The sequence below is a fragment of the Sandarakinorhabdus sp. genome (genome assembly GCF_987265915.1).
In genome coordinates this window covers 17,501-75,171 of sequence record NZ_OZ503948.1, presented here as the reverse complement: position 1 = coordinate 75,171, position 57,671 = coordinate 17,501, and the positions used below count along the sequence as shown (strand labels likewise).

51 protein-coding genes, 2 tRNA genes, 2 rRNA genes and 1 other RNA gene (2 of these 56 running past the window's edge) are annotated in these 57,671 nt (G+C 64.6%); 48 read left to right on the top strand and 8 right to left on the bottom strand.

What is annotated here, in order from left to right; translation table 11 throughout:
- The 7 genes from rpoB to AC6UUM_RS00315 form a co-directional block, all read left to right on the top strand.
- On the top strand, positions 1–2,514 hold the 3' portion of the coding sequence (rpoB, locus tag AC6UUM_RS00345; protein ID WP_500803374.1) for a DNA-directed RNA polymerase subunit beta. The gene continues 1,629 nt to the left of window position 1, outside the view; the window shows 2,514 of its 4,143 coding nt (coding positions 1,630–4,143); the start codon falls outside the window, past its left edge; its stop codon occupies positions 2,512–2,514.
- A gap of 74 nt (positions 2,515–2,588) precedes the next feature.
- Complete coding sequence (gene rpoC, locus AC6UUM_RS00340) at positions 2,589–6,728, top strand: DNA-directed RNA polymerase subunit beta' (RefSeq protein WP_500803373.1); 4,140 nt, start codon at positions 2,589–2,591, stop codon at positions 6,726–6,728.
- Between the two features lie 194 nt (positions 6,729–6,922).
- The gene (locus AC6UUM_RS00335) at positions 6,923–8,101 is read left to right on the top strand and encodes a glycosyltransferase family 4 protein (RefSeq protein ID WP_500804871.1); all 1,179 of its coding nucleotides are present in this window, start codon (positions 6,923–6,925) and stop codon (positions 8,099–8,101) included.
- 127 nt (positions 8,102–8,228) lie between these two features.
- Positions 8,229–9,410, top strand: coding sequence for a TolC family protein (locus AC6UUM_RS00330; protein WP_500803372.1), 1,182 nt, complete (start codon positions 8,229–8,231; stop codon positions 9,408–9,410).
- Positions 9,407–12,547 carry an efflux RND transporter permease subunit gene (locus AC6UUM_RS00325; protein ID WP_500803371.1) on the top strand — a complete coding sequence of 1,047 codons (3,141 nt, stop codon included), beginning with the start codon at positions 9,407–9,409 and terminating at the stop codon, positions 12,545–12,547. The genes AC6UUM_RS00330 and AC6UUM_RS00325 overlap by 4 nt, the downstream gene beginning before the upstream one ends.
- A gap of 5 nt (positions 12,548–12,552) precedes the next feature.
- Positions 12,553–12,901, top strand: a transfer-messenger RNA (tmRNA) gene (ssrA, locus tag AC6UUM_RS00320).
- Positions 12,902–12,979: 78 nt separating this feature from the next.
- Positions 12,980–13,108 carry a hypothetical protein gene (locus tag AC6UUM_RS00315; RefSeq protein WP_500803370.1) on the top strand — a complete coding sequence of 43 codons (129 nt, stop codon included), beginning with the start codon at positions 12,980–12,982 and terminating at the stop codon, positions 13,106–13,108.
- Positions 13,109–13,150: 42 nt separating this feature from the next.
- Here the strand turns inward: AC6UUM_RS00315 and AC6UUM_RS00310 are convergent, their stop codons facing one another.
- Positions 13,151–13,696, bottom strand: coding sequence for a DUF3833 family protein (locus AC6UUM_RS00310; RefSeq protein ID WP_500803369.1), 546 nt, complete (start codon positions 13,694–13,696; stop codon positions 13,151–13,153).
- A 206-nt stretch (positions 13,697–13,902) separates the two neighbouring features.
- Here AC6UUM_RS00310 and AC6UUM_RS00305 point away from each other — a divergent pair, with 206 nt between their 5' ends.
- The 11 genes from AC6UUM_RS00305 (at position 13,903) to AC6UUM_RS00255 (ending at position 23,716) form a co-directional block, all read left to right on the top strand.
- Positions 13,903–14,391: an SspB family protein gene (locus AC6UUM_RS00305; RefSeq protein WP_500803368.1), complete on the top strand. Its 489-nt coding sequence runs from the start codon at positions 13,903–13,905 to the stop codon at positions 14,389–14,391.
- 65 nt (positions 14,392–14,456) lie between these two features.
- Entirely contained in the window at positions 14,457–15,062 is a 606-nt protein-coding gene (gene gmk / locus AC6UUM_RS00300) for a guanylate kinase (protein WP_500804870.1), read from the top strand.
- Positions 15,063–15,070: 8 nt separating this feature from the next.
- Complete coding sequence (locus AC6UUM_RS00295; RefSeq protein WP_500803367.1) at positions 15,071–15,715, top strand: DUF4893 domain-containing protein; 645 nt, start codon at positions 15,071–15,073, stop codon at positions 15,713–15,715.
- Positions 15,716–16,495 (top strand): sulfite exporter TauE/SafE family protein, encoded by a 780-nt coding sequence (locus AC6UUM_RS00290; RefSeq protein WP_500803366.1) that lies wholly within the window; start codon positions 15,716–15,718, stop codon positions 16,493–16,495.
- On the top strand, positions 16,495–17,721 hold the full coding sequence (locus AC6UUM_RS00285) for an amidohydrolase (RefSeq protein ID WP_500803365.1): 1,227 nt from the start codon (positions 16,495–16,497) through the stop codon (positions 17,719–17,721). The genes AC6UUM_RS00290 and AC6UUM_RS00285 overlap by 1 nt, the downstream gene beginning before the upstream one ends.
- A gap of 107 nt (positions 17,722–17,828) precedes the next feature.
- Positions 17,829–19,265 carry an aldehyde dehydrogenase family protein gene (locus tag AC6UUM_RS00280; RefSeq protein ID WP_500803364.1) on the top strand — a complete coding sequence of 479 codons (1,437 nt, stop codon included), beginning with the start codon at positions 17,829–17,831 and terminating at the stop codon, positions 19,263–19,265.
- Positions 19,266–19,420: 155 nt separating this feature from the next.
- Positions 19,421–20,374, top strand: coding sequence for an NAD(P)H-dependent flavin oxidoreductase (locus AC6UUM_RS00275; protein WP_500803363.1), 954 nt, complete (start codon positions 19,421–19,423; stop codon positions 20,372–20,374).
- On the top strand, positions 20,371–20,886 hold the full coding sequence (locus AC6UUM_RS00270) for a DsrE family protein (RefSeq protein ID WP_500803362.1): 516 nt from the start codon (positions 20,371–20,373) through the stop codon (positions 20,884–20,886). The genes AC6UUM_RS00275 and AC6UUM_RS00270 overlap by 4 nt, the downstream gene beginning before the upstream one ends.
- A gap of 11 nt (positions 20,887–20,897) precedes the next feature.
- Positions 20,898–21,437 (top strand): DsrE family protein, encoded by a 540-nt coding sequence (locus AC6UUM_RS00265; RefSeq protein WP_500803361.1) that lies wholly within the window; start codon positions 20,898–20,900, stop codon positions 21,435–21,437.
- Between the two features lie 607 nt (positions 21,438–22,044).
- Complete coding sequence (locus tag AC6UUM_RS00260; RefSeq protein WP_500803360.1) at positions 22,045–22,803, top strand: PEPxxWA-CTERM sorting domain-containing protein; 759 nt, start codon at positions 22,045–22,047, stop codon at positions 22,801–22,803.
- Positions 22,804–22,870: 67 nt separating this feature from the next.
- Entirely contained in the window at positions 22,871–23,716 is an 846-nt protein-coding gene (locus AC6UUM_RS00255; protein WP_500803359.1) for a sterol desaturase family protein, read from the top strand.
- A 182-nt stretch (positions 23,717–23,898) separates the two neighbouring features.
- Here AC6UUM_RS00255 and AC6UUM_RS00250 read toward each other — a convergent pair whose 3' ends face one another.
- Complete coding sequence (locus AC6UUM_RS00250) at positions 23,899–24,420, bottom strand: (2Fe-2S)-binding protein (protein ID WP_500803358.1); 522 nt, start codon at positions 24,418–24,420, stop codon at positions 23,899–23,901.
- Between the two features lie 29 nt (positions 24,421–24,449).
- Here AC6UUM_RS00250 and AC6UUM_RS00245 point away from each other — a divergent pair, with 29 nt between their 5' ends.
- The 12 genes from AC6UUM_RS00245 to AC6UUM_RS00190 all read left to right on the top strand — a co-directional run bounded on the left by AC6UUM_RS00245 (position 24,450) and on the right by AC6UUM_RS00190 (position 35,091).
- Positions 24,450–25,271 carry a crotonase/enoyl-CoA hydratase family protein gene (locus AC6UUM_RS00245; RefSeq protein ID WP_500803357.1) on the top strand — a complete coding sequence of 274 codons (822 nt, stop codon included), beginning with the start codon at positions 24,450–24,452 and terminating at the stop codon, positions 25,269–25,271.
- Positions 25,272–25,395: 124 nt separating this feature from the next.
- Complete coding sequence (gene coxB / locus AC6UUM_RS00240) at positions 25,396–26,334, top strand: cytochrome c oxidase subunit II (protein ID WP_500803356.1); 939 nt, start codon at positions 25,396–25,398, stop codon at positions 26,332–26,334.
- 23 nt (positions 26,335–26,357) lie between these two features.
- Positions 26,358–27,995 carry a cytochrome c oxidase subunit I gene (gene ctaD, locus AC6UUM_RS00235; protein WP_500803355.1) on the top strand — a complete coding sequence of 546 codons (1,638 nt, stop codon included), beginning with the start codon at positions 26,358–26,360 and terminating at the stop codon, positions 27,993–27,995.
- 46 nt (positions 27,996–28,041) lie between these two features.
- On the top strand, positions 28,042–28,968 hold the full coding sequence (locus AC6UUM_RS00230) for a heme o synthase (RefSeq protein ID WP_500803354.1): 927 nt from the start codon (positions 28,042–28,044) through the stop codon (positions 28,966–28,968).
- Entirely contained in the window at positions 28,965–29,162 is a 198-nt protein-coding gene (locus AC6UUM_RS00225) for a cytochrome c oxidase system small membrane protein (RefSeq protein WP_500803353.1), read from the top strand. The genes AC6UUM_RS00230 and AC6UUM_RS00225 overlap by 4 nt, the downstream gene beginning before the upstream one ends.
- Positions 29,159–29,752: a cytochrome c oxidase assembly protein gene (locus tag AC6UUM_RS00220; protein ID WP_500803352.1), complete on the top strand. Its 594-nt coding sequence runs from the start codon at positions 29,159–29,161 to the stop codon at positions 29,750–29,752. The genes AC6UUM_RS00225 and AC6UUM_RS00220 overlap by 4 nt, the downstream gene beginning before the upstream one ends.
- Positions 29,753–29,762: 10 nt before the next feature.
- A complete protein-coding gene (locus tag AC6UUM_RS00215; protein WP_500803351.1) occupies positions 29,763–30,596 on the top strand; it encodes a cytochrome c oxidase subunit 3 in 834 nt (277 codons plus the stop codon).
- A 73-nt stretch (positions 30,597–30,669) separates the two neighbouring features.
- Positions 30,670–30,945, top strand: a complete 276-nt coding sequence (locus tag AC6UUM_RS00210) for a DUF983 domain-containing protein (RefSeq protein ID WP_500803350.1) — start codon at positions 30,670–30,672, stop codon at positions 30,943–30,945.
- Positions 30,942–31,580 (top strand): SURF1 family protein, encoded by a 639-nt coding sequence (locus tag AC6UUM_RS00205; RefSeq protein ID WP_500803349.1) that lies wholly within the window; start codon positions 30,942–30,944, stop codon positions 31,578–31,580. Before AC6UUM_RS00210 ends, AC6UUM_RS00205 begins: the two co-directional genes overlap by 4 nt.
- 9 nt (positions 31,581–31,589) lie before the next feature.
- Positions 31,590–32,981, top strand: coding sequence for a threonine synthase (gene thrC, locus AC6UUM_RS00200; RefSeq protein ID WP_500803348.1), 1,392 nt, complete (start codon positions 31,590–31,592; stop codon positions 32,979–32,981).
- On the top strand, positions 32,978–34,207 hold the full coding sequence (locus AC6UUM_RS00195) for a M16 family metallopeptidase (protein ID WP_500803347.1): 1,230 nt from the start codon (positions 32,978–32,980) through the stop codon (positions 34,205–34,207). The genes thrC and AC6UUM_RS00195 overlap by 4 nt, the downstream gene beginning before the upstream one ends.
- Before the next feature lie 11 nt (positions 34,208–34,218).
- On the top strand, positions 34,219–35,091 hold the full coding sequence (locus tag AC6UUM_RS00190; protein ID WP_500803346.1) for a class I SAM-dependent methyltransferase: 873 nt from the start codon (positions 34,219–34,221) through the stop codon (positions 35,089–35,091).
- Here AC6UUM_RS00190 and AC6UUM_RS00185 read toward each other — a convergent pair whose 3' ends face one another.
- Genes AC6UUM_RS00185 through AC6UUM_RS00175 form a run of 3 tightly spaced genes read right to left on the bottom strand, consistent with a single transcriptional unit; the run spans position 35,092 to position 37,863 of the window.
- A complete protein-coding gene (locus AC6UUM_RS00185; RefSeq protein ID WP_500803345.1) occupies positions 35,092–35,520 on the bottom strand; it encodes a DUF3429 domain-containing protein in 429 nt (142 codons plus the stop codon).
- Positions 35,521–35,565: 45 nt separating this feature from the next.
- A complete protein-coding gene (locus tag AC6UUM_RS00180; protein ID WP_500803344.1) occupies positions 35,566–36,225 on the bottom strand; it encodes a class I SAM-dependent methyltransferase in 660 nt (219 codons plus the stop codon).
- A 57-nt stretch (positions 36,226–36,282) separates the two neighbouring features.
- Positions 36,283–37,863, bottom strand: a complete 1,581-nt coding sequence (locus tag AC6UUM_RS00175) for a peptidoglycan DD-metalloendopeptidase family protein (RefSeq protein ID WP_500803343.1) — start codon at positions 37,861–37,863, stop codon at positions 36,283–36,285.
- Positions 37,864–38,171: 308 nt separating this feature from the next.
- Here AC6UUM_RS00175 and AC6UUM_RS00170 point away from each other — a divergent pair, with 308 nt between their 5' ends.
- The 6 genes from AC6UUM_RS00170 to AC6UUM_RS00145 all read left to right on the top strand — a co-directional run bounded on the left by AC6UUM_RS00170 (position 38,172) and on the right by AC6UUM_RS00145 (position 43,709).
- On the top strand, positions 38,172–40,790 hold the full coding sequence (locus AC6UUM_RS00170; protein ID WP_500804869.1) for a helicase-related protein: 2,619 nt from the start codon (positions 38,172–38,174) through the stop codon (positions 40,788–40,790).
- 3 nt (positions 40,791–40,793) lie between these two features.
- Positions 40,794–41,123 (top strand): RNA-binding S4 domain-containing protein, encoded by a 330-nt coding sequence (locus AC6UUM_RS00165; RefSeq protein ID WP_500803342.1) that lies wholly within the window; start codon positions 40,794–40,796, stop codon positions 41,121–41,123.
- A gap of 46 nt (positions 41,124–41,169) precedes the next feature.
- Positions 41,170–41,508 carry a ferredoxin FdxA gene (fdxA, locus tag AC6UUM_RS00160; RefSeq protein WP_500803341.1) on the top strand — a complete coding sequence of 113 codons (339 nt, stop codon included), beginning with the start codon at positions 41,170–41,172 and terminating at the stop codon, positions 41,506–41,508.
- Positions 41,509–41,877: 369 nt separating this feature from the next.
- On the top strand, positions 41,878–42,381 hold the full coding sequence (locus AC6UUM_RS00155) for a CarD family transcriptional regulator (RefSeq protein WP_353200294.1): 504 nt from the start codon (positions 41,878–41,880) through the stop codon (positions 42,379–42,381).
- Between the two features lie 51 nt (positions 42,382–42,432).
- Positions 42,433–42,975, top strand: a complete 543-nt coding sequence (locus AC6UUM_RS00150; protein WP_500803340.1) for a hypothetical protein — start codon at positions 42,433–42,435, stop codon at positions 42,973–42,975.
- 56 nt (positions 42,976–43,031) lie between these two features.
- Positions 43,032–43,709 carry a head GIN domain-containing protein gene (locus tag AC6UUM_RS00145; RefSeq protein ID WP_500803339.1) on the top strand — a complete coding sequence of 226 codons (678 nt, stop codon included), beginning with the start codon at positions 43,032–43,034 and terminating at the stop codon, positions 43,707–43,709.
- Here AC6UUM_RS00145 and AC6UUM_RS00140 read toward each other — a convergent pair whose 3' ends face one another.
- On the bottom strand, positions 43,710–44,300 hold the full coding sequence (locus tag AC6UUM_RS00140; RefSeq protein WP_500804868.1) for a nitroreductase family protein: 591 nt from the start codon (positions 44,298–44,300) through the stop codon (positions 43,710–43,712).
- Entirely contained in the window at positions 44,300–45,514 is a 1,215-nt protein-coding gene (locus AC6UUM_RS00135; RefSeq protein ID WP_500803338.1) for a metal-dependent hydrolase family protein, read from the bottom strand. The genes AC6UUM_RS00140 and AC6UUM_RS00135 overlap by 1 nt, the downstream gene beginning before the upstream one ends.
- Positions 45,515–45,644: 130 nt before the next feature.
- On the opposite strand from AC6UUM_RS00135, the gene AC6UUM_RS00130 reads away from it, so the two are divergent.
- The 7 genes from AC6UUM_RS00130 to AC6UUM_RS00100 all read left to right on the top strand — a co-directional run bounded on the left by AC6UUM_RS00130 (position 45,645) and on the right by AC6UUM_RS00100 (position 53,579).
- Positions 45,645–46,229, top strand: coding sequence for a hypothetical protein (locus AC6UUM_RS00130; protein ID WP_500803337.1), 585 nt, complete (start codon positions 45,645–45,647; stop codon positions 46,227–46,229).
- 69 nt (positions 46,230–46,298) lie between these two features.
- Positions 46,299–48,059 (top strand): peptide MFS transporter, encoded by a 1,761-nt coding sequence (locus AC6UUM_RS00125; RefSeq protein WP_500803336.1) that lies wholly within the window; start codon positions 46,299–46,301, stop codon positions 48,057–48,059.
- A gap of 70 nt (positions 48,060–48,129) precedes the next feature.
- Complete coding sequence (locus AC6UUM_RS00120) at positions 48,130–49,551, top strand: amidohydrolase (RefSeq protein WP_500803335.1); 1,422 nt, start codon at positions 48,130–48,132, stop codon at positions 49,549–49,551.
- Positions 49,548–50,843 carry an amidohydrolase family protein gene (locus AC6UUM_RS00115; RefSeq protein ID WP_500803334.1) on the top strand — a complete coding sequence of 432 codons (1,296 nt, stop codon included), beginning with the start codon at positions 49,548–49,550 and terminating at the stop codon, positions 50,841–50,843. The genes AC6UUM_RS00120 and AC6UUM_RS00115 overlap by 4 nt, the downstream gene beginning before the upstream one ends.
- 30 nt (positions 50,844–50,873) lie before the next feature.
- Positions 50,874–51,560, top strand: coding sequence for an NnrU family protein (locus AC6UUM_RS00110; protein WP_500803333.1), 687 nt, complete (start codon positions 50,874–50,876; stop codon positions 51,558–51,560).
- Positions 51,557–52,360: an SDR family NAD(P)-dependent oxidoreductase gene (locus AC6UUM_RS00105; protein ID WP_500803332.1), complete on the top strand. Its 804-nt coding sequence runs from the start codon at positions 51,557–51,559 to the stop codon at positions 52,358–52,360. The genes AC6UUM_RS00110 and AC6UUM_RS00105 overlap by 4 nt, the downstream gene beginning before the upstream one ends.
- Before the next feature lie 280 nt (positions 52,361–52,640).
- Positions 52,641–53,579 carry a DUF4167 domain-containing protein gene (locus AC6UUM_RS00100; RefSeq protein WP_500803331.1) on the top strand — a complete coding sequence of 313 codons (939 nt, stop codon included), beginning with the start codon at positions 52,641–52,643 and terminating at the stop codon, positions 53,577–53,579.
- 34 nt (positions 53,580–53,613) lie between these two features.
- On the opposite strand, the gene AC6UUM_RS00095 is transcribed toward AC6UUM_RS00100, so the two are convergent.
- The gene (locus tag AC6UUM_RS00095) at positions 53,614–53,907 is read right to left on the bottom strand and encodes a hypothetical protein (protein ID WP_500803330.1); all 294 of its coding nucleotides are present in this window, start codon (positions 53,905–53,907) and stop codon (positions 53,614–53,616) included.
- 95 nt (positions 53,908–54,002) lie between these two features.
- Between AC6UUM_RS00095 and AC6UUM_RS00090 the strand changes: the two genes are divergently transcribed.
- The 5 genes from AC6UUM_RS00090 to AC6UUM_RS00070 form a co-directional block, all read left to right on the top strand.
- Positions 54,003–54,422 carry a CBS domain-containing protein gene (locus AC6UUM_RS00090; RefSeq protein WP_500803329.1) on the top strand — a complete coding sequence of 140 codons (420 nt, stop codon included), beginning with the start codon at positions 54,003–54,005 and terminating at the stop codon, positions 54,420–54,422.
- 800 nt (positions 54,423–55,222) lie between these two features.
- Positions 55,223–56,709: ribosomal RNA gene (locus tag AC6UUM_RS00085) — 16S ribosomal RNA — on the top strand.
- Between the two features lie 169 nt (positions 56,710–56,878).
- Positions 56,879–56,953: transfer RNA gene (locus AC6UUM_RS00080), tRNA-Ile, on the top strand.
- Between the two features lie 35 nt (positions 56,954–56,988).
- Positions 56,989–57,064 (top strand) — tRNA-Ala (locus AC6UUM_RS00075).
- Positions 57,065–57,289: 225 nt separating this feature from the next.
- Positions 57,290–57,671 (top strand): 23S ribosomal RNA (locus tag AC6UUM_RS00070); it runs 2,407 nt beyond the window's last position.
- Together the 16S and 23S rRNA genes with 2 tRNA genes alongside form the textbook arrangement of a ribosomal RNA operon.

The following is a 57,671-nucleotide window of genomic DNA, read 5'->3' as shown; positions in this document are numbered from 1 at the left end:
GTCACCCACAAGCGCCGCGTGTCGGCACTTGGGCCGGGCGGTCTGACGCGTGAGCGCGCCGGCTTCGAAGTGCGCGACGTCCACCCGACGCACTATGGCCGCATCTGCCCGATCGAAACGCCGGAAGGCCCGAACATCGGCCTGATCAACAGCCTGGCGACCTTCAGCCGGGTGAACAAGTACGGCTTCATCGAAACCCCGTATCGCAAGGTCATCGACACCAAGCTGACCGACGAGGTCGTCTATCTGTCGGCCATGGAAGAAGCCCGCCACACCATCGCGCAGGCCAATGTCGGCATCGGCGCGGACGGCAAGTTCCTCGACGATCTGGTGTCGTCGCGCGAAGCCGGCGAATTCCTGATGGCGCCGAAGAACCAGATCACCCTGGCCGACGTGTCGCCGAAGCAGCTGGTGTCGGTCGCAGCCTCGCTGATTCCGTTCCTGGAAAATGATGACGCCAACCGCGCGCTCATGGGCTCGAACATGCAGCGCCAGGCCGTGCCATTGGTGAAGGCGGAATCGCCGTTCGTCGGCACCGGCATGGAAGGCACCGTTGCGCGCGATTCCGGCGCCGCCATCGGCGCCAAGCGCGGCGGCATCGTCGATCAGGTCGATGCGGCCCGTATCGTCATCCGCGCCACCGAAGAGGTCGAACCCGGCAAGTCCGGTGTCGATATCTACACGCTGATGAAGTTCCAGCGCTCCAACCAGTCGACCTGCATCAACCAGCGTCCGCTGGTGACGGTGGGCGATATCGTGGCCAAGGGCGACATCATCGCCGATGGCCCGTCGACCGAGGATGGTGAACTGGCTCTGGGCCGCAACGTGCTCGTCGCGTTCATGCCGTGGAATGGCTACAACTATGAAGATTCGATCCTGATCAACGAGAAGATCGTCAAGGAAGACATCTTCACCTCGATCCACATCGACGAATTCGAAGTGATGGCCCGCGATACCAAGCTGGGCCCGGAAGACATCACCCGCGACATTCCCAACGTCGGTGAAGACGCGCTGGCCCGCCTCGACGAAGCCGGCATCGTCTATATCGGCGCCGAAGTGGAGCCGGGCGACATCCTGGTCGGCAAGATCACGCCCAAGGGCGAATCGCCGATGACTCCGGAAGAAAAGCTGCTGCGCGCCATCTTCGGCGAAAAGGCCAGCGATGTGCGTGACACCTCGCTTCGCCTGCCGCCGGGCGTGTCGGGCACCATCGTCGATGTGCGCATCTTCAACCGCCATGGCATCGACAAGGACGAACGCGCCCTGCAGATCGAGCGCGAGGAAATCGAGCGGCTCGAAAAGGATGCCGCCGACGAACGCGCCATCCTCGATCGCGCCACCTATGCCCGCGTGCGCGATGCATTGTTGGGCCAGGAAGTGGTGGCTGCGCCCAAGGGCGTGAAGAAGGGCATCACCATCGATGACAGCGTGCTCGAAGAGCAGCCGCGCCGTCTGTGGTGGCAGTTCGGCGTGGCCGACGATGCCATGCAGGCCGGCCTGGAAGCCTTGAAGGCGCAGTGGGATGAAGCCCACGCCAGCATCAATGCCAAGCTGGAAGACAAGAAGGGCAAGGTGCAGGCCGGCGACGAATTGCCGCCCGGCGTGCTGAAGATGGTCAAGGTGTTCGTCGCGGTGAAGCGCAAGCTGCAGCCGGGCGACAAGATGGCCGGCCGCCACGGCAACAAGGGGGTGATCTCCCGCATCCTGCCGCAGGAAGACATGCCGTTCCTCGCCGACGGCACGCCGGTCGATATCGTGCTCAACCCGCTGGGCGTGCCCAGCCGCATGAACGTCGGGCAGATCTTCGAAACCCATCTTGGCTGGGCCGCCCGCGGTCTGGGCAAGAAGATCGCCGAGATGCTGGAGAACATCAACACCACCATGACGACCGGTTCGGCGGACGAAATCCGCGAACTGTTCAAGGCGATCTATGGCCCGCAATACGCGCTGGACATTGCCGACATGGCCGACGCGGCGGTGGTCGAACTGGCGCGCAATCTGGTTGGCGGCGTGCCGATGGCCACCCCGGTGTTCGATGGCGCCAAGGAAAGCGATGTGTCCAATATGCTGGAACTCGCCGGGCTGGATTCGTCAGGTCAGGTTGAGTTGTTCGACGGCCGCACCGGCGACCAGTTCGATCGCAAGGTCACCGTGGGCTATATCTACATGCTGAAGCTGCACCACCTGGTGGACGACAAGATCCACGCCCGCTCGATCGGCCCCTACAGCCTCGTCACCCAGCAGCCGCTGGGCGGCAAGGCCCAGTTCGGGGGTCAGCGCTTCGGGGAAATGGAAGTGTGGGCGCTGCAAGCCTATGGCGCGGCCTATACCTTGCAGGAAATGCTCACCGTCAAGTCGGATGATGTCGTCGGCCGCACCAAGGTCTATGAAGCCATCGTCAAGGGTGACGACACGTTCGAAGCCGGCATCCCCGAAAGCTTCAACGTGCTGATCAAGGAAATGCGGTCCCTGGGCCTCAACGTCCAACTGCAGACCAACGAAGAGGTGGAGTGAGACGCGGGCGCGGCGGTCCCCCACCGCCGCGCCACACCACCGCGCTTGCCCACAGCCTCCACGGAGATTGACCCATGAACGAAGTCACCAATTTCTTCTCGCCGGCCGCCAAGCCCGAGACGTTCGACCAGATCCAGATTGCCATCGCCAGCCCGGAACAGATCCGCAGCTGGTCGTTCGGCGAGATCAAGAAGCCGGAAACCATCAACTATCGGACGTTCAAGCCGGAGCGTGATGGCCTGTTCTGCGCGCGGATCTTTGGCCCGATCAAGGATTACGAATGCCTGTGCGGCAAGTACAAGCGCATGAAGTACAAGGGCATCGTCTGCGAAAAATGCGGCGTGGAAGTCACCGTGTCCAAGGTGCGCCGCGAACGCATGGGCCATATCGAGCTGGCCGCGCCGGTTGCCCACATCTGGTTCCTGAAGTCGCTGCCCAGCCGCATCGGCATGCTGCTCGACATGCAGTTGAAGCAGCTGGAGCGCGTGCTCTATTTCGAGCAGTATGTCGTCATCGATCCGGGCATGACGCCGTTCAAGAAGTTCGACCTGTTGACCGAGGACGAGCTGTTCACGGCGCAGGAAGAATATGGCGAAGATGCCTTCCAGGCCGGCATCGGCGCTGAAGCCATCCGCATCCTGTTGATGGAACTCGATCTTGAAGGCGAGATGGAGACGCTGCGCGAGGAACTGCGCACCACCAAGTCGGAGCTGAAGCCCAAGAAGATCATCAAGCGGATGAAGGTGGTCGAAAGCTTCATCAATTCGGGCAACAAGCCGGAATGGATGGTGCTGACCGTGGTGCCGGTGATCCCGCCGGAACTGCGCCCGCTGGTGCCGCTGGATGGCGGTCGTTTCGCGACGTCGGATCTGAACGATCTGTATCGCCGCGTCATCAACCGCAACAATCGCCTGAAGCGCCTGATCGAACTGCGCGCGCCGGACATCATCGTGCGCAACGAAAAGCGCATGCTGCAGGAAGCGGTTGACGCGCTGTTCGACAACGGCCGCCGCGGCCGCACCATCACCGGCGCCAACAAGCGGCCGCTGAAGTCGCTTTCGGACATGCTGAAGGGCAAACAGGGCCGCTTCCGCCAGAATTTGCTCGGCAAGCGCGTCGATTATTCCGGCCGTTCGGTGATCGTGACCGGTCCGGAACTCAAGCTGCATCAATGCGGCCTGCCCAAGAAGATGGCGCTCGAGCTGTTCAAGCCGTTCATCTATTCGCGCCTAGACGCCAAGGGTCTGTCCATGACCCTGAAGCAGGCCAAGAAATGGGTGGAAAAGGAGCGCAAGGAAGTCTGGGACATCCTCGATGAGGTGATCCGCGAACATCCGGTGCTGCTCAACCGCGCGCCGACACTGCACCGCCTGGGCATCCAGGCCTTTGAACCGGTGCTGATCGAAGGCAAGGCCATCCAGCTGCACCCGCTGGTCTGCGCCGCGTTCAACGCCGATTTCGATGGTGACCAGATGGCCGTGCACGTGCCGCTGAGCCTTGAGGCCCAGCTGGAAGCGCGCGTGCTGATGATGTCCACCAACAACATCCTCAGCCCCGCCAACGGCAAGCCGATCATCGTGCCGTCGCAGGACATGGTGCTCGGGCTTTATTATCTGTCGATGGAACTGGAAGGCGAGCCCGGCGAAGGCATGGCCTTTGCCGACATGGCCGAAGTGCACCAGGCGCTGTTCAACAAGAACGTGACCCTGCACACCAAGATCATCGCTCGCGTCAATCAGGCCGATGAAACTGGCAAGCTCTATGTGAAGCGCGTCAACACCACGCCGGGCCGCCTGCTGCTCGGCGAAACGCTGCCGAAAAGCCACAAGGTGCCTTACGAAACCATCAACCGCCTGCTGACCAAGAAGGAATTGGGCGACGTCATCGACATCGTCTATCGCCACACCGGTCAGAAGGAGACGGTGCTGTTCGCCGATGCCATCATGGCGCTGGGCTTCCGCCACGCGTTCCAGGCCGGCATCAGCTTCGGCAAGGACGACATGGTGATCCCCGTCGCCAAGATCCGCCTGGTCGATGAGACCAAGGCCGGCGTGAAGGATTTCGAACAGCAATATCAGGACGGCCTGATCACCCAAGGTGAGAAGTACAACAAGGTCGTCGATGCCTGGGCCAAGTGCGGTGACCAGGTCGCCACCGAGATGATGAAGGAAATCAGCACGCCCAAGCAGCTGGCCAATGGCCGTGTCGCGCCGATCAACTCCATCTACATGATGGCGCACTCCGGCGCGCGCGGCAGCCAGGCGCAGATGAAGCAGCTGGCCGGCATGCGCGGCCTGATGGCCAAGCCGTCGGGCGAGATCATCGAAACGCCGATCATCTCGAACTTCAAGGAAGGCCTGACCGTGCTGGAGTATTTCAACTCCACCCACGGCGCCCGCAAGGGTCTGGCCGATACCGCGCTGAAAACCGCCAACTCCGGCTATCTCACCCGCCGTCTGGTGGACGTGAGCCAGGATTGCGTGGTCGTCGAGGATGATTGCGAAACCCAGCGCGGCATGGTGATGAAGGCCATCGTCGAAGGCGGCAACACCATCGTGTCGCTCTCCGAACGCATCCTCGGCCGCACCGTGCTGGTCGATATCGTCGATGCCAAGACCGGAGATGTCGTGGCACCGGCGGGCCATCTGCTCACCGAAGCTGATGTGGCGCGCATCGAAAAGGCCGCCGTGGCCGAAGTGAAGATCCGCTCGCCGCTGCTCTGCGAAACCAAGGGCGGCGTCTGCGGCACCTGCTATGGCCGCGATCTGGCGCGCGGGACCCCGGTGAACATGGGCGAAGCCGTCGGCGTTATCGCGGCGCAGTCCATCGGTGAACCGGGCACGCAGCTGACCATGCGCACCTTCCACATCGGTGGTGCGGCGCAGGTGTCCGAACAATCGACGCTGGATGCGCCGGTTGACGGGGTTGTCGAATATCGCGGCATGGCCACGATCGGCGACAGCCGTGGTCGCAACATCGCCATGGCCCGCAACGGCGAACTGGTGATCCGCGATTCCGAAGGCCGTGAACGCTCCATCCACCGCATCCCCTATGGCGCCATCATCAATGTCGCCGAAGGTGTTGCGGTCACCAAGGGCGATCGCATGTCCGAATGGGATCCGTACACGCTGCCGGTGATCACCGAAAAGGCCGGCAAGGTGAAGTATCAGGACATCATCGAAGGCGTGACGCTGAAGGAAGAGGTGGATGAAGCCACCGGCCTAGCCAACAAGGTGGTGACCGACTGGAAGACCGCCAGCAAGAAGGAAGATCTGCGGCCGCGCATCACCCTGCTGGATGAAGCATCGGGCGAAACGGCACGCTATCTGCTCGCCGTGGATGCGGTGTTGTCGGTGGCCGATGGCCAGATGGTGTCGGCCGGTGAAGTGCTGGCCCGCATCCCGCGCGCCGCTGCCAAGACGCGTGACATCACCGGCGGTCTGCCGCGGGTGGCCGAGCTGTTCGAAGCGCGCATCCCCAAGGACAATGCGGTGATCGCGCGCATTGATGGTCGCGTTGAATTCGGCAAGGATTACAAGACCAAGCGCCGGATCAACATCCGTCCCGAAGATGGCGGCGACGTGGCCGAATACATGGTGCCCAAGGGCAAGAACGTGGCGGTGCAGGAAGGCGACTTCGTGCGCAAGGGTGACTATCTGATCGATGGCAACCCCAACCCGCACGACATTCTGGAAGTGCTGGGTGTGGAGCCGCTGGCCGAATATCTCTGCGCCGAAATCCAGGAAGTCTATCGCCTGCAGGGTGTGCGCATCAACGACAAGCATATCGAAGTGATCGTGCGCCAGATGCTGCAGAAGGTGGAAATCACCGACAGCGGCGACACCACGCTGCTGGTGGGCGAACAAGTCGATCGCGAGGAAATGGACAGCGAAAACAGCAAGCTGGAGGCCGGTGGCCGCCATGCTGCCGGCAAGCCGGTGCTGCTGGGCATCACCAAGGCCTCTTTGCAGACCAAGTCGTTCGTGTCGGCGGCGTCCTTCCAGGAAACTACCCGCGTGCTCACCGAAGCCGCCGTGCAGGGCAAGATCGATACCCTGACCGGCCTGAAGGAAAACGTCATCGTCGGCCGGCTGATCCCGGCGGGCACCGGCGCCGGCATGAACCGGCTCCGGGTTGCGGCCAACAGCCGTGACGTGGCGCTGCGCGCGGTGCAGCAGGCCAACGCCAAGGCGCTGGAGCAGACCGAAGCCTGATCGGCTGCGCTCTCGCGATGAAATCACCCCGCCGGCAGGCTCTGCCGGCGGGGTTTTTCTTGGGCACCGCTGCCGGTGCTTGTCATCATGCTGCCGTCGATTGGCCACAAAGCTGTGGGAGATACGAATCGAACAACTGGAACCTGTGCGTGGCCACTGCTTACAAATTGCCAGACCTTGCCGACCCCGAACCGGTGCCGCAGCCCCGCCGCGCCCGCCCGCTTCGGGTGGCGCTCTATTCCGGCAATTACAATTATGTGCGCGATGGTGCCAACCAGGCGCTCAACCGGCTGGTGGCCTTCCTCGAATCGCAGGGCTGCGTGGTGCGGGTCTATTCGCCCACCTCCGACACGCCGGCGTTCGAGCCGGCTGGCACACTCGTCTCCGTGCCCAGCTTCGCCATTCCGGGCCGCAGCGAATATCGCGTGGCGCTGGGTCTGCCCGAACGGCTGAAGGCGGATATCCGCGCATTTGCGCCCGATATCATCCATCTCTCCGCCCCCGATCCAGCGGCGCATGGTGCGAAGAAACTGGCGCGCAGCCTGGGCGTGCCGGTGGTCGCTTCCATCCACACCCGCTTTGAAACCTATTTCGAATATTATGGCCTGGGATTCATCCGGCCGGGCGTCGAAGCGCTGCTGCGCCGCTTCTACAATGGCCTCGACGAGATTTTCGTGACTTCGCAAGGCTTTGGTCAAACCATGCGCGAGGCTGGCATCATCACCGTCGCGCCCGCCGTGTGGAGCCGCGGCGTGGACAAGGCGCGCTTCAACCCCGGCCGCCGCAGCTTGGAATGGCGCTGGAGCCTGGGAATTGCAGACGATGAACCGGTGATCGGCTTCGTCGGCCGGCTGGTGCTGGAAAAGGGCCTCGACATGGTCGCGGCGGCGGTGAACGAACTGACGCAGCGCGGCGTGAAGCACCGCCTGCTCGTGGTCGGCGACGGCCCGGCAAGGGCGCATTTCGAATCGCTGGTGGGCGCCGGCAAGCCGGATGGCGCGATCTTCACCGGCTTCCTCGATGGCACCAATCTGGCCCGCGCCTATGCCAGCGCCGACATGCTGCTCAACCCATCGACCACGGAAACCTTCGGCAACATCAATTTGGAGGCGATGGCCAGCGGCCTGCCCGTGGTGGCGGCGCGCGCCGGCGGCAATGAAACGCTGGTCAGCGATGGCGTCACCGGCGCGCTGATCGCCCCGCGTGACACGATGGGCTATGCCGATGCTTTGGCGGGCTATTGTCGCGATCCGCAGCGCCGCGCCGCGCATGGCCGCGCCGGGCTGGCGGCGGCGCAGGCCTATGACTGGGATGTGATCAACGGCGCCGTCCTGTCCCGCTATCGCGACGTAATCGCAGCTAAGCATTCGTAAAATAACGGGTTTTCTTATCGGCTGCGCTGCGCCTATGGTGCCGGCGATGCACTCTCCTGTCCTTCTTGCCGCCCTTCTTGCCGCCCTGCTTGCCGCCCCGGCGCTGTCGCAACCGGCAACGCCCGCCATGTCAATCGACGCGCTGGCCGCCCAGGTGGTGGCAGACAATCCGGAACGCCAGTTTCTCGCCCGCCAGATCGCCCTGACAAAAACCGGCGCTGCCGCCGCCGGCCGGCTTGCCGATCCGGAGATTTCCGTCGAATTCGGCGAGCGCCGCACCGACAATGTGCAGACGGGCCAACGGCTTGGCGATGGCCCGGCCTTTGCCGTGTCGATCATGCAACCCATCGAGTTCAACGGCCGTCTGTCGCTGCGCAAGGCAATTGCCCAGGGCGATGTGCAACTGGCACGCATCGGCCTTGCCCAATTCGAAGCCACGCTGGCCGGCCGTGCGCGCACGCTCGGCTATCGCTTGTTTGCCGCCGATGCCCGTGCCGAGGCGGCAGCGGCGGTGGCGGCACGGCTTCGGGATCTGGCCGGCGTGCTGGTGGCGCGCGATGCTGCCGGCTCAGCACCGCGGTTGGACGCTGCCGTGCTGGAGGCCGCCGCCATCAGCGCCGAACGCACCGCCGCCGAAGCCGAAGCCGCCAGCAATGCCGCGCTGTATGAGCTGAACGGCCTGCGCGGTCAGGCGTTTGCAGCACGGCTGCGCATCCTGCGGCCGCCGATGATCCCGCCACAATTGCCCGGCGTCGAAGCCCTGGCCGAACGGCTGGAAAGCGGCAATTTCGAACTGCTGGCGTTGAAAGCCCAATTGGTCCAGCAAGGCCTGACCACCCGCCTCGCCGAAAAGAGCCGCGCCGGCGCCATCAGCATCGGGCCGTTCCTCAATCGCGATCGCGGCGACGTGAAGGACCAAGTGGTCGGCCTGCGCGCTACCACCAACATCCCGCTCTGGAACCGCCAGGCCGGCGATGTGTCGGCGGCGCAAAGCCGCGAAGCCCAGGGTGAAGCCGCGCTGATCGGTGCCCGCCGCCGGCTGCTGGCCCGCCTCTATGCCGATGCGGCGCAATACCGGACGCGCATGGCAACGCTGGCGAAATGGCCGGCCGATGCGCCGGCGCGCTTTGCCGCCGCCGCGGCTGAGGCCGATCGCAGCTATCGGGTCGGTGCGGTGCCGCTGGCCACCTATGTGCAGATGCAGACCGGCTGGCTCGATGCGATGTCGGCCGTGCTCGATACGCGCGCCGGCCTGTGGGAAGCGCGGGAGAATATCCGCATCATCACGGGTGCAGGCGACGCCCCGTGATTGCCGGGCTGATTTCCGCGAGCGAGCGCAATCGTGGCAGCGTGCTGCTGGTCGCGCTGGTCGCCGCCGTCATCGGGCTGTGGCATTTGTTCACCCTGCCGATCGATGCGATCCCCGATGTGACGGGCGTGCAGGTGCAGATCAACACCGCCGTGCCCGGCCTGGCCGGCGAAGAAATCGAAACCCGGGTGACGGTGCCCATCGAGCGGCTGATGGGCGGCCAGCCCGGTCTCATCGGGTTCCGTTCGCTCACGCGCTCCGGCCTCAGCCAGGTGACCTTGCTGTTCGAAGACGGCACCGATGTGTTGCGCGCCCGCCAGGTAGTGACCGAACGGCTGGCAACGGCGCAGGCGCTGCTGCCCGCAGGCGCCACGCCCGGCCTGGCGCCGATCACCACCGGGCTGGGTGAAATTCTCTATTACACGCTGGAATGGCAGCATCTGCCGCACGACGAGCCGCACCACGCCGGGCTGGAGCCAGCCAGCACTGCCGAAGATCATCTGATGGCGCTGGCGGAGACCCAGGAATATACGGTCGTCCCGATGTTGCGCACGGTTTCGGGCGTGGCAGAGGTCAACAGCATCGGCGGGCTGGAGCGCCAATATGTCGTTGAGCCCGACCTGAAAAAGCTGGCCGCCGCCGGGGTGACGCCATCCGAACTGGCCGATGCGGTCGCCGCCTTCGCCGACAATGCCGGCGGCGGCGTGATCGCCCAAGGGCAGCGCCGGCTGGTGGTGCGCACCGATGCCAAGGTGATGCAGCCCGAACGCATTGGCGCCCTGCCGGTGAAATTCGCCGGTGGCGTGCGGCCGCTGACGGTGGCGGATCTTGCCACGGTGCGGGTGGGTTCGGCGCCGCGATCGGGCGCGGCGACCGTGAACGGGCGCCAGACCGTGCTCGGCACCATCATGATGCTCACCGGGCAGAACAGCCGGGAGGTTGCCGGCCGGGTGACGGACTTCCTGCCCGAAGTGCAGGCGGCCTTGCCCGTCGGCATGGTCATCAAGGTGCGATACAACCGCGGCGACATCGTCGATCGCACGGTGGCAACGGTGCGCACCAACCTGTCGGAGGGCGCGTTGCTGGTCGCCGTGGTGCTGATCCTGGTGCTCGGCCATTGGCGCGCGGCGCTGATCGTGGCGGCGGTGATTCCGATCGCCTTCCTGATCGCCAGCATCGGCATGGTTCGGCTGGATATCTCCGGCAATCTGATGAGCCTGGGGGCGCTGGATTTCGGGTTGGTGGTCGATGGCGCCATCGTGGCGGTGGAAAATGCGCTGCGCCGGCTGAGCCAGGAGCAGGCGCGGCTCGGTCGGCCGCTGGATGAGGCAGAGCGGCGCAGCCTGATCGCCCGGGCAATGGGGCAGGTAGCGCGGCCGGTGGCGTTCGGCGTGGCGATCATTACCTTGGTCTATGTGCCGGTGCTGGCGCTGGGCGGGGTGGAAGGCAAATTGTTCAGGCCGATGGCCATCACCGTGATGCTGGCGCTCACCGCCGCGCTGGTGATCAGCCTGACCGTGGTGCCGGCAATGGCGTCGTTCTGGTTGAAGGCTGGATCGGATCACGGCCCGGGCCGGCTGGTCGCCGGGCTGGAGCGTGTCTATCGCCCGTTGCTGGCCGCGACACTGGCTCGCCCGTGGCTGGCGGTGCTGCCGGCGCTGTTGGTGGTGGTGGCCGCCGGGCTGGTGTTCACCGGGCTGGGCACGGTCTTCACGCCGCGGCTGGATGAAGGCTCGATCACCACCATGGTCTACAAGCCGGTGGACATGAACCTCGATGAGAGCCTGGCGCTGGAACTTGGGCTGGAATCGGCGCTGGTGGCCAAATTTCCGCAGATCACTGCCGCTTTTTCCCGGATCGGCACGTCGGCGGTCGCAACGGACCCGATGCCGCCCAATGAAAATGACCTCTACATCAGCTACAAGCCGCTGAGTGAATGGCCGGCGACTGGCCCGCAGACCAAGGCGGCGTTGATCGCCGCCATCGAGGCGGAAGCCAGTGGCCGCTATGCCGATCAGACCTTCCTGCAAGGGCAGCCGATCGAGATGAAATTCAACGAAATGTTGGAGGGCACCCGTGCCGATCTGAGCGTGAAGATTTTCGGGGCCGACAATGACCAATTGGAGACGCTGGGCGGGCAGACGCTGGCGGTGCTGAAACGCCTGCCGGGCACGGCGCAGGCCGAATATGAAGTGGATGGCCGCACGCCCAGCTTGGTTGTGCGGGTCGATCAAGCGGCGCTGGTGCGGCTGGGGCTGGGGGCGGCCGAAGTGAACCGCGCCATCACCACGGCGCTGGCCGGCCAGGAGGTGGGCGCGATCCTGGAAGGCATCCGCCGCCACGCCATTGTCGTGCGCCTGCCCGATGCGGCCCGCGCCGATCTCGATACCATCCGGGCGCTGCCGCTCCGGGTGGGCAATGCCGGGCTGGTGCCGCTGGGGCGCGTGGCGCGGCTGGAAGAAGTGAAGGCGGTGGAGCCGGTGCGCCGGGACAACGGCCAGAAACGCGCGGCGCTTCTGGTCAATCTGTCGGGCAGCGATGTGGAAGGCTATGTGGCGCGCGCGCGCATCGAACTGGCGAAATCGGTGAAACTGCCCGAAGGTTATCGCATCGAATTCGGCGGCCAGTTCAAACAGTTGCAAGAGGCCAAGGCGCGTCTGGCGGTGCTGGTGCCGGCCTGCTTGCTGCTGATCCTGTTGCTGGTGTTCGGGGCGCTGGGATCGATGGTGCAGGCGTTGATCGTGTTTGCCGGCATCCCGCTGGCGGTGACCGGCGGGGTGTTTGCGCTGGGTTTGCGCGGCATGCCGTTTTCGATCACGGCGGCAATTGGCTTCATCGCGCTGTCGGGCATAGCCATGTTGAATGGCCTGGTGCTGGTCGATCATATCAACCAGTTGCGCCACGAAGGCCTGGCCAAGGCCGAGGCCGCTGCGGCCGGTGCGCTCGATCGGTTGCGCCCCGTGATTTCCACCGCGCTGGTGGCCAGCATCGGCTTCTTGCCGATGGCGATGGCCAGCGGCGCCGGGGCCGAGGTGCAGCGGCCGTTGGCCACGGTGGTGATCGGCGGGATCATCTCCTCAACCCTGCTCACCCTGCTGGTGGTGCCGGCGCTGTACCGACGTTTTGCGCGCGATTGATCACAGGCATTGAGGAATCGCGGCGCAGCGCCTATGTGGGCTATGCCGGCTTGCCGGATATGGCGATAAATGATGCCGTGAAATAGACGCAGCGGACCCGGGGGCAGTACCCGGCGGCTCCACCATTATCAGCCTGTTGTCGGGGTGATGTTTGGGGCCGAACCAGGATCGACGTGTGTTCAAAGACCGTATTTTTGCCCGGCCTGAATGAGCCGTTAAACCGTTCAAAACCCCATAAATGCCAACGACAACGAGGCATTCGCAATCGCAGCGTAATCCGGAATCTTCACCGATTCTAGGTTAAACTGGCCGAAAGCGCGGTTCGGGCCACACCGGGCAACAGAAGTGGATTCCAGCGGCCCGAGGGGGGCCGGGCAACAGAACCCCCTCACCGATTTGGCCGATTGTGGCCGACAATGTGAGGTGGTGGATATGCCACGCAGCCCGATCACCGCATGGTTCCGGCCGAAGCGCTTCGGCCTTGGCTGGTCGCCGGCCAGTTGGGAAGGCTGGGCCATCACCGCACTGGCAATCGCCGCAGTGGCGGGGCAACTATACTGACTTCTACCTGACCGGCGGCGCGCCCCCGCCGATCTGGCCGGCTCACTGTTGTGGCGCAGCGCCATCCACACGCCGGATCGTCTCATCCAGCCGCGCCACGGCAATGCCGAACTTGCGGATGATCATCACATTGCGCACCACCGCGCCGCCAGGCTGCAGGGTCAGCCATTGTTCGGCCCGGAAGCCGCCCTTCTGTGCAAAGCGCAGGTGCAGCAGATTGCCGTCAACCGTACCTGCCACGGGCCCCACTGCATCGCTGAGCGTGCCGACATAATGGCCCGGCCTGCCCTGGCGCAGTTGCCACTGCCGCTGGGTTGCCGGCTGATCGCCGCGCTGCACCGATTGATCGACAATAATGACCTTGTCCGGAGTCAGCCGCCCGCTGCTCGTCACCACCACGCGTTCCCTGCGGCGGAACAATATGTGCAGCGATCCGTCACCGCGGGTGGCACCGGCAAAGACGGCAGCTGCATCGAAGGGCGGCGCGGCGGCGTGGCCCAGCGCGCGGTTACCGGTCGAGACGCAACCGCCCGTTACCAGCAGCATGCCGGGCAGGGTGACAGTCAGGGCGCGGCGCAGACTCGGCATCCGCCGAACCTAGCACCGTTCGCTGGCAGCGGCGAATGGCCCTTTGCCCGGCCACCAGCGTCACCGGCAGCCGCTAATCCCATATCCCTTGACCTCGGCGGCATCGCACGCCAATCGAGAGCGCCAGACGCAGCCCCCTATCCTGACGCCCCCCATCCTGACGCCCCCCATCCTGACGCCCCCCATCCTGACGAAGGCCCGCCGCCGTGAACGAGACCACGCCAGACAGCCTGATTCCTTATGACGATATCGTTCAGGATGCCCTGCGCACGGTTGTCGGACGGGTGCTGCGCCGCATCCTGGAGGCCGGCGGCCTGCCCGGTGGGCATCATTTCTACATCGCGTTTCGCACCCGCGCACCCGGCGTGTCGATCCCGGCGCATCTGATGGAGCGCTATCCCGACGAGATGACCATCGTGGTGCAGCACCGCTATTGGGATCTGGAGGTGGGGGACGCGCATTTCGCGATCGGCCTGTCGTTCAACCAGATGCCGGCGAAATTGGTGGTGCCCTATGATGCCGTTGTCGGCTTTGTCGATCCGGCGGTGAATTTCGCGCTGCAATTTGCTGCCAAGGATGGCGAATCGCCGCCACCGGGCAGCGCGCCGCCCGAACCGGAAGCGCCGCCGCCGGCGCCGGACAGCAGCGCAGAGGGCAGCAATGTCGTGACGCTCGATCGGTTCCGCCGCAAGTGACCCAGTTCGCCCGCAGCGACGCGCAGAACCGGTCATTGGGGCGATCACCGCTGCGTCGGGGGCTGATGTTCGTGCTGTCCTCGCCGTCAGGCGCCGGCAAGACCACCCTGTCGCGCGCGGTGTTGGCTGAAGACAGCCAGATCACGCTGAGCGTTTCGGCCACCACCCGCAGCCCCCGCCCCGGCGAGATCGATGGCGTCGATTATTATTTCGTTTCGACCGAACAGTTTCAGGCGATGGTCGATGGCGATGCGCTGCTGGAATGGGCGCATGTGTTCGGCAATCGCTATGGCACGCCGCGCGCACCGGTGGAATCGGCGCTGGCCGCAGGGCGCGATGTGCTGTTCGACATCGATTGGCAGGGCACGCAGCAGTTGCAGCAAACGGACGCGGCCTCCGATTTGGTGCGGGTGTTCATCCTGCCGCCCGATCTGGCCGAGCTGGAACGCCGCCTGACGATGCGCAACACCGATCACCCCGAAGTCATCGCCGGCCGCATGGCGCGCGCGCGCGACGAGATCAGCCATTGGGGCGAATATGACTATATCCTGGTCAATGATGATGCCGAAACCTGCCTGAACGAACTCCGTGCGATCCTGAAGGCCGAACGCCTGCGCCGCAAACGCCAGCTCGGCCTGGCCGGCTTCGTGCGCGACATGCTGGGCCAGTGATGGCAAGGATGTGGCCCGTCCTGCTCGGTCTCCTGCTGGCCGGCTGCACCAAATCCGACAATCTGCGCCCCTATGCCATCGTTCGCCGGGCGGACGTGTGGCAGGCGGTGATCAGCGACAATGATCGTGGTCGGCTGGCGCGGCTGTCCGGCGCATGGGAACAGGCACGCGCCGATATCGCCAGCGCTGGTGCCGATGCCGATCTGGCCGCGCTGGGCCCGGTGGTGCCGCCACCGCCCGGCGCCGCGCCACCAGCGGGCGCGCCGGCGCAGATCAGCATGCCCGGCCCCGGTGCCTATCAGTGCCGCACCATCCGCCTCGGCTGGCGGCAGGGCAGCGCACGCACCGTTCCGCCGGTGCAAGCCGGTGCGTGGGCGCCGTGCACGCTTGCTGCCGATGGCATCTTGCTCGGTCTGGAAACCAGTCCGGCGCCGCAGCGCTTTTTCGGCACCCTCTATCCCGATGTTGATCGCTTGATCTTCCTGGGCAGCGTCGCGCTGAACGGCGAAATGGGCCGGCTGCGCTATGGCGAGGATGGCGATCGGGATCAGTTGGGTGTGCTGGAAATGGTGGCACCCGGCCATTGGCGCATCGCCATGCCGTGGCCGCGCTGGAGCGCGCGCCTGGTGCTGATCGAACTGCGCAGCGCCTGAATGGAGGCGTTGCAGGCGGCGCTGGCGGGCCAGAACGCCGGATTCTGGATCGCGGCGATGATCGGCGTGACCGTGCTCGGGCTGGCCAAGGGCGGCTTTGCCGGGCTGGGGGTGCTTGGCGTGCCAATCATGGCGCTGGGCATGAACCCGGTGATGGCCGCAGCGATCCTGCTGCCGATCCTGCTGGTGCAGGATGTGTTTTCCGTGAAGGCCTTTGGCGCCAATCGCGACAATGGCGTGCTCAAGGTGATGATCCCGTCGGCCTGTATCGGCATCGCGGCGGGCTGGGCGCTGGCGCGCTTTGTGCCGGTGGCGATGGTCGAGCTGGCGGTGGGGCTGATTTCCATCGCCTTCGCTTTTCAGCGCATCTTTGCGGAGCGCCGTGGCATCCCGGCGCGCATCGGCGCGGCGTGGGAAGGCGTGGCGGCTGGCGCGGTGGCCGGCTTCACCAGCCAGATCGCCCACGCCGGCAGCCCGCCGTTCCAGATGCATGTGTTGCCGCGCAAACTGCCGCGCGATGTGTTTTTGGGCACCAGCAGCGTGTTTTTCGCCAGCATCAACTGGTTGAAAGTGCCGGCCTATTGGGCGCTGGGGGCCTTCACGCCGGCCAATCTGTGGCTGGCCCTGATCCTGATGCCCGCCGCCATCCTGTCCACCTGGGCCAGCACCATCCTGGTGCGCCGGGTTGATGGCCCGCGTTTCTATGCCATTATCCACGCCTTGATGATCTTGGTGGGGGCGAAACTGGCATGGGACGGATATTGGGCTTTGCAGGCGTGATGGCCGCCCTGGCAGCGGCGCCGCTGGCGGCCGCGCCGGTTGATCTGGTGACATTGTACAAGGATTTGCACACCCACCCGGAATTGAGTTTCCAGGAAGTGCGATCGGCCGGCATCCTCGCCGCCGAGGCCCGCGCTGCCGGGTTCGAGGTGACGGAGAAGGTGGGCCGCACCGGCGTGGTCGCCGTGCTGAAAAACGGCAAGGGCCCGACCGTGCTGATCCGTGCCGACATGGATGGGCTGCCGGTGCAGGAGGCGACGGGCCTGCCCTATGCCAGCACCACCCCGGCAGTGATGCACGCCTGCGGGCATGATATCCACATGTCGGTGTGGGTCGGCACCGCGCGCTGGCTGGCCGAAAACAAGGCGAAATGGCGCGGCACCGTGGTGATGATCGGGCAGCCGGCCGAAGAAGGCCTGGGCGGCGCGCGCGCCATGATTGCCGATGGCCTGTTCACCCGCTTTCCCAAGCCGGATTTCAGTCTGGCGTTGCACGACAGCGCCGCCATTCCCGCTGGCACCGTCAGCGTGCCGCAATATCGTGCGCTGTCGATCTCGACCTCGATGGACATGCTGGTGAAAGGCGTCGGCGGCCATGGCGCCTACCCTGCGACAACAAAAGACCCGGTGGTGCTGGCGGCGCGTATCGTCACCGCGCTGCAAACGCTGATTTCGCGCGAGAATGATCCCTTCCATCCGGCGGTGATCACCGTGGGCAGCATCCACGGCGGCACCAAGCACAACATCATTCCCGACAATGTGGCGCTGCAACTCACCATCCGCAGCTATGACGCGGCGCAGCAGCAGCGGCTGATCGACAGCATCAAGCGCGTGGCGAAGGGCGAAGCCATCGCTGCGGGGATTCCCGATGCGCTGATGCCGGTGATCACCGCGACGCCGATCGGCGTGCCCACGTTGAACGACACACCGCTGGCCGCGCGGTTGCAGACGCAGTTCCGGCAGACGCTTGGGCCCGCGCGGGTGATCGATCTCGATCCGTCTATGGCGTCGGAAGATTTCCAGCTGTTCGGTCTGGAGGCCAAGGTGCCGTCGGTGATTTACTGGCTGGGCGGGGTCGGCAAGGCGCAATGGGATGCGGCGCAGGCCGGCGGCCCCGCCATCCCGAGCTTGCACAACAGCGGCTGGGCGCCCGATCCGGCGCCGACGATTGCGACCGGCGTGGAAAGCATGGCGGCCGCGGCGGTGATGTTGATGCCGGCGAAGTAGGTTGCTCTTGAAGCCACTTCCCCACCCCCCCCTCAAAAAGCCCAAGCGCCGAATCGCCCACAACCCGTGCTACAACCCGTTCAAACCAGTTTTGGGAGGACGGCATCATGCGCGATTACACCAAATTCTATATCAATGGGGCGTGGGTCGAGCCGGCGGTGGCCAACCCGATCAATGTGATCAACCCGGCCACCGAAGACGTCGCCGGCCAGATCAACCTGGGCAGCGCCGCCGATGTCGATCGTGCCGTCGCCGCCGCCAAGGCCGCCTTCACCAGCTTCAGCCGCACCAGCGTGCAGGAGCGTATCGAGCTGCTCGGCGCCATCGCTGGCGAATATCAGAAGCGCTACAACGACATGGCTGCCGCCATCACCGAGGAAATGGGTGCGCCGGCCTGGCTGTCCAACCAGGCGCAAGCGGCGCTCGGCATCGGCCATGTCGCCACCGCGATCGAAGTGCTGAAGAATTACAAGTTCGATGAACTCAAGGGCACGACGCTGATCACGAAAGAGCCAATCGGTGTGTGCGCCTTCATCACGCCGTGGAACTGGCCGATCAACCAGATCGCCTGCAAGGTGGCGCCGGCGCTGGCCGTGGGCTGCACCATGGTGCTGAAGCCGTCGGAAATCGCGCCGTTCAGCGCCTATATCTGGACCGAGATCCTGCACGCGGCGGGCGTGCCGGCCGGCGTGTTCAACCTGGTCAACGGCGATGGCCCCGGTGTGGGCACGGCGCTGTCGGGCCACAAGGATGTCGACATGGTCAGCTTCACCGGATCGACCCGCGCCGGCATCGCGGTCGCCAAGAACGCTGCCGACACCGTCAAGCGTGTCGCACAGGAACTGGGCGGCAAATCGCCCAACATCGTGCTTCCCGATGCCGATCTGGTGAAGGCCGTCACCGGCGGCGTGCAGAGCGTGATGATGAACAGCGGCCAGAGCTGCAACGCCCCCACCCGCATGCTGGTGCCGCGCGAGAAAATGGCGGAAGCCGCCGCCATCGCCAAGCAGGCGGCCGAAGCCACCACTGTGGGCGATCCGAACGGCAACAGCGCCATGGGGCCTGTCGTCAGCGAGACCCAGTGGCACAAGATCCAGGGCCTGATCGAACAGGGCATTGCCGAAGGCGCCACGCTTGTCGCCGGCGGCCCCGGCCGTCCGGAAGGGCTGGACAAGGGCTATTATGTGAAGCCCACCATCTTTGCCGACGTCACCAACGACATGACCATCGCCCGCGAGGAAATCTTTGGCCCGGTGCTGGCCATGCTGCCCTATGACAGCGAGGAACAGGCGATCGCGGTCGGCAACGACACCGTCTATGGCCTTGCCGCCTATGTGCAGGGCGAACCGGCGCATGCCCGAACTGTCGCCCGCCAGTTGCGTGCCGGCCAGGTCAACATCAACGGCGCCGGCCTTGATCTGATGGCGCCGTTCGGCGGCTTCAAACAGTCCGGCAATGGCCGCGAATGGGGCGATCACGCCTTTGCCGATTTTCTGGAAGTGAAGGCGATTATCGGCTGGGGCGAAGCTGCCGCGGCGGAGTGAGCTGTTTCCCCTCTCCCCTTGCGGGAGAGGGCGACTCGCGCGCCAGCGCGGCGGGGTGAGGGGGCACCCGCGTTGGCAGATTTGGCTTACCCCTCACGGGCCGCCTTCGGCGTCTCTCGCCCTCTCCCGCAAGGGGAGAGGGGATGGAGTTTGAAATGACCATCCACACCCCCATCTGTGACCTGCTCGGTGTCGAGCACCCCGTCCTCCTCGCCGGCATGGGCGGCGTTTCCTATGCCGAGGTCTGCGCGGCCGTCTCAGCTGCCGGTGGCTTCGGTTCACTGGGCATGGCCGGCCTGCCGCCCAAGTTCATCGCCGATCAGATGGCCCGCGTGAAAGACCTGACCGACAAGCCGTTCGGCGTCGATCTGCTCACCGCGCAGCCGGAAACCCTGACCGCCAGTGTCGATGTGATCATCAAGGGCGGCGCCAAGGCGTTCATCGCCGGGCTGGGCGTGCCCATCGCCATCATCACCGAGCTGAAGCAGGCCGGTGTGGTCGTGATGTGCATGGCCGGCAATGTGAAACACGCCATCAAGGCCGCCGAAGCCGGCTGCGATGTGATCATCGCGCAAGGCACCGAGGGCGGCGGCCACACCGGCAGCGTTGCCAGCGTGGCGTTGTGGCCACAATGCGTGGATGCCGTCGATATCCCGGTGGTTGCGGCCGGTGGGCTGTATGACGGCCGCGGGTTGGCGGCGGCGCTGGCCTTTGGCTGTGTTGGCGTGTGGATGGGCACCCGCTTCATCGCCAGCCACGAAGCCCATGCCGGCCAGGCCTACAAGGACGCCATTGTCGGCATGAGCGAGAGCGACACGGTGATCAGCCGCGTGTTCACCGGCAAGACGCTGCGCGCCATTGTGAATGACAGCAACCGCGATTTCGACAATCGCACCGCCAAGCCGTTCGCCGCGCAGGTGATGGAATCAGTGCAGCTCAACCGCCTGGGCCCGATTGCCGGCGTGCTTGACGTGATCCCCGAAACCCAGTGCCTGGCGGCCGGGCAGGGCGGCGGCGGCATCACCGAAGTGCTGCCGGCCGGCGAAATCGTCCGCCGTACGGTGGCGGAAGCTGAAAGCGCCCTGGCGGGCATGCGGAGGTTCGGATGATTCGCACCCTTGTTCTGGCGGCACTGCTCGCCACCCCGGCGCTGGCCACCGATGGCCCGGTGTTCATCGGCTTCGGCAGCCACACGCCGGTGGAATATGATCTGGTCATCGCCAAGGGCACGGTGCTGCGCCATGTCTATGATGTGACCGCCGCCACGCCGGGCAAGCGGAACCCCGGTTTTGAAACGGCGGCGCGCTTCATCAACTCCCATGTCAGCAATGGCATGGCGCTGCGCGATGTCGCGGTCGCAGTGGTCATCCACGGCCCGGCGATTGCCGAGCTGACCAAGGCGCCGGTCTATGCCGCGCGCAACAACGGCGCTGCCAACGCCAGCCAGGCGATGGTGGAGGAAATGCTGGCCAAGGGCGTGCGCTTCGTGGTGTGCGGCCAGGCCGCCAACGCCATGGGCGTGAAGAAAGCCGATTTGCTTCCCGGCGTGGAACTGGCAATCTCCGCCAGCAGCGCCCATGCCATCCTGCAGGCGCAAGGCTATACGCTGAACCCGTTCTGAAAGGTGACCCCATGATCCGCGCTGCCGCCCTCTCCCTGATGCTGCTGTCGGCGCCGGTGCTGGCGCAATCGCGCGAAAACTTTGTTGCTGGCCCGGTGCTGCCAGATCTGGGCCCGATTGCGCCGGTGGACAGCGACCTGCCGTTGCCCAAAGGCACCAAGTTCAAGATTGATTTCGACGTGGCGGCCAAGACACCGCCGGGCACGCTCAGCCGCCAGATCGAAACCGCGGCGCGCACGCTCAACATGCATGTCGCCGCCGGTGTGCGACAAGAAAATGTGCAGATCGTGCTGATCTTCCACGGCCCCTCCGCCGCCGATCTGCTCAAACCCGAGGTCTATGCCGCGCGCAACGACGGCAAGACCAACGGCAGCATGGATGCGATCCGCAAGCTGATCGGTGCTGGCGTCGAATTCTATCTGTGCGGGCAGACGGCTGCGGGCCAGAACATCACCAAGGCCGATCTGCTGCCCGGCGTGAAAATGTCGCTCTCGGCGATCACCGCCCACGCCGTCTATCAACAGCGCGGCTACACGCTCAATCCGTTCTGATCGGAGTTGGCCGGCGATCTCCAACTGCCGTTTGATGCAGTTGACCTCATCGCGCAGCGGTGCGTGCGCGGCGAAATGGGGTGGCTTCGGAATCGCCGGCCGTGTCGCGCCGCAGCCCGGTCATAGCACTGACCAGTTCGGCCAGGCGCGTCCCTTGCTCGACCGCCGTCGAATGGACAATTGTTGATCGTTGCAGCCTTCTCTTGCCGGGTTGCCAAACCTCGGCACACGCCAAAAACCGGCATTCGCATGGGCCAGCGAAGTCGTCGAACGGACCGGGCTTTGCCTGTTCGCTTTCACGTCGCGCGGTTCAGATCGCTGCATTGTGTGCAGGTTTGCGCGATGGGCGAAGCCAGGTTCCGACCGGGTCGGCGTCGTCAAAGAGGCGCCATGCATGACGTGGCTGTAGCGTTCGTGACCCCAAAAGTGTCGGTAGGGCTTACACTTCGGAAAATATTTGATTGATCCCGATTTAATGTCGGCCATATGTTTCAATGAGTTAATGAAAATTAACCAAATTGGTATAAAGTTTGCAGGTTATCTGGTCGACACACTGGTTGCATACCTGCACTCGGGCGTCAGATAAGCTTTCAAGGGGCATGAACACGTGAATATCAAATCGATCATCGGCGGGGCAGTTGCTGCTATCGCCATCACCAGCAGCGCGCAGGCCGCAAATCTTGTCGTCAACGGCGGCTTTGAAACCTGGGGCCTCGGCGCTGCATCTGATGAATTCTCGACGCAATATGGTCCGGGCAATGGCCAGCTGCAGGGCTGGACGACGACCGGCCTGGCGTTTGTTTTCGTGCCCGGCGATCCCGATGCCGTCGGCCGCTACGGTGGTTTCGCGTTGTGGGGCCCGTCGAACGGCGTCAACAACGGCCTGACGACCAGCAGTCAGGGTGGCAATTACATCGGTTCCGATGCCGATCGTGGCTTTGGTGCCCCGATCACCCAGACGCTGACCGGCCTGACCGTCGGCAAGACCTATAATGTCTCGTTCGAATGGGCCGCCGCACAGCAGTCCGGTTTCTTTGGTGACACCACGGAATCCTGGGAAGTCTATCTGACGGATTCGGGCAACAGCCAGATCGCCAACTTCCAGACGGCGATCCTCAACAACCCGGAAAAGGGCTTTCAGCCGTGGCGCAATGAAATCTTCAGCTTCGTTGCGACCGAATCGTCGCACGCGCTGACGTTCTTCGCCAATGGTGGCCCGGGTGGCTTGCCGCCGTTCGCGCTGCTCGACAATGTCTCGGTTCAGCAAGCCGTTCCCGAGCCGTCGTCGTGGGCGATGCTGATCGCCGGTTTCGGTATCGTCGGTGCGGCAGCGCGTCGCCGCCGCACGGCAATCGTTGCTGCCTGAGGCTTGCGGCGTATAATGAATGCCGGCGGGGGAAACCCTGCCGGCATTTGTTTTTGGAGGGTGAGTTTTGGACGCGACGACCAGCCTTTTCGGGTCGCTGCCCGGCTTTGCGCTTTCGGTGGCGCGGCTTTGCATGTGGCTGGTCATCCTCAGCGTCATCTTCGTGCCGCTGGAACGGCTGTTCGCGCGCACGCCGGCGAAATGGGCGCGGCCGCAGATCCGCAACGATCTCTTCTATTATTTCCTCTCCAGCCTGTTCCCGGCGGCGCTGATGGCGCTGCCGCTGGCGCTGCTGGCCAAGCTGGTGGCGCTGCTGGTGCCGGCTGGGTTCCATGACTGGGTCCATCAATTGCCGGTCTGGGCCGCCATCGCCGCCGGGCTGGTCGTTGCCGATATCGGTTCTTATTGGGGCCATCGATTCAGCCACGAATGGCCGCTGGTCTGGCGCTTTCATGCGCTGCACCACAGCGCAGAGCATATCGATTATCTGGTCAACGGCCGCGCCCATCCGGTCGATATCATTTGGGTGCGCATGGCCGGGCTGGTGCCGGTTTATATCCTGGGGTTGGGCAGCACCGCCGGCGCCGGCTCGATCGTGCCCGCCGTCATTGCCATCGTCGGCACGCTCGCCAGCTTTTTCGTTCATGCCAATGTCCGCTGGCGCTTTGGCCCGCTGGAATGGCTGGTGGCGACCCCGGCCTTCCATCATTGGCATCACAGCAAGCACGACCATATCAACCATAATTACGCCGCAACGTTCCCCTGGATCGATGCGATGTTCGGCACGCTGTACCTGCCCAAACACTTCCCGGCCGAATATGGCATTGCCGAACCTGTGCCGACGACCATCACCGGCCAGATGCTGGCGCCGTTCGAACAGCGTCGTGCGGCGGCAATGTCCGCACGAGATTGACGTTTCCAGGGCATGGCATACGCAACGCCTTGCCGTACCAACGCAGGCGCTCCGATCTCGCTATTTGAACTGCAAACGGCAGCTTCTGTCGCGAGCAGCCGTTGGGAGATCGACACTGGAACGACCGAGACTGGTTCGATACCAGCCTGCCCGGCTTGCGCCCGAGGCAGCGGACCTGGCGATCACCCCTTCAAACTGGGCACCAGCGCGGCGGCATCCTCCGCACTTGTCTCCGGCCCCGGCACCCGCACATCGATCTGCCCGCTCGCCGCCAGGTGGATGGCGCGGCGGATGCGGTTGTAGGTGCCGCAGCGGCACAGGTTGGTGATGGCGGTGTTGATGTCGTCGTCGGTGGGCTGCGGCTTGTCCTTCAGCAGCGCGGCGGCGGCCATGATCATGCCGGATTGGCAATAGCCGCATTGCGGCACCTGAACCGCGATCCACGCCTGTTGCAGCGGGTGGTCGCGATTGTCGGACAGGCCTTCGATGGTGGTGACGAACGTGCCTTCCAGATCGGCGATGCTCACCTGGCACGACCGCGTCGCCTTGCCATCGACATGCACGGTACACGCCCCGCACAGCCCGGCGCCGCAGCCGAACTTGGTGCCGGTCAGCCCCGCGGCATCGCGCAGCGCCCACAGCAGGGGCGTATCGGGGGCCATCAGAAATTCGACAGGATTGCCGTTCACGGTGAACTTGGTCATGCCAACTGCATAGTGTGTGGGAGGCTCCAATGGAACTGACGACTCTCGATTACCGGGTGGATGACGGCATTGCGCGGGTGACGCTCAACCGGCCCGCCGAGCTCAACACCATGAACAAGGCGTTCTGGCCGGAAATGATCGCTGTGTTCCGTGCCATCGATGCCGACCCGGCGGTGCGTTGCGTGATCATCGCGTCGACCGGCAAGCATTTCACCGCCGGGCTCGATCTGAAGATGGCGGCGAGCGGTGCGCTGGCCAACAGCGGCGCCGATGCCGGGCGCCAGCGCGAGGCCTTCCGCCGCCATGTGAAAGAGCTGCAGGAAAGCTTCAACGTGATCGACAATTGTCGGGTGCCGGTGATCGCGGTGTGCCAGGGCGGCTGCATCGGCGGCGGTGTCGATCTGGTGACGGCGTGCGATATCCGCATCTGTACCAGTGACGCGTTTTTCGTCATCCAGGAAATCAACATCGCCATCGTCGCCGATGTCGGCACGTTGCAACGCATCCCGCATCTGTTGCCGCAGGGGCTGATCCGCGAGTTGGCCTACACCGGCCGGCGCTTCCCGGCCGCCGAAGCCGCAACCTGGGGCTTCGTCAACCGCGTCGCCGACGGCCAGGAGGCAGCGCTGGCGGCAGCCGAAGCCATGGCGCGCGACATCGCCGCCAAATCGCCACTGGCCATCGCCGGCATCAAGCAGGTGTTGAACCATGGCCGCGATCACAGCGTGGCCGATGGGCTGGAATATGTCGCAGTGTGGAATGCCGGGATGTTGCAGGGCGAGGATGTCGCCACCGCCGTGCGCGCGCAGATGGCCAAGCAACAAGCGGTCTTCGCTGATCTGATAGCCTGATGCGACGTTGCAACAGGCGCGTTTCGGCTTGCCTGTTGCGATGCAGCACGGCATAGAACCGTCATCGTTCGGCGGCCGGGTCCGCCCGTTTCAGGCCAGAGGCAATATGCGCCGCTTTTTGCAAATGATGTTCGCCGCCGGAGCAATCCTTGCTTCGGGGCATGGTGCCGCGCAGGAAGCGGTCGCTGCCGCGCCGGTGCCGCCGGTTGCCGCCACCGCGGTGCCCACCGGCACGATCGAATTGACGGCGCCCACCGCCGGCATTGGCCAGCCCAGCGGCGGTTGGGAGCTGCAGAAGCCGATGACCGACATTGCGGTCGAAGCACAGAACATGGTCGATCATGTGCTCAACCCGGTGATGGCCGGCACGGCGGTGTTCGTGCTGATCCTGCTGGCCTGGACGGTGTTTCGTTATCGCGCTGGTGCCAATCCGGTGCCGTCGAAAACCAGCCACAACACCACCATCGAAGTGATCTGGACGGCGGTGCCGGCCTTGATCTTGCTGGTGATCGCGGTGCCGTCGTTCCGTTTGCTCGCCAATCAGTACAGCCCGCCAAAAGCCGACATCACGGTGAAGGCGACCGGTCACCAATGGTATTGGGAATATGAATATCCCGATCAGGGCGGCTTCACCTATGATTCGGTGATGCTCACCGAAGCCGAATCCGCCAAACGCGGCACGCCCCGGCTGCTTGATGTGGACAATCGCCTGGTGGTGCCGGTTGGCGCGACGGTGAAGATCCTCACCACTGCTGCCGATGTGATCCACAGCTTCGCCATGCCGGCCTTCTATGTGAAAATGGACGCAGTGCCGGGCCGCATCAACGAAACCTGGTTCAAGGTGGACAAGCCCGGCGTCTATTTCGGCCAGTGCAGCGAATTGTGCGGCTCGCGCCATGCCTACATGCCGATCGCCGTCGAAGTGCTGCCGCGTGACAAGTTCGATGCCTGGGTGGCTGCCAAGCAGAAGGAAAACGGCATCGAGCCGCCCGCCGCTGCTGTTGCTGCCGCAGCCGCCGCTCCCGCCGAAGCCGCCGCGCCCGTCGCTGCGCCGGCCGCCTGATCAGTCAAGAGGACGCCTAGACCATGGCTCACGCCGCCACCGCCGGAGCGCACGACTCCCACGATGACCACAAGCTGGGCTTTGTCCAGCGTTGGCTGTTCTCGACCAATCACAAGGATATCGGCACCCTCTACCTGATCTTCGCGATCATCGCCGGCACCATCGGCGGCGCGATTTCGGGCATGATGCGCCTGGAACTGGCGCAGCCAGGTATCCAGTATCTGACCTTCATGACCCAAGGGAATGTCGATCAGGCCAACCATCTGTGGAACGTGTTTATCACCGCGCATGGCCTGATCATGGTGTTCTTCACCGTGATGCCGGCGATGATCGGCGGTTTCGGTAACTGGTTTGTGCCGATCATGATCGGCGCGCCCGACATGGCGTTCCCGCGCATGAACAATGTGTCGTTCTGGCTGCTGGTGCCGTCGTTCCTGCTGCTGTGCGGATCGATGTTCGTCGAGGGCCCGGCGGGTGCCAATGGCGCCGGCACCGGCTGGACCGTGTATCCGCCGCTGTCGACGCAAGGCCACCCCGGCCCGGCTGTGGACATGGCGATCCTGTCGCTGCACATCGCCGGTGCCTCGTCGATCCTGGGTGCGATCAATTTCATCACCACCATCCTCAACATGCGCGCGCCGGGGATGACCCTGCACAAGATGCCGCTGTTCGTCTGGTCGGTGCTGGTCACCGCCTTCCTGCTGTTGTTGTCGCTGCCGGTTCTGGCCGGCGCCATCACCATGCTGCTGACCGATCGCAACTTCGGCACCCACTTCTTCACCAGCGATGGTGGTGGTGATCCGGTGCTTTACCAGCATCTGTTCTGGTTCTTCGGTCACCCGGAGGTGTACATCCTGATCTTGCCCGGTTTCGGCATTGTCAGCCAGATCGTCTCCACCTTCAGCCGCAAGCCGGTGTTCGGTTATCTCGGCATGGCCTACGCCATGGTCGCCATCGGCTTCATCGGCTTCATCGTGTGGGCGCACCACATGTTCACGGCCGGCCTGGATGTGAACACCAAGATGTATTTCACCGCCGCGACGATGATCATCGCGGTGCCCACCGGCATCAAGATCTTCAGCTGGATCGCCACCATGTGGGGCGGGTCGATCAAGTTCGACACGCCGATGCTGTGGGCGATCGGCTTCATTTTCATGTTCACCGTGGGCGGCGTCACCGGCGTGCTGCTGTCCAACGCCGGCGTCGATACCTATTTCCACGACACCTATTATGTGGTGGCGCACTTCCACTATGTGCTGTCGCTGGGCGCCGTGTTCGCCATCTTCGCTGCTTGGTACTACTGGTTCGGCAAGATGTTCGGCAAGCAGTACAACGAAACGCTCGGCCGCCTGCACTTCTGGGTGTTCTTCATCGGCGTGAACGTGATGTTCTTCCCGATGCACTTCCTGGGGGCAGACGGCATGCCGCGCCGCATCCCGGATTATCCGGATGCCTTTGCCTATTGGAACCAGATCGCCTCCTATGGCTATGCGATCATGGCGCTGGGCATGGTGTTCTTCTTCCTCAACCTGATCGTGTCGTTCTCGTCGCGTCGCAAGGTGGAAGATAACTACTGGGGCGAAGGCGCCACCACGCTGGAATGGACGCTGAGCAGCCCGCCGCCGTTCCACCAGTTCGAAACCCTGCCCGTCATCAAGTGAGGGCTTTCGGGGGCAGGGCGAACCTGCCCCCGATCAGGATATTGCAATGAACCAGATTGCCACTGACGCAGCAACACGGCCAGCCCCGGCCACGCTGTTTGCGGACTGGCGGGATTATTTCGCGCTGCTGAAGCCGCGGGTGATGACGCTGGTGATTTTCACCGCCGCCTGCGCCATGGCGGTCGCCCCCGGCCACCTGCACCCCATGCTGGCCTTCACCGGCATCCTGTGCATCGCGGTCGCCGCCGGTGCGGCCGGCGCGCTCAACCAATGGTATGAAGCCGACATCGACGCCCTGATGAAGCGCACCGCGCAGCGCCCGTTGCCGGCCGGCAAGCTGGCCGCCGGTGAAGCCCTGGCCTTTGGCGTCATCCTCGGCACCGGTTCGGTGGCGATGATCGGCTTGGCCTTGAACTGGGTCGCAGCCTTCTGGCTGGCGGTGTCGATCCTGTTCTATGTGGTTGTCTACACCGTCTGGCTGAAGCGTCGCACGCCGCAGAATATCGTCATCGGCGGCGCTGCCGGGGCGTTTCCGGTGATCTGCGGCTGGGCGGCCGTTACCGGCGATACGCCGCTGTTTGCGTGGATCCTGTTCGGCATCATCTTCCTGTGGACCCCGCCGCATTTCTGGGCGCTCGCGCTGTTCATGGAGGCCGATTACGCCAAGGCCGGCGTGCCGATGCTGCCGGTCACCCACGGCCTGCCGGAAACCCGCCGACAGATCCTGCTCTATTCGGGCCTGCTGGTGCCGCTGACCATTGCGCCGACGCTGCTTGGGATGGCGGATTGGGCCTATGGCGGCACCGCGATCACGCTGGGTGCGATGTTCATGTGGATGGCCGTCAAGGTCTCGCGCAGCACCGCCACCGCGGCCGCACAGATGGTTGCCGAAAAGCAGCTGTTCAAATTCAGCCTGCTGTATCTGGCCTGCCTGTTCGGTGCACTGGTCGCCGATCGGCTGCTGCTGCCATGAATGCCGATCCCGCCAACTGGACCGATGCGGAGCGCACCGCCTTTTACGCCCGCCGCGCATCGCGCAACCGCGCACTTGGCATCCTGCTGTTCGCGCTGGTCGCGCTGTTCTTCGGCATCACCGTGGTGCGGATGACCGATCAGATCAACGCCACGCCCAAACCGGTCGCGGCAGCCCCGGGTGCAAGACCATGAGCGCCACGCCGCTGCAAAATGCCAACCGCCGCGTTGGGGCGCTGGCGGCGCTGATGGCCGTTGCCATGGTCGGCCTCGCCTATGCCGCCGTGCCGCTGTACCGGATGTTCTGCGAAGCCACCGGATTTGGCGGTACCACCCAGGTCGCGGCCGCCGCGCCGATGCGCACCGGCATGATCGGTCGCAGCATCAAGATCCGATTCGATTCCAACGTCGCCCCTGGCCTCGATTGGCGTTTCCGGCCCAAGGTCAATGAAGTGTCGATCCCGATCGGCGAAAAGCGTCTGGGATTCTTCACCGCCAGCAATCGCGGCAACACCGCGATCACCGGCCGCGCCGTCTACAATGTCTCGCCCGATGTGGCGGGCGCCTATTTCATCAAGATCGATTGTTTCTGCTTCAGCGAACAGACGCTGAAGGCCGGTGAAACCGTCGACATGCCGGTCACTTATTATATCGATCCGGCGATCATGGATGATCCGGTGGCCCGCAAGGTCGATGAAATAACGCTCAGCTACACCTTCTACGCGGTGGACAAGCCCGCACCCGTCAAGCTAAGCGGTGCGGCAAAACGTACCATTACAGGATAGGGCCCCAGCCATGGCCGGCAGCAAAACCCACGATTTCCACATTCTCAATCCGTCATCACGGCCGTTCATGATGTCGTTTTCCGTGCTGCTGATGGCGGCCGGTGCGATTGGCTGGATGCACAAGGCGACGTGGGGCATGGGCACCTTCTTCGCCGGCTTTGCCGCGGTCGCGGCGATGTTCTTCCTGTGGTGGAAGGATGTCGTTCACGAAGCCAACACCGGTGATCACACGCCGGTCGTGCAGCTGCACCATCGCTATGGCATGATCCTGTTCATCGCGTCGGAAGTGATGTTCTTCGTCGCCTGGTTCTGGGCCTATTTCAACGCGGCGCTGTATCCGTCGATGCAGGAAGGCATCGAAGGCGTGTGGCCGCCGAAGGGCATCGAACTGCTTGATCCGTTCGTGTTCCCGCTGCTCAACACGCTGATCCTGCTGCTGTCCGGCACGGCGGTCACCTGGGCACACCACGCGCTGATCCATGATGATCGCAAGGGCCTGAAGCAGGGCCTGTGGGTGACGATCGCGCTCGGCCTGATCTTCACCGCCGTGCAGGCCTATGAATATCACCACGCCGAATATGGCCTGGCCGACAGCGTCTATGGCGCCGCCTTCTACATGGCGACCGGCTTTCACGGCTTCCACGTCATTGTCGGCACCATCTTCCTGATTGTCTGCCTGGCGCGGACCTACAAGGGCGATTTCACCGCCCGCCAGCATTTCGGCTTCGAAGCCGCCGCGTGGTACTGGCACTTCGTCGATGTCGTCTGGCTGTTCCTGTTCATCTCCATCTATGTATGGGGGTCGAAGTTCGGCGCCGCAGTCGGCTCTGGCCAGTTTGGCTGACGCGCCCACACCTGCGCGTGTTGCGCTTCGGGGCTGCTGTCCACGCTGTGGCGGCGGCCCCTTGTTTTCTGGCATGCTCGCGTTCGCGCCGCGCTGCACCAAATGCGGTCTGGATTATGGCCGCTTCAACGTCGGTGACGGCGCAGCGGCGTTTCTGATCTTCATCGTCGGCGGCGTGGTGATGGTGGCGACTCTGGTCGTCGATGCAAAATATGCCCCGCCGTGGTGGGTGCATGTGCTGCTGTGGACGCCGCTCACCGTGGGCCTCACCATCGCGTTGCAGCGCATCGCCAAGGGGCTGCTGGTCGCCCTTGAATATCGTGGCGGTGATGGCCCGGCGGCCCCATGATTCGCCGCCTGCCCATCATCCCCACCCTGATCACCGCCATCGGCGTGCTGATCCTGTGCGGGCTCGGCCGTTGGCAGCTGGAGCGCCGCGCCTGGAAACATGATCTGCTCACCCGGCTGGAGGCCGCCGCGACGTTGCCGCCAGTGTCGCCGCGCGAATTTCGGCAGGCGATGCAGGGCGACATCAGCGTGCAATATCGCCGCGCCGCCATCGGCTGCCACGCCGGGCCGCGCAAACCCTATGATCTGCGCCCCGGCAGTTCGGCAGGCGGCACCTCGGGCTATTATGTCGTGGTGTCGTGCCGGCCCAATGATCAGCCGCCCGATATCGTCGCGGTCGCCGGCTGGACCCGCCGGGTGGACGCCAAGGACATGGTGATCGATCTCGATCATGAATTTTCCGGCGTGGTGATCGAACGCCCCTATGGCAACGCGCCGGATCGCCCGCGCTTCATGCTGATTCCGGACACGGCCGTCGCCCCGCTCGGCAAGCCGCAGCAGCCCCGCCCCGCCGATCTGCCCGACAATCACCTGGCCTATGCCGGGCAGTGGTTCGGCCTCGCCGTGGCGCTGTCGGCGATCTATGGCCTGTGGTTGCGGCGGCGGATGGTTGCGCCGCAACGCGCACCCGAATAACGGGAACCCATGCGCTATATCTCCACCCGCGGCCGCGCGCCGGTCCTCGATTTTCAAGGCGCGACCCTGGCGGGCCTGGCCAGCGATGGCGGGCTGTATGTGCCCGAAACCTGGCCGCGCTTTTCGGAAGGACAGATCGCGGCGATGGCCGGGCTGTCCTATGTCGAAGTCGCGGTGCGCGTGTGCCGGCCGTTCACCGGTGACAGCCTGGACGAAGCGGCGCTGCGCGAGATTTTCACCACCGCCTATGGCCGATTCGCCCATGCGGCGGTGGTGCCGCTGAAGCAGATCGATCACCGCCACTTCCTGCTGGAACTGTTCCATGGCCCGACGCTGGCGTTCAAGGATATCGCCCTGCAGGCACTGGGGCTGGTGTTCGAACGCTTCCTCGCGCGCTCCGGCGAACATCTCACCGTGATCGGCGCGACATCGGGCGATACCGGCTCGGCCGCCATCGATGCGCTGGCCGGACGCAGCGGTGTGGAGGTGTATATGCTGCACCCGCACGGCCGCGTCAGCCCGGTGCAGCGCCGCCAGATGACCAGCGTGCTGGCGCCCAACATCCACAACATCGCCATCGAAGGCAATTTCGACGACGCGCAGGCGCTGGTGAAGGCGATGTTCAACGATGCGGCCTTTGCTGGCCGCTTCAATCTGGGCGCGGTGAACAGCATCAACTGGGCCCGGCTGATGTTCCAGGTGGTGTATTATTTCACCTCGGCCTTGGCGCTTGGCGCGCCGCAACGCGCCATCGCCTATGCGGTGCCCACCGGCAATTTCGGCGATGTGTTTGCCGGCTATGTCGCGGCACGGATGGGCCTGCCGATCGAGCGCCTGGTGGTGGCGACCAACGAGAATGATATCCTCCACCGTGCGCTGTCGGCCGGCGACTATAGCGCCGGCAGTGTGGCGCCCACCGATGCACCGTCGATGGACATCCAGGTCTCCTCCAATTTCGAACGGCTGCTGTTCGACCTGGCAGGGCGCGATGGTGCGGCGCTGGCCGCGCGTATGGCCGAATTCGAAGCCACAAAGCGCATGACCCTGCCCGCTGATCAGCGCGACACGGCGGCAACGCTGTTCACTTCACACCGCATCGATGCTGCCGAGATGGTGGAAACCATGCGTTGGGCACAGGCGCACACTGGCGAAATCCTCGATCCGCACACGGCCATTGGCCTGGCGGCTGCCCGCCGCGACACTGGCACGGCGCCAATGGTGACGCTGGCCACCGCCCATCCGGCGAAATTCCCCGCCGCCGTGCTGGCGGCCTGCGGCATCGAACCGGCGCTGCCGACGCGTCTGGCCGATCTGATGAGCCGACCCGAACGCTTCGATATCGAACCGGCTCAGTTGCAGGCGATCGAGGCCTATGTTGCCGCGCGCGCGACTCCGAAATGAACCAGCCCAATCTCACAATCCTGCCCAATGGCCTGACCGTCGCCAGTTGGGCGCTGCCGGGTGTGGAGACGGCGGCGGTGGCGCTGTCGGCCGATACCGGATCGCGCTTCGAATCGGCGCGGCTGAACGGGCTGGCGCATCTGTTCGAACATATGGTGTTCAAGGGCACGCAGCGGCGCACGGCCCGCGCCATCGCCGAAGAGATGGAAGATGTCGGCGCGCAGCTGAACGCCTGGACCAGCCGCGACGCCACCATGTTCCACGCCCGCCTGCTGGCGCGCGATCTGCCACTGGGGGTCGATCTGATCGCCGATCTGGTGACGGGCGCGCGCTTTGATGCCGACGATATTGCGCGCGAAAAAGAGGTCGTGCTGCAGGAACTTGGCGAAGCGCGCGACACGCCCGACGATATCGTGTTCGATCAGTTGCAAGAGGCGGCCTACCCGAATCAGGGCCTGGGCCGCTCCGTGCTCGGCGATGAAGCCAGCCTGGCCGCCATCACCCGCGATGATCTGCTCGGTTGGCAGGCCGATCATTATGCGCCGCAGCGCCTGACGCTGGTGGCCGCCGGCAAGCTTGATCACGATACGCTGTGCCGCCTCGCCGAAGCCGCCTTTCCCGGCCCCGCCACCAATGCCACCGCGCCAACCGACGATCCGGCGCAGTTCGCGCCTTCCAAGCGCCACGACAAGCGCCGCATCGAACAGGCGCAGCTCACCGCCGCCTGGGCCGCGCCCGGCCATCATGATCCGGCGCAGGATGCCGCGCTGCTGTTTGCCCTGGCGGCCGGCGGCGGCATGTCTTCGCGGCTGTTCCAGCAGGTGCGCGAAGAGCGCGGCCTCGCCTACACGGTGTCGGCAGCGGTGCAGCCCTATGCCGATGGCGGCCTGCTCAGCGTTCATGCCGCCACCGATCCGGCGCAGGCTGCCGCTGCCCGCGCGCTGGTCGAACAGGTGCTGCACGAAACCGCCGCTGGGCTGGAACAGGCTGAGCTCAATCGCGCTCGCGCCCAGGCGCTTGCCGGGCTGTTGATGGCATTGGAGGCGCCGCAAGGCGTCGCCGATTTCATGGCGCGCAGTCTGCTTGTCCACCGCCGCATCGTGCCGCCGGCCGAAATCGTCGCCCGCATCGAAGCCGTCACGGTGGATCAGGCGCGCGCGGCCGGGGCCGCCATGCTGGCCCACACGCCGGCGCGCGCCGAGATCGGCCGCCACAAGGCGGCATGAGTCGGGCGCGCATGACCGCACTCCACACCCTCGTCACCGAACCTTGGGCCGATTACGGGCTGATCGATTCCGGTGGCGGCCGCAAACTCGAACGCTATGGCCGGTTCCGCTTCATCCGGCCGGAACCGCAGGCGATGTGGGCGCCGGCCCATCCGGACTGGAAAGCCGACGGTGAGTTCATCGGCGGCAGTGACGAAGACGGAGGCGGCCGCTGGCACTTGCGCAACGTGCCCGAACGCTGGGCGATGCAGCGGCCATCGCAAGCTGGCGCTGTCGAGTTCTGGGCCAGCAACACGCCGTTCCGTCACCTCGGCTTCTTCCCGGACATGGGCGGGCAGTGGGACTGGCTGCAAGCGCGGCTGAAGCCGGGTGACCGCATGCTCAACCTGTTCGGCTATACCGGCGTCGGCAGCCTGGTCGCGGCGCGTGCCGGCGCGCAGGTGACGCATGTGGATGCCAGCAAGAAAAGCGTGGCGGCAGCGCGCGAGAATGCCGTGCTGTCCGGTCTTGGCGAGGCGCCGATCCGCTGGATCATCGACGATGCCTTGAAATTCCTGCGGCGCGAGGTGCGGCGCGGGGCCAAATATCATGGCCTGATGTTCGATCCGCCCAAATATGGCCGAGGGCCCGATGGCGAAATCTGGCAGTTGGAGCGCGATCTGCCCGAACTGGTTGATCTCGCCCGGCAATTGCTCGCCGATGAGGCGCGCTTCATGGTGCTCACCGTCTATGCCATCCGCATGTCGGCGCTGGCGCTGTACCCGTTGCTCGATCAGGCGTTCGGGCCGAGGGGAGGCACCATCGAAGTCGGCGACATGGGCATCCGCGAGGAAACCCGCGGGCTGATCCTGCCCACCGCCATCTTCGCGCGCTGGTCGGCCTGATCAGCCCTGCAACAACGCCTGCCAGCCCAGCGCCACGGCCGCGCCGGCGGTGAGCGGCAGGCGCAGGGCGCGATACCAGCCGGGCAAGCCGCGCCCGCGCCAATCCCAGGCCAGCATCACCAACAGCGCCGCCGCGAAACTGATGAATTGCGCCGCTCGCGTGTTGGCCGGCATCAGCAGAATCAGCCAGCCAAAGATGCTGGGCAGCATGGCCAGACCGATCAGCCGCGCCGGTGCCGGGCCGGCTTGCACAGCCGCACCCCAGCGGGCGCCGCCCAGAAACGACAGGATGATCGCCGACCATGACAGCAGCGCTTCGTTGCATTGCCAGCGGAAATCCGGAAACAGCAGGGTCAACACCGGCGCGGCGAAAAACGGGATCAGGCCGGCCAGCCCGAAAAACAGCACGGCGCGCGGGATGGTCTTCATGGCGCAGCGCCTGTCATGGCCGCCCATAAAGGTAAATGCGGCATTTCAGGCGCGGCAGGCGCGCACGCTGGCTGGCTGCGGCCGCAGACCGGGGCGGAACACCGCCGCATAGCCCTGGGCGATATCGGTGATGCCGACCAGTTCATATCCCATGGCCTTCACCTCGCAGGTCAGCAGCGCCTTGGGCATGCCGTGATATTCCGACGGCCGGTCGAGATCGACGATGACGATGCGCCCGCCGGGTTTCAGGCTGCGCCGCAAGCGATCGAGCAGCAGATAGGGCTGCTCGATCTCATGATACATGTGCACCATCAGCGCCACGTCCACGCTGGCCGCCGGCAACCGCGCATCGGCCATCCCGCCGCGAACGGTGCGCACATTGGTGAATTTGGCCGCCGCCGCTCGCCGCCGCACCAGATCGAGCGCACGCTGCGAGATGTCCTGGGCAAACACCCGGCCCTGCGGCCCCACGATGGGCGCCAGCCGCATGACATAATATCCGGTGCCGGTGCCGATATCGGCCACATTGTTGCCGGCCTTGATGCCGGCGATGCGCATGACGTCGGCGGCTTCGCCCACCCGGTCACGCGTGGCTTCATCGCCCCATTCCAATGCCACCACCGGCGCCACCGGGCGCTGGGGCTTTGGCAGGCTCGCCGGCGCAGCAGCCAGCAACAGCGGGATCAGGGGGAGCAACAGGTGCATGATCTGACTATGACAGCCGAGCATGGCCAAAAAATGTCAGGGGTCGGGCGGCGCAGATCAGTCCGCACTTTGGGGCTGGTTGCGGCTTTCGGGCAGCGCCCGCCAGCGGTTCATCTGGCGCTGGAATTCGTTCAGATCGCGCCCGGCCAGTTCCGCGCCGCCGATGAAGCGCAGCGACACCGGATTGGCCGGCCGGCCGCGCAGCCACACTTCATAATGCAGGTGTGGCCCGGTGGACATGCCCGTCGAGCCGACTTGGCCGATCACCTGGCCCTGCCGCACCTTCTGCCCCGGCTTCACCATGATGCGCGACATATGGGCATAGGCGGTGGCCAGTTCCTTGTTGTGGCGGATCATCACATATTGGCCATGGCCGCCGTGCCAGCCGGCAAAGCTGATCGTGCCGCCGCCGGCGGCAATGATCGGCGTGCCGGTGCCGGCCCCGAAATCGATGCCCTGGTGCATGCGGGAAAAGCCGAGCAGCGGATGCAGGCGCATGCCGAAGCCGCTCGTCATCCGCGCCCCATCCACCGGCGTGCGCATCAGGCCGCGTGACACGCCTTCGCCGCTGGCCTGGTAATATTCGCCCTTGTACAGGCCGATTTCCACCGGTGTCTTGCCCAGCCTCGTCAGCGCGCCGAACAGCAATTTGCCGTGGCGCACTTCGCCGGTGGCGGCGCGGTCCTGTTCGACGATGATGTCGAACCGGTCCGATTTGCCCAGCCCGCGCTGGAAATCCACGACATGGCGCATCTGCTTGACGAACTCGGCGGCCGGCCCGGCCGGAATGCCAGCGCTGCGCAGCGCGCGATTGAGGCTGCCACCGGCCAGGCCATCCACCCGCAGCGGCGACTTGTCCACCGCGATGGGGATGCGCTTGATGGTCAGCGCGCCATCGATGCGGCGCAGCTCCACCTTCAGATCGAAGGCGGCGCGCACCGCCAGTTGATCAAGTGGACGCGGCACCGCCTTGTTCTCGCGCCGGCCCAGCACCAGTTCGGCGCGCACGCCGCCGCCGGGGGTGATCCCGGCCAGCAGGCGGGTGACCTCCGCCACATCGGCACTGCCCACCCCGGCATTGCGCAGCGCCGCGGCAAGCCCGCGCCCACCGATGGTCAGGCTGCGCTCCACGCGCGGGCGTTCGGGGGCTTCGGCCAGCGGGCGCAGCTGGTGGGCATCGACCCGCGGCGCCGCGCCGGTCGCAGCGCCGCGGGCCAGCGGTGCAATCGCGTACAGCGCTGCATCGTCACGCTGGCTGGGGGTGAAGGCCGGCGCGGCGGCTTCATGGATCGGCGCGATCTGGCTGCCGGCCCACAGCGCCGCGCCCACCAGCGCGGCGCAGGCGCCGGCCTTCAGCCACCAGGCGCGGCTGAACAGGCCGATGCCGAGATCAAGATCGAGATGGGCCGGATCAAGCTCGCCGGCGCGCGCGGCGCGCAGCAATTGGGTCGCATCGCCCCTAAGGCGTTTTTGCTGATGATGGAGGCCGGCAAGGCCATCGCCGAGCCGACGCAGCAGGGCGGGTGCATCCCCGCGGCGCGCGCGTGGCAACACCAGATTGCCGCCGGCCGGTGATTGCAATTCCGCGTGGTACAAGGTGCGACCCCCACCGCCGTCCGGCCCGAAACGCCTGGCCAACAGGCGAAGGTCTGCCCGCGGCGAGTCGCCGTGTCAATTCCGCAACAGGCGGCGCGGCGGTCAATCCCGGCCAGCTGTTGCCATCAAACGGTCACTTGCCGCCGAATCGCGGCTGTGCCAGATTTTGGCCATGTCCAGCCGAGCGATGTTCGCATGACAGGATGTTGCCAGCCGATCCGGCCCGCCGGTTCGATTGCCGTCCATTCGCCCGTGCTTGCTGCTTGCTTCGCCCCCCGCTTCTTGCGCCGCCATTGCCACACCCCATTGCGGGCCCGGCCTTCACCCGCCACCTTGCAGGCGTGAATGGCATCGGCGCCTCGTTCAATTCTGCGGGCCATCGTCCCGGCGCGTCGCCTGCGGACGCCAAGATCACCGCCGTGCTCGGCCCCACCAACACCGGCAAGACGCACCTGGCCGTCGAGCGCCTGTGCGGCCATGCCAGCGGCATCATGGGCTTCCCGCTGCGGCTATTGGCCCGAGAGGTGTATGAAAAGGTCGTGGCTGCCAAGGGCGCCCACCAGGTCGCGCTGATCACCGGTGAGGAAAAGATCGTGCCGCCGCAGGCGCGCTGGTATCTGTGCACGATGGAATCGATGCCGCTCGATCGCGAGGCGGCGTTTGTCGGCATCGATGAAGCGCAGATGGGCGCCGATCCCGAACGCGGGCATGTGTTCACCGATCGGCTGCTGCACGCGCGCGGCTATGCGGAAACCATGATCCTGGGCTCGGAAACCATCAAGCCGCTGGTCAGGAAACTGGTGCCGCAGGCCGAAATCATCACAAGGCCGCGCTTTTCCACCCTGGCTTATGCCGGCCCCAAGAAACTCTCGCGGCTGCCGCGCCGCACCGCCATCGTCGCCTTCACTGCGGCGGAGGTTTACGCCATCGCCGAAATGCTGCGCCGGCAAAAGGGCGGCGCGGCGGTGGTGATGGGATCGCTCAGCCCCCGTACACGCAACGCGCAGGTGGCGATGTATCAATCCGGCGAGGTGGATTATCTGGTCGCCACCGATGCGATCGGCATGGGCCTCAACATGGATATTGCCCATGTTGCCTTTGCCGGGCTGGGCAAGTTCGATGGCAAGCGCCAGCGCCGGCTGACGCTGGCCGAAATGGCGCAGATCGCTGGGCGCGCCGGCCGCCACCAGAAGGATGGCACGTTCGGCACGGTGCAACTGGGTGCCGAAGCCAGCTGCGCCTTCACGCCGGAAGAGATCGAAGGGCTGGAGGCGCACCGTTTCGAGCCGCTGAGCCAACTGGTCTGGCGCAACAGCGATCTGGATTTTTCCAGCCTGGCGCGGCTGGTCGCCACCATGGAGGCGCGAAGCCCACGCCCCGAACTGGTGCGCGCCGATGATGCGCTCGATCTGGCCGTGCTGAAGCGGCTGGCCGGCGAGCCTTGGGTGATGCAGCGCGCCAATGCGCGGTTGCTGGGGGAACGCGGCCTGTTCCGGCTGTGGCAGGCGTGCGGCCTGCCGGATTATCGCAAGACCGGGGTGGAGGCGCACACGCGGCTGGCCGGCCGCGTGTTTCGCCATCTCACCGAAGGCGCCGGGCATCTGCCAGAGGCGTGGATTGCCGCCGAAGTCGCGCATCTCGATCGGGTGAGCGGTGACGTCGAAACCATCGCGGATCGCATCGCGGCGGTGCGCACCTGGACCTATGTGGCGCACCGGCCCGATTGGCTGGCCGACCCGGCGGCTTGGGCCGAACGCACCCGCGATGTCGAAAATCGCCTGTCCGATGCGCTGCACGGCGCGCTCACCCAGCGCTTTGTCGATCGGCGCACGGCGGTGCTGCTGAAAGATCTGAAGGCCAAGGGTGCGTCGGCTGCGGTGCTGATCGATGCGACCGGCGAAGTCGCGGTGGACGGCGAGGCCATCGGCCATCTCGATGGTTTCCGTTTCACCGCCGATGTGGCGGCACGCGCCGGTGAGCAGCGCCTGCTGCTGGCGGCCGCCGAACGCCATCTTGTGCGCGAACGCGCCACGCGGGCGCGCCAGCTGGCGGACAGCGAAGACACGGATTTCGCCCTGGATTTCGAACCTTCCGAACCGACATCGCTGCCGCCGCGCCTGTCGTGGCGCGGTGCGCGGGTGGCCGTGCTGCGCAAGGGCCGCGATGCGCTGTCCCCGCGTGTGGAGGTGGACCGCAGCGTCGCCAGCCTGTCTCCCGATGATCGCCGGCGAGTGACGGAACGGCTTGAACGCTTCGTGGCTGACAGCGCGGCGCGCGTGCTGGCGCCGCTGGCCAAATTGTCGGCCCTGCACGGTGATGTTTCGCCGCCGGCGCGCGGCCTGATCGTGCAATTGGTGGCGGCGCTGGGCGTGTTGTCGCGTGAGGCGGTGGCCGAACAAATGGTGGGCCTGACGCGCGGCGATCGCCAGGCGCTGGCGCGCTGCGGTGTGCGGCTGGGGCCGTTGCATCTGTTCATGGCGACGTTGCTGCGCCCGGAACCGACACGCTGGCGGCTGGCGCTGTGGGCGGTGGCCAATGATCTGCTGCAATTGCCGCCGCTGCCGGCGCCCGGCCGGGTGAGCATGGCGGCCGCGGCCGAAACCGATAGCGATGTGCTGGCGGTGGCGGGCTATTGGCGCGTGGGCAGCAGTGGCAATGGAGGCCGCGATGCCATCGCCGTGCGCATCGACATGGTTGATCGGCTGGCGCGCCACATCCACGAACGCCGTGATGGTCGCGTGCCGTTCATGCCCGATCCCAATTGGGCGGCCAGCCTGGGCCTGTCGCGCGATGGGCTGGCGCGGCTGCTGCGCGCGCTGGGCTATCGCCCGCGCCTGGTTGATGGCGCTCCGCACTTCGCCTGGGCCGGCAGACGCCGCCCGCCACTGCCACCACCCGACGCAGTTCCTTTGGCCAGAGGGAATGACGCGTCGCCCTTTGCTGTTCTGGCCGGCATGAAAGGCAGGTAGCATTTGGTCTACGGGGCAGGGCTTCGGCTCGACAAATATCTCTGGTTCGCGCGCCTGGCGCCGAGCCGATCTTATGCCCAGGACCTGTGTGAAAGCCGACGATTGCGCATCGATGGCCGCGTTGTCGATCGGGCCTCGGCGCTGGTGCGTGCCGGCAGCGTGCTGAGCTGGCCGCGCGGTGACGAGATCATCGTGGTGCGGGTGGAAGGCATCCCTGATCGGCGCGGCCCCTATGTGGAGGCGCGGGAATTTTATACCGATCTGACCCCGGATCGCGGGCACCAGGCCGGCGGGCAACTTGCCCTCTTGCCAGAAGGCTTTGCGGTCGCTTAAGGCCGGCGCTGAACCAAGCGGGGCAAAGCCCGACCAGGGGAGATTTATGGCCTACGTCGTCACCGAAGCCTGCATCAAATGCAAGTATATGGACTGTGTGGAAGTGTGTCCGGTGGACTGCTTCTATGAAGGGGAGACCATGGTGGTCATCAACCCCAGCGAGTGCATCGATTGCGGCGTGTGCGAACCGGAATGCCCGGCCGAAGCCATCCTGCCCGATACCGAAGGCGGTCTGGAAAAGTGGATGGAGCTGAACGCCACCTATGCGGCGCAGTGGCCCAACATCACCATGAAGGGCGAAACCCCGGACGACGCCGATTCGCACAAGGGCGAAGAAGGCAAGTTCGAGAAGTATTTCACCGACACGCCGGGCACCGGTTCGTAACGGCGCTGGTTGCGCGGGATTTCGGCCGCGAAATCCCGCGAATCAGCTGCCAAGTGGTGCCGACAATTGCTGATATGAGCAGCGGGATACGCCCAATCGCCGCGCATCGACGCTTTTGTCACGTCGATGTGGCATTTATGACAAGTTTCTGATAGGGAGCGCAAATGGTTGTTGGTCAACGCCACAGCCTATCGCCGGTTCCGACATCACCGCGCCCACCTGCCGGGCGGATGCCGGGCCACGGTCTGGAACAAGGGCAGGCAGTCAGCATGATAGGCCAAACTCGCGTTGTCGCAACTGCTGGTGAACTTAGCCAGCGTTGTCCGTGATTTGGCCCGGCTGCCGCGCAGAATAAAAGGACATGGATCAATGGCACTTGCCAAACCGCTCGGTTTCGAAGTCGGCGACTATGTTGTCTATCCCAAGCATGGCGTTGGCCGTGTCGTGGAGATCCAGCATCAGGAAATCGCTGGAGTCGCGCTCGATCTTTTCGTGCTGCGCTTCGAAAAGGAGCGGATGACGCTGCGGGTGCCGATGAACAAGGTCGAAAGCGTCGGCATGCGCAAGCTGTCGAGCCAGGCAACCATGAACGAGGCGCTGACCACCCTGAAGGGTCGGCCGCGCATCAAACGCACCATGTGGTCGCGCCGCGCCCAGGAATATGAAGCCAAGATCAATTCCGGTGATCTGGTGAGCATCGCCGAAGTGGTGCGCGATCTGCACCGCGCCGAAGATCAGCCCGAGCAAAGCTATTCGGAGCGCCAGATTTACGAAGCGGCCATCGGCCGCCTGGCACGCGAACTGGCGGCGATGGAAAACATCGACGAGCCGGCCGCCCAGCAGAAGATCGAACAGGTGCTGAAAGCCGCCTGATCCGATCGCTGATCTGATCAGTCCCGGCCCAGCCCCGGCCCATCCCCGGCATTGTCCAGCAAATTGCTCTGGTTCCAGGCGTTCAAGGCCGCAGTCTATGCGGCCTTGCTCGCCAATGTTGGGCTGTTCATTCTGGCCGCCGGCGATGTGCTGGCGCCCAAGGCCATTGATCAGATCGGCTGGATCATCATCCTTGGCGTGTTCGAATGGGAAACCGGGCGCTTGCCGCCGGGTGAGGCTCTGACCCGCATCAGCCTGCCAGCGCTGGGTTGCGAACTTGTCGGCTACGCCTGCGCGCTGTTTGCCCTGTCGCATTATCTCGACATCCGCGATCCTGTGGAGATCGCCAATGCGGTGGCGTGGCTCGGCATTTCGGCGCTGATCTGGGTGGATCTGTTCTACCCGCGCGGCTCGCGCGGGTTGAGCCGATCGACACTGCGCTGGACCTTGTACCTGATCACCTTCGTCTGCGCGGTGCTGTGGTGGATCGAAGGTGCCTGGCTGGATTTCTGGGACGGCGCCATCTGGATCATCTGTTTTTTCGTGATTGAAATCAATATTTTCGGCTTGGAATTCGTCCGCGCCAAACGCTGACTTGCGCAGGATCAATCTTCGTGTATTGTTTGAATAATACACAAAGGAGCCCCGCCATGATCCGTACCGCCCTGTTGCTCGCCCTTGCGGCCTCTGTTGCTACCCCGGCGCTGGCGGAACAGCGCCGCTTCCCGTTGAGCGGCTTTGACAAGATCGCCGTGGCGGGCAGCGACAATGTCACCGTCAAACAGGGCAGTTTCGCGGTGGCGGCCGATGGCGCCGCCAGCGATCTCGACCAGCTTGATATCAAAGTGGAAGGCGGCGTGCTGAAGATCGGCCGCAAGCGCAGTATGTGGAATTGGGGCGGCAAGGATGTGCAGGTGATCGTAACGCTGCCGGCGCTGCACGGCCTGGTGATCGCCGGTTCGGCCGATGTGACCGCCGATCGTGGCGCCGGCGACCAGTTCGGCCTGAAGATCAGCGGTTCGGGCAATGCCAGGATCGCCAATCTCGATACGAAGACGGCCGACATCGCCATTTCCGGCAGCGGTGATGCGGCTGTGGCTGGCCGCTGCGGCGCGCTGAACCTGCGGGTGGCGGGCAGCGGCAATGCCGACGCGTCGGCCCTGCGCTGCACCAACGCCGCGATCAGCGTCGCCGGATCGGGCGACGTCAGCGCCCATGTTTCGGGTCAAGCGACGGTGAGCGTGGCCGGATCGGGCGATGTGACCGTCACCGGCGGCGGCCGCTGCACCAAGAAGGTCGCCGGCAGCGGCGAGGTGCGCTGCAGCTGATCAGCCGACAGGTTCTGGGGGCCAACGGCTGATGACGGCGGCCGGATCGGGCCGCGGCCGTTCCTCCAGCGGCCGCGCCTGCGTGCCAATGAAGAAAAACCCGGCAATCCGCTCCGGCGCGGCGCCGCCCAGCAACGCCAGCACGGCTGGATCATAGGCCGCCCAGCCGGTCAGCCAGTTGCCGACAAAGCCCTGGCCATGCGCTGCCAGCAGCAGATTCTGGCAGGCGGCGCCCACCGAAAGCTCCTGTTCCCAAACTGGAATATGGCTGGGCTTGGGGCTGGACAGCACCACCACGAGGCAGGGCGCATGCCCCCCGAACTGCGTCACCGCTTCCAGCTCCAGCCGGCCGGCAGCGGGTTTGCCGGCCTGGTAAATGCCGAGCAGCGCATCGGAAAATGCCGTGCGATCCTCGATCACGACGAATCGCCAGGGATTGAGCTTGCCATGGTCCGGCACCCGCGACGCCGCATGCAGGATGGCCTGCAGCTGCGCGGCATCGGGGCCGGGGTCGGCCATTTCGCGCGCCTTGCCCGACCGGCGGGTGGCGAGCAGGCTGGCCACGCTGGCCCCATTGTTGAACCCGTCCATCATGGTGCCGCCTTCTCCACAACCCCGGCCTTCATCACGAAACCCACGCGCGTCACGGCGCTGAGGTCATTCACCGGATTGCCCGGCACCGCCACCAGATCGGCCAGCAGCCCGGCCGCCACCCGGCCGCGATCCGCCAGCCCGAACCAGCGGGCATTGCCGGCGGTGGCGGCAAACAGCACTTGCGCGTTCGGCATGCCGGCCTTTGCCATCAACAGCATTTCGCGGGCATTGGTGCCATGGGCAAACACCCCGACATCGCCGCCCATGCAGATCGGCACGCCAGCTTTCATTGCCAGCGCAAAGGCCGCCCGGTCTTCGGTCACCGCCGCCGGCGCCGGTTCCTGCCCGTTCCAGCCGCGATAGCGCGCAATCGCATCGCCGGCCGCCAGTGTCGGGCACAGCGCCACCTTCTTCGTTGCCATCAGCGCAAACACCTCTGCCGTGCCTTCGCTGCCATGTTCGATCACATCCACCCCGGCCAGCGCGGCACGGCGCATGGCCTCGGCGGTGTTGGCGTGCACCGCGACCTGCCGGCCGGCATCGTGTGCAGCGGCGACCGCAGCGGCGATTTCGGCCTGGCTGAAGGTCGGCCGGCTGCCTTCGCCGGGCCGCCAGCGATAATCGCCATAGAGCTTCACCACATCGGCCCCGGCGCCGATCTGCCGGCGCACCGCGCTGACCAGATTCGGCCCATCGGCTTCTTCGGCTCCCTGCGGCACCGCCCAGGCATCATTCTTGGGGGCATAGCTGCCCGGCGCGACAATGGCCCTCGTCGCGATGATCAGGCGTGGCCCGGGAATCTGCCCTTCGTTGATCGCGCGCTTCAGCCCGACATCGGCGGTGCCAGCCCCCTCCGTGCCCAGATCGCGCGCCGTGGTGAAGCCGGCCATCAGCGTCGCCTTGGCATGCACGGTTGCACGCGCGACGCGATAGGCCTCGCTCTCCTTCAGCACCTGATCGTCCCACGGCACTGCATCATAGGGGTGGAGCAACAGATGGCTGTGGCCTTCGATCATGCCGGGCATCAGCGTGTGGCCAGGCAGGGCCATGCGTGTGGCATTGGCCGGCACGTTCAGCGCCGCGCCAGCCGCGACGATCTTCGCGCCATCCACCAGTACCTGCCAGCCTTCGTGCATCGCCTCGCCATCGAACACCCGATCCGGCACCAGCAGCACCGGATTGGCGCCGGCCACGACTGCCCATCCGGCCATGCCTGCCGCAATCATGTGCCTGTAGAACATGCTATTCCCTTGTCGTGCCAGCCCGACTGCGCAACATTCACGAGCGCCGGGCTTTGTGCAATCAATTGTGCGGGCTCGCGTTGGCAGGAAGGAGAAATTCATGGCCGACTTTCTCAATCAACGCTTCTTTGAAAAGGATTTTGCCCTGCAGAAGGCCTTGGGCCGGGATTTGAACAGCCATTTCAAGGCGCTGGAAAAGGGAGTGGATTCGCCGTCGCCAAACGGCGGGATGATCGCACCGGAACGGGTCGAATTGGCAGCCGGCAGCATCGTCGTGCGCTTTGCCTCATCCGGGCACCCGGCGAATGCAATCGCGGGCGAATGGTGGCTGCGTTGGTCGGATTACCAGCCGCTTGAGCACCTCGCCGATCTGAAGGGGCTGCCGGTTGCTGCTGTCGTGCGGCGCAAGTGCATCGTGCCGCCAGAGTGGAGCAACCTGGCGTTTTTGGTTCAGGCCAGGCTGACGGCGCCTTTGCTGGCTTATGGCGGAATCGGCCGCCCGGTGCAGTCGACCAGCCAGGGGCAGATGACCGGTGGTGAACTGGGCGGCGGGGCAGCCTATCAGTTGATGATTCCCGGTCTTGGCAATCCCGATATCCGCCATGACGCACTGGCTGTGCAGGGTTATGCGTTTCTTGATCCCACCACGACGACCCGCGGCTTTATCAATCAGGTCCCCCAATAGGCTGCAGGTCGGCTGCGCGCTTGGCGGAACCGCCATCGGCGGCTATCACCAGCGAAAGGGAGACGCGATTTGAACGAGAATGCGAGCGCAGCCGTGGCCGACACCCGCCCGCAATGGTTCGGCCACCCGGCGCAGCTGGCGCGGCTGTTCACCACCGAAGCCATGGAACGCTTCGGCTATTATGGCATGCGGGCGTTGCTCACCCTCTATCTCGCCAATCATTTCCTGTTTTCGGATCAGACCGTCACCGGTCTCTATGGCGGCTTCACCGCGCTCGTTTATCTCACCCCGTTGGTCGGCGGCCTGTTGGCCGATCGCTATCTGGGATCGAAGAAGGCAGTGAAATTCGGGGCCATATTGATGGCGGCCGGTTATTTCACCCTGTGTTTTGGCGGCGAGGCGGCCAAACCCTGGGCCGAATTCGGCGGCCAGCGCTATGACGTGGCCATCGAAAAATCCGGCAACGACTCCGCCCAGTTCGTCACGCTCGAAGGCCAGAAACTCCAGATCAAGGGCAATGAAGATGGCAGCGTCTCGCTTAACGCCGCCGATGGCAGCGAAGCGCGCCGCATTGCCAAGGGCGGCTTCGAAGCCGGCGGGGAGCGCGATGCGCTGTTTGTCACCATCATGCTCATCGGCCTGTCTGCCGTCACCGTCGGCAACGGCTTCTTCAAACCCAATATCTCCACCATGGTCGGCAGCCTTTATGCCAAGGGCGATAGCCGCCGCGATGCCGGCTTCACCATTTTCTATATGGGCATCAACATCGGCTCGTTGGGCAGCCAGCTGGCCTGCCCGTTCCTGGCCGATGCCTATGGTTGGTGGGCCGGCTTTTTGCTCGCCGCGCTGGGCATGGCCTTGAGCTGGTTTCTCATCCAGTTCGCCGGGCCTAAGCTCGCCGGCTATGGCGAACCGCCGGCCGATGCGCCCAATCGTGATCTGCTCATCTATCTGGGCGCCATCGCCGTCGTGCCGCTGGTGTGGTTCCTGTTCACCAATCTGATGGCGGCGCCGCCGCCGGTCGAAGGCGCCGGCTTCATCGGCTACCTCGCCGGCCTGCCGATTCTGGGCCAAGTGCTGTTCGGCACCTTTCTGGCCTGCGTCGTCATCATCCCGATCTGGTCGATCATGGTGGGCACCCGCGCCGAATGGCAGATGATGCTGGCCGCCATCATCCTCATCGTTTTCAACGTCGTGTTCTGGACCCTGTTCGAACAGGCCGGATCAAGCCTGACCTTGTTTGCCGCGCGCAACACCGATTTGTCGATTTTCGGCCTGTTCGAAATCTCGCCAGGGCAAACCCAGTTCTTCAATGCCATTTTCATCGTCATGCTGGCCCCGCTGTTCAGCCTGATGTGGCAGGCGCTGGGCCGGCGCGGACTGGAACCGGGCATCCCGGTGAAGTTCGGCATGGCGCTGGCCGGCGTTGGCGGCGGATTCCTGTTCCTCGTCTGGGGCACGCAATTTGCGGGCCCGGATTTCAAGGTCGGCATCTGGTGGATCGCCGGCCTGTATTTCATTCATTCCGCGTCCGAACTGATGATCTCGCCGGTCGGCCTTTCGATGGTGACGAAATTGTCGATCGCCCGCATCGTCGGGCTGATGATGGGCCTGTGGTTCGTGTCCATTGCCTGCGCGCAATATGTTGGCGGGCTGGTGGCGCAGGTCGCCAGTGTCGAAACGGTGGGCGGGCAGGTAACCAACCTCAAGGTCAGCCTCGATACCTATGCCGGCGTGTTCCAGACCATCGGCCTCGCCTCGGCGGCGATCGGCGGCGTGCTGCTGTTGATCTCGCCGCTGCTGAAGAAGCTGATGCACGGGGTGAAATAACCGGCGCAAAGCAGGGGTTGCGGCGGCTCCCCGGTTGGCCCAGCATATGGCCAACAGGGGAGCGTGGTTGATGAGATCGAACTATCTGCTGGCAACGGCCATACTGGCGCTGGCCACCGCCGCATCCGCCAAGGACAAGCCAGCCGAAGTCCCGCCGCCGCCGCCCGAAGTCATCCGGGTCGGCAAGGATCCGTTCCCCAGCCAGTACAAGCCCTACCCCGGCGTGACGACGGTGATCCGCGGCGCCACCATCTATGACGGGGCCGGGCGGCGCATCGACAATGGCATGATCCGCATCGAAGACGGCAAGGTTGCCGAAATCGGCGCCAGCGTTGCCGTCCCGGCCGGCGCCAAGCTGATCGATGCGGCCGGCAAGTATGTCACCGCCGGCATCATCGACATCCACAGTCATTTGGGCGTCTATCCCAGCCCCGGCGTGCAGGCGCACAGCGACGGCAATGAGGCCACCAGCCCGGCCCGCCCGGAAGTATGGGCCGAACACAGCGTGTGGCCGCAGGACCCCGGTTTCAGCCGCGCGCTGGCCGGCGGCATCACCGCGCTGCATGTGCTGCCCGGATCGGCCAATCTGTTCGGCGGGCGCGGCACCACCCTGAAACCCGTCTATGGCCGCAGCGTGCAGGAAATGAAGTTTCCGGGCGCGCCCTACAGCTTGAAGATGGCCTGCGGCGAAAACCCCAAGCGCGTTTATGGCAGTCGCAACCAGCTGCCCTCCACGCGCATGGGCAATATCGCCTACGCCCGCCAGCTCTGGTCCGATGCGGTCATCTACAAGCGGCGCTGGGATGATTATACCAAGCGCGCCGAAGCCGGCACCGCCAAGCCCGGCGATGCGCCGCGCCGCGAGCTGGCGCTGGACACGCTGGCCGGTGTGCTGTCGGGCGAGATCCTGGTGCAGAACCACTGCTATCGCGCCGATGAAATGGCCAATGTCATCAGCATGTCCCACGAGTTCGGCTACAAGGTGACGGCCTTCCACCATGCGGTCGAAAGCTACAAGATCGCCGACATGCTGAAGGCGGAGGGCATCTGCTCTGCGATGTGGGCGGATTGGTATGGCTTCAAGATGGAAAGCTATGACGGCATCCGCGAGAATATCGCGCTGGTGAATGCCGCCGGCGCCTGCGCCATCGTGCACAGCGATGATGCCAACGGCATCCAGCGCCTCAATCAGGAAGCCGCCAAGGCCATCGCCGCCGGCCGCCGGCTGGGCCTGCCGATTGCGCCGGAACTGGCGTGGACCTGGCTGTCGCTCAACCCGGCCAAGGGGCTGGGCATCGGTGACCGCACCGGCAGCCTGGAGGTCGGCAAGGCCGCCGATGTCGTGCTGTGGTCGGCCGAACCATTCAGTGTCTATGCGCGGCCGATGAATGTGTGGATCGATGGCGCGCTGATGTATGATTGGGGCGATCCCAAACGCCGGCCGATAGCCGATTTCGAGCTGGGCCAGCCCGGTGAAGGGAATGTGAAATGAAGCGGCTTGCCATCCTTGCGCTGCTGGCGTCCGCGCCGGCCTTCGCCTCGCCGTTCGCCATCACCAACGCCGTCGCGCACACCGCCCGCGGGGAAGAGGTGATCCGCAATGCCACCATCATCATCGATGCCGGCCGCATCACCGCCATCGGCGCTGGCCTGGCCGTGCCGGCCGGCGCGACGGTGATCGATGCCAAGGGGCAGCCGGTCACCCCCGGCATCGTCGCGGTGCCCAGCGATCTCGGCCTCACCGAAGTCGGCGGCGTGCGTGAGACCAACGATGGTACCGCCCGCACCTCGCCTTATTCGGCGGCGCTGGACATGGCGGGCGCCATCAACCCGGGCTCGCTGCATTTTGCCATTTATCGCATGGCCGGAGTCACCCGCGCCGCCGCGGTACCCGATGCCGGCAACGCGGTGTTTGGCGGGCAGGGCGCCTTGCTCAGCCTGGCGACGGCTGGCCCGACCGTCACTCGCGCGCGGGCCTTTCAATTTGTGGAGATGGGCGAAAATGGCGCGCAACTCGCTGGCGGCTCGCGCCCGGCGGCCTATGCGCAGCTCCTGGGCCTGCTCGATGCCGCCAAACGGCTGGCGGCCAACCCGGCCGCGAGCATTGGCGGCGAGGATTCGGGCTCGCTATTGAAGCGCCGTGATGTGGAGGCGTTGCTGCCGGTGATTGGCGGCACGCAGGCCCTGATGGTGCATGCCGAACGCGCTGCCGACATCATCGAAGTGCTGAAACTGAAGGCGCGCTATCCAGCGCTGCGCCCGGTGCTGGTCGGCGCGCGCGAAGCTTGGCTGGTCGCCAAGGACATTGCTAAGGCCGGTGTGCCGGTGATCACCCACAGTCTTTATGATTTGCCCGATGATTTCGAAGGGCTGGCAGCCTCGCGCAACAATGCCGGTGTGTTGCAGGCGGCGGGTGTGACGGTCGTGCTGGGGCCGCTCGGCGGTATCGGCGGCACCACACCGGTCAATCTGCCGGGCTATGCCGGCAATGCCGTGGCGCAGGGGCTGATTCCCGGCGGCAAGGGGCTGACGAAGGCGCAGGCGCTGGCCAGCATCACCGCCAATCCGGCGCGCGTGCTCGGCCTGTCCGACACCGGCACGCTGGAGGTCGGCAAGCGCGCCGATGTGGTGATCTGGGATGGCGATCCGCTGGAATTGACCAGCACGCCCATCAATGTCTGGATCGATGGCGTGGCGCAGCCGCTGACCAGCCGGCAGAGCGAATTGGCGCAGCGCTACAAGACGCTTGGCCGCACCGATCTGCCGTTGCAATATCCGCGCTGACATCTGCCATCCGGCAGGAGGGGATTGATCGTGCCTGATCTGGTGCTGCTTGGCCTGTTGGTCGGGGCGTTTGTCCTGACCCATGAACTGCTCGCGCATCCGCTGCGCGCCCCCCTCGTGGCGCGGTTGGGCGCGGGCGGCTTTGCGATTGTCTATTCGCTGGTGGCGATCGCCACGCTGGGCGGCGCGGTGCAATTGTGGCGGCAGATTCCGGGGGCGCGGCTGTGGGACACGCCGGCCTGGGCCTATGGGCCATCACTGGTGGCCATGCTGATCGCCTTCATCCTGTTTGTGGGGTCGGTGACGGCGCCAAACCCGTCGATGATGCCGGGCGTGAAGGGGGAACCCAAGGGCATGCAGCGCATCACCCGCCACCCGATGATGTGGAGCTTCGTGATCTGGGCCGGGGTGCATGTGGTGATGACCGCCGATCCGCGCACCATCATCCTGGCCAGTGGAATTGCCGCCTTGGCGCTGATCGGCACGGTGATGCAGGATGTAAAGAAACAAGGCCAAGACAGCGCCTATGGTGCACATATGGCGCGCACCAGCCATGTGCCGTTTGCGGCCATCCTGGGCGGCCGCCAGCCGGCCAGCGCGCTGTGGCCCGGCCTGGTGCCGGTGCTGGGCGGCGCGGCGGCGTGGTTCCTGTTTCTGGGCTGGGGCCATAGTTGGTTGATCGGCGTTCCCGCCGCAGGGTGGAGTTACATGCAATGAGCGATGTGAACGGCAAGGCAATCTGGATCACCGGCGCGTCATCAGGCATCGGCAAGGGGCTGGCGCTGGCGTTGGCCGCGCAGGGTGCGCGGCTGGTGTTGTCGGGGCGCAACCATGATGCGCTGGCCGCCGTCGCCGCCGATTGTCCCGGCGCGATTGTCGAAGCGTTCGAAGCCACCGATCTCGATGCACTGCCCGCGATCGCGGCGCGAATCGAGGCGGCGACGGGCGGCATCGACTGGCTGGTCAACAATGCCGGCATCTCGCAGCGCAGCCTGGCGCTGGATACGGATTTCAGCGTTTATCGCACCATGCTGGAAGTGGATTTCTTCGCGCCGTTGCGGCTGACGCAATTGGTGCTGCCGGGGATGGTGGCGCGCCGAAGCGGCCGAATCATCAACAATGCCTCGGTGGCCGGCAAGGTCGGTTCGCCGCTGCGCACCGGTTATTGTGCCGCCAAACATGCGCTGGTCGGCTGGTCAGACGCGTTGCGCGCCGAAATCGCCCAATATGATGTACAGGTGCATGTGCTCACCCCCGGCTTTGTCGCCACCGGCATCGCCGCCAACGCGCTGCGCGGCGATGGCACACAGAAGGGCGCCGGTGATGATCCGGTGAATGATGGCATTTCCATCCACGAAGCGGCGCAGCAGATCATTGCCGGCATCCTGGCCGACACGCCGGAAATCCCGGTCGGTCGCGACGGCGCGCCGGAAATGCAGTTGCTCGATCTGAAACGCCAGAATCCGGAAGGCTGTTTCACGATGATGGCCGGCATGGCGCCCAAGGTGGCACGCTGATCGCGCTGGCGGCGCGCGTGCGTCGTTTTTCCCTTGGCGGATGGCGCTGGCACGGCTAAGGCCCGATCAGGCAGCCGTCGCATCAGATGCAGCAGGCCCGCCTTCGCACATGTGTAACCGGGCTGTTGGGGCATCCACGCTCTTGGCCACGGAGCCGCAGGCGGGCACCACCGCAGACCCGGCTTGACGCTGGCGCCTGTTGGCAAGTGCAAGGCACTGAAGTTCACCCGCAGCGGGCCCAGGTGGGGCCACGACCGGGCCAGGAACGAGGATCGCGATCTTGATCAGAAACAACCAGCGCCGGCGTCGGGGTGGCAGCAACAATGGCCCGCGCCCGCAGCAAATGGCTGGTGGCAACAATTATGGCCCGCGGCTCGACAATCGCCAGCGCGGCAACGCCACCCAGCTGCTGGAAAAATATCGGGCGCTGGCCCGTGATGCGCAGCAGGCCGGCGACCGGGTGACCGCCGAATATTATCTGCAATATGCCGAACATTATTTCCGGCTGCTTGGCGATTATCGTGATCGCCAGCCCGACGCGCGCCGTGGCCAGGGCTATGACGATGACGGCCTGGATGGTGACGGTGACGGCGACACCATCGATGATGGCCGCGATGATGTGGATGATCGCGGTTCGCGCCGCGATGACGCCCGCCGCGATGAAGAACGCAATAATGATCGCCCGCCGGAACGCATGCGCGATGAGCGCCCGCGCGATGAGCGGCCCCGTGAAGACAGGCAGCGTGATGATCGTCCGCGTGGTGATCGGCAGCGCACCGAGCGTCCGCAGGAGGACCGGCAGGAACGGCCACGCGCCGAGCGCCCGGCCGACGATCGCCCCCGTGAAGAGCGTCCCCGTGAAGAGCGCCCCCGCGAGGATGCCAATCGCAACCGCCGGGATTGGCAGCGCGATCGCCGCGACCGCCGCCCGGAGCGGGACGACGCACCGCGTGCCGGCAATGACGCCGAAGCCCACGATGATCGCGAATCGCTGCTGCAGGCCCTGCCGCCGCCGGTATCGCGGGCTGAGCCTGCGCGCAGCGCCGCGCGTGAAGACGATCGCCGCCTGTCGCTGCGGCATCCCGAGGCGGAGCCGGCCGCTGCGCCAGCACCGCCGCCCGTGGCCGCGATTGCCGACGAATCAGCCGAAGTTGCAGCGCCCAAGCGCCGCGGCCGCCCACGCAAGGTGGTTGCCGATGTGGAACCCGCCGCCGAATGAGCCGCGCCTGAATCGAATCGCCGCGAGGCTGGCGTCAATCGCCGGCGTCGCGGCGATCGATCGATTCGTCGTGGCCTGATCGGCTGGAAACGAACACCAGGCCCATCAGCGCGCCGGTGAGCAGCAAGGTGCCGGCCACACCCACCGATACGGCCAGATACAGCTCCCAGCGCGGCGGTGCGCCGGTGGCATGCAGCCACGCCAGCGCCGCTGCGACGGCCGCGATTGCCAGCCCGCTGGTGATGGCCATCAAGCGCTTGAACGGCCGCCAGACGGATGCCCGGGGGCTTTTGCCCTGCGGTTCGGCCCGGCCCTTATCGATTGTCACTGATCTTTTGCCTTCCTGACCGGATGGGCGCATCCTCGGCCCGGATCACAGGCCCACGGCGCGTGCATACAGCGCCAATCAAGGGGAGGCGAATCATGATCGGTTCGATTCTGGTCGACAAGAAGCCGCTGGTCAGCGTCGGCCCCGATGCCACCATCCGCCAGATCGCGGCCCTGCTGCATGAACATCGAATCGGCGCGGTGCTGGTGATGGATGGCGACACCATTGCGGGTCTGGTCAGTGAGCGGGATATCTGCCGCTGCCTGCACGTGCATGGCGTCGCCGTGCATGATGTGCGCGCGCAGGATATCATGACCGCCCCGGTGGTGGTCACCGATCCGCGCATCAGCGTGGTCGAAGCATTGGCGATCATGACCGACCGGCGATTCCGCCATTTGCCGGTTGTGGAGGATGGCAAGCTGCTTGGCCTGGTGTCGATCGGCGATCTGGTGAAACGCCGGATCGAGGATGCCGACGCCGAGGCCGATTCGCTCAAGCACTATATCGCCAGCTGATTGTGCCGGCGCCGAGGCAACGATTCGGGACCCGTGTGCGGCAACCAAGGGGGCAATAGCTGCGAATCCGGGGTTCCGACCCGATTCCCGAAGCCGGCATCAACCATATTGCGGACGATTCGTTCCGCCGATTCGGCGAAATGGCCGGCTTTGGAGGGTCAGAACCACATCCACAGACCGGGTGCTACACAGGGACAGGGTTCGGTTCTTCCAAGGATGGGACAGAAAATTTCACGAATATGCAAAAAACGCCTTGCCAGTCCGGGGGACCGCCCATAGAGGAGCGCTCCCGGCCGACGAGAACCAGCGGTTCCCGCCGAAAGCCAAGACAACAGCGATGGTCGCCTTGACCCACCCGAAAAGTGGGCAGACAATCATTGTGGTTCCGGGAACTTCGGACCTTCCGAGCAATCGGAAAGAAAACGAAAAAAAGTTGTTGACGGAGACTTTCGAGCGGACCATAAGCCGCCTCCGTCGCCGACGACGAACCCACCGCCCTCAACTGGGCAAAGCGTTCGCCGCCGACATCGAAAAAGACACCGGTCTGGAACCTGGGTAACCAGGAGGCAGGCAGGTGTCGCTCTTTCTCATTGTAGGTTAAAATGAAGGGACATGTGGGCGGCGGTCCACGGTTCGGGATTTCAGGTTCCGAGTGCCGTGGTTAAACCAAAGCTTATATGTCTCAATACCACAAAGCACACCGGCTTATTGCCGGTACGTTAGTGATGTTGTGCAGACAGAATAAGCTCCTGAACGAACGGTCAGTTGCAAACGGTTTTCCCCGTAGCAGCTGGTCGCATGAACTTGAGAGTTTGATCCTGGCTCAGAACGAACGCTGGCGGCATGCCTAACACATGCAAGTCGAACGAAGCCTTCGGGCTTAGTGGCGCACGGGTGCGTAACGCGTGGGAATCTGCCCTTGGGTACGGAATAACAGTGAGAAATTACTGCTAATACCGTATGATGTCTTCGGACCAAAGATTTATCGCCCAGGGATGAGCCCGCGTAGGATTAGCTAGTTGGTGAGGTAAAGGCTCACCAAGGCTACGATCCTTAGCTGGTCTGAGAGGATGATCAGCCACACTGGGACTGAGACACGGCCCAGACTCCTACGGGAGGCAGCAGTGGGGAATATTGGACAATGGGCGAAAGCCTGATCCAGCAATGCCGCGTGAGTGAAGAAGGCCTTCGGGTTGTAAAGCTCTTTTACCCGGGATGATAATGACCGTACCGGGAGAATAAGCCCCGGCTAACTCCGTGCCAGCAGCCGCGGTAATACGGAGGGGGCTAGCGTTGTTCGGAATCACTGGGCGTAAAGCGTACGTAGGCGGCTATTCAAGTCAGAGGTGAAAGCCTGGAGCTCAACTCCAGAACTGCCTTTGAAACTAGGTAGCTTGAACATGGGAGAGGTGAGTGGAATTCCGAGTGTAGAGGTGAAATTCGTAGATATTCGGAAGAACACCAGTGGCGAAGGCGGCTCACTGGACCATTGTTGACGCTGAGGTACGAAAGCGTGGGGAGCAAACAGGATTAGATACCCTGGTAGTCCACGCCGTAAACGATGATAACTAGCTGTTGCGGCTCTTTGAGCTGCAGTGGCGCAGCTAACGCATTAAGTTATCCGCCTGGGGAGTACGGCCGCAAGGTTAAAACTCAAAGGAATTGACGGGGGCCTGCACAAGCGGTGGAGCATGTGGTTTAATTCGAAGCAACGCGCAGAACCTTACCAGCGTTTGACATCGCAGGACGATTTCCAGAGATGGATTTCTTCTCGCAAGAGACTTGCAGACAGGTGCTGCATGGCTGTCGTCAGCTCGTGTCGTGAGATGTTGGGTTAAGTCCCGCAACGAGCGCAACCCTCGCCTTTAGTTACCATCATTCAGTTGGGGACTCTAAAGGAACCGCCGGTGATAAGCCGGAGGAAGGTGGGGATGACGTCAAGTCCTCATGGCCCTTACACGCTGGGCTACACACGTGCTACAATGGCGGTGACAATGGGCTGCAATCCCGCGAGGGTGAGCTAATCTCAAAAAGCCGTCTCAGTTCGGATTGTTCTCTGCAACTCGAGAGCATGAAGGCGGAATCGCTAGTAATCGCGGATCAGCATGCCGCGGTGAATACGTTCCCAGGCCTTGTACACACCGCCCGTCACACCATGGGAGTTGGATTGACCCGAAGGCAGTGGGCTAACCCGCAAGGGAGGCAGCTGACCACGGTCGGTTCAGTGACTGGGGTGAAGTCGTAACAAGGTAGCCGTAGGGGAACCTGCGGCTGGATCACCTCCTTTCTAAGGACTTGTCTGTACTGCGCCCGGCTCGCTGGGAAGTGCGTCAGACGTTCCAAAGAACATTACCGCCGCCCTCATGTCCCTTCATTCTGGAAACGCCGCGTGCTACGGCCCTGTTCGTATTGCAGCTGGGCTGTGTCATTTGGCGCAGCGCACCCGCAATGGGTAGGGGCCGGTAGCTCAGGGGTAGAGCACACGCTTGATAAGCGTGTGGCCGAAGGTTCAAATCCTTCCCGGCCCACCATTGCGCTTTGATTGGTTCTATGCCGATCGCGTTATGGGGCCTTAGCTCAGTTGGGAGAGCGCTAGCTTTGCAAGCTTGAGGTCATCGGTTCGATCCCGATAGGCTCCACCAACCGCAGCACCGTTCAGGTGCAGCGCAGCAAGAGATTTCCAGAATGAGGAACCCGAATTACCGGGCAGCTACGGCTGCCGCGGTGATATTTGATATTGTGAATGGATATTTGAACGATGCCGTGGGGCATCGTGTCTTCCGCCTTGGGGGATACGGTGCCGAACAGAATGATCGTTTGATGGCCGCAAGGCCAGCGACAGTGATGTCGTTGGTGGTGCGGGTCTTCAAGCGTGAGGTAAGGGCATTTGGTGGATGCCTTGGCATGCACAGGCGATGAAGGACGTGGCACGCTGCGATAAGCTGTGGTGAGGTGTGAGCAACCTTTGACCCGCAGATTTCCGAATGGGGAAACCCAATCTCTTCATTTAATTTCGTATGATCTTCTGATCGTACGACGTTAAATGATCAGATTATCCCATAGTGAATACATAGCTATGGAGAAGCGAACCCGGGGAACTGAAACATCTCAGTACCTGGAGGAAAGGACATCAACCGAGACTCCGTTAGTAGTGGCGAGCGAACGCGGACCAGGCCAGTGGTCTGATCGAAATCAGCAGAACGACTTGGAAACGTCGGCCAAAGCGGGTGATAGCCCCGTATGCGTCAA

Coding starts and splice junctions, on each gene's coding strand:
- rpoC (WP_500803373.1), top strand. CDS start 2,589: ATGAACGAAGTCACCAATTTCTTCTCGCCGGCCGCCAAGCCCGAGACG.
- AC6UUM_RS00330 (WP_500803372.1), top strand. CDS start 8,229: ATGTCAATCGACGCGCTGGCCGCCCAGGTGGTGGCAGACAATCCGGAA.
- AC6UUM_RS00315 (WP_500803370.1), top strand. CDS start 12,980: ATGCCACGCAGCCCGATCACCGCATGGTTCCGGCCGAAGCGCTTCGGC.
- AC6UUM_RS00310 (WP_500803369.1), bottom strand. CDS start 13,696: ATGCCGAGTCTGCGCCGCGCCCTGACTGTCACCCTGCCCGGCATGCTG.
- gmk (WP_500804870.1), top strand. CDS start 14,457: ATGTTCGTGCTGTCCTCGCCGTCAGGCGCCGGCAAGACCACCCTGTCG.
- AC6UUM_RS00295 (WP_500803367.1), top strand. CDS start 15,071: ATGTGGCCCGTCCTGCTCGGTCTCCTGCTGGCCGGCTGCACCAAATCC.
- AC6UUM_RS00290 (WP_500803366.1), top strand. CDS start 15,716: ATGGAGGCGTTGCAGGCGGCGCTGGCGGGCCAGAACGCCGGATTCTGG.
- AC6UUM_RS00285 (WP_500803365.1), top strand. CDS start 16,495: ATGGCCGCCCTGGCAGCGGCGCCGCTGGCGGCCGCGCCGGTTGATCTG.
- AC6UUM_RS00280 (WP_500803364.1), top strand. CDS start 17,829: ATGCGCGATTACACCAAATTCTATATCAATGGGGCGTGGGTCGAGCCG.
- AC6UUM_RS00275 (WP_500803363.1), top strand. CDS start 19,421: ATGACCATCCACACCCCCATCTGTGACCTGCTCGGTGTCGAGCACCCC.
- AC6UUM_RS00270 (WP_500803362.1), top strand. CDS start 20,371: ATGATTCGCACCCTTGTTCTGGCGGCACTGCTCGCCACCCCGGCGCTG.
- AC6UUM_RS00265 (WP_500803361.1), top strand. CDS start 20,898: ATGATCCGCGCTGCCGCCCTCTCCCTGATGCTGCTGTCGGCGCCGGTG.
- AC6UUM_RS00250 (WP_500803358.1), bottom strand. CDS start 24,420: ATGACCAAGTTCACCGTGAACGGCAATCCTGTCGAATTTCTGATGGCC.
- AC6UUM_RS00245 (WP_500803357.1), top strand. CDS start 24,450: ATGGAACTGACGACTCTCGATTACCGGGTGGATGACGGCATTGCGCGG.
- coxB (WP_500803356.1), top strand. CDS start 25,396: ATGATGTTCGCCGCCGGAGCAATCCTTGCTTCGGGGCATGGTGCCGCG.
- ctaD (WP_500803355.1), top strand. CDS start 26,358: ATGGCTCACGCCGCCACCGCCGGAGCGCACGACTCCCACGATGACCAC.
- AC6UUM_RS00230 (WP_500803354.1), top strand. CDS start 28,042: ATGAACCAGATTGCCACTGACGCAGCAACACGGCCAGCCCCGGCCACG.
- AC6UUM_RS00225 (WP_500803353.1), top strand. CDS start 28,965: ATGAATGCCGATCCCGCCAACTGGACCGATGCGGAGCGCACCGCCTTT.
- AC6UUM_RS00220 (WP_500803352.1), top strand. CDS start 29,159: ATGAGCGCCACGCCGCTGCAAAATGCCAACCGCCGCGTTGGGGCGCTG.
- AC6UUM_RS00215 (WP_500803351.1), top strand. CDS start 29,763: ATGGCCGGCAGCAAAACCCACGATTTCCACATTCTCAATCCGTCATCA.
- AC6UUM_RS00210 (WP_500803350.1), top strand. CDS start 30,670: ATGCTCGCGTTCGCGCCGCGCTGCACCAAATGCGGTCTGGATTATGGC.
- AC6UUM_RS00205 (WP_500803349.1), top strand. CDS start 30,942: ATGATTCGCCGCCTGCCCATCATCCCCACCCTGATCACCGCCATCGGC.
- thrC (WP_500803348.1), top strand. CDS start 31,590: ATGCGCTATATCTCCACCCGCGGCCGCGCGCCGGTCCTCGATTTTCAA.
- AC6UUM_RS00195 (WP_500803347.1), top strand. CDS start 32,978: ATGAACCAGCCCAATCTCACAATCCTGCCCAATGGCCTGACCGTCGCC.
- AC6UUM_RS00190 (WP_500803346.1), top strand. CDS start 34,219: ATGACCGCACTCCACACCCTCGTCACCGAACCTTGGGCCGATTACGGG.
- AC6UUM_RS00185 (WP_500803345.1), bottom strand. CDS start 35,520: ATGAAGACCATCCCGCGCGCCGTGCTGTTTTTCGGGCTGGCCGGCCTG.
- AC6UUM_RS00180 (WP_500803344.1), bottom strand. CDS start 36,225: ATGCACCTGTTGCTCCCCCTGATCCCGCTGTTGCTGGCTGCTGCGCCG.
- fdxA (WP_500803341.1), top strand. CDS start 41,170: ATGGCCTACGTCGTCACCGAAGCCTGCATCAAATGCAAGTATATGGAC.
- AC6UUM_RS00155 (WP_353200294.1), top strand. CDS start 41,878: ATGGCACTTGCCAAACCGCTCGGTTTCGAAGTCGGCGACTATGTTGTC.
- AC6UUM_RS00145 (WP_500803339.1), top strand. CDS start 43,032: ATGATCCGTACCGCCCTGTTGCTCGCCCTTGCGGCCTCTGTTGCTACC.
- AC6UUM_RS00140 (WP_500804868.1), bottom strand. CDS start 44,300: ATGGACGGGTTCAACAATGGGGCCAGCGTGGCCAGCCTGCTCGCCACC.
- AC6UUM_RS00135 (WP_500803338.1), bottom strand. CDS start 45,514: ATGGCCGGATGGGCAGTCGTGGCCGGCGCCAATCCGGTGCTGCTGGTG.
- AC6UUM_RS00130 (WP_500803337.1), top strand. CDS start 45,645: ATGGCCGACTTTCTCAATCAACGCTTCTTTGAAAAGGATTTTGCCCTG.
- AC6UUM_RS00120 (WP_500803335.1), top strand. CDS start 48,130: ATGAGATCGAACTATCTGCTGGCAACGGCCATACTGGCGCTGGCCACC.
- AC6UUM_RS00115 (WP_500803334.1), top strand. CDS start 49,548: ATGAAGCGGCTTGCCATCCTTGCGCTGCTGGCGTCCGCGCCGGCCTTC.
- AC6UUM_RS00105 (WP_500803332.1), top strand. CDS start 51,557: ATGAGCGATGTGAACGGCAAGGCAATCTGGATCACCGGCGCGTCATCA.
- AC6UUM_RS00090 (WP_500803329.1), top strand. CDS start 54,003: ATGATCGGTTCGATTCTGGTCGACAAGAAGCCGCTGGTCAGCGTCGGC.